This is a genomic window from Vibrio rubrogenes, assembly GCF_059641415.1.
Map to the genome: position 1 here is coordinate 1 of NZ_JCARSY010000029.1, position 47,829 is coordinate 47,829.

At 47.0% G+C, this 47,829-nt stretch carries 41 protein-coding genes and 1 pseudogene; 15 read left to right on the plus strand and 27 right to left on the minus strand.

Annotated elements, in window-relative coordinates; all coding sequences use genetic code 11:
• Positions 1-82: 82 nt before the first annotated feature.
• Positions 83-796 (minus strand): substrate-binding periplasmic protein, encoded by a 714-nt coding sequence (locus AC55NX_RS16315; RefSeq protein WP_496996691.1) that lies wholly within the window; start codon positions 794-796, stop codon positions 83-85.
• A gap of 528 nt (positions 797-1,324) precedes the next feature.
• On the opposite strand from AC55NX_RS16315, the pseudogene AC55NX_RS16320 reads away from it, so the two are divergent.
• Positions 1,325-2,369 (plus strand): annotated as a pseudogene (locus AC55NX_RS16320) (IS630 family transposase).
• A 141-nt stretch (positions 2,370-2,510) separates the two neighbouring features.
• Here the strand turns inward: AC55NX_RS16320 and galM are convergent.
• The 3 genes from galM to AC55NX_RS16335 are packed head-to-tail and all read right to left on the minus strand — an operon-like array spanning position 2,511 to position 5,798.
• Entirely contained in the window at positions 2,511-3,563 is a 1,053-nt protein-coding gene (gene galM, locus AC55NX_RS16325; RefSeq protein WP_496996692.1) for a galactose-1-epimerase, read from the minus strand.
• A gap of 10 nt (positions 3,564-3,573) precedes the next feature.
• On the minus strand, positions 3,574-4,734 hold the full coding sequence (galK, locus tag AC55NX_RS16330) for a galactokinase (protein WP_496996693.1): 1,161 nt from the start codon (positions 4,732-4,734) through the stop codon (positions 3,574-3,576).
• An 11-nt stretch (positions 4,735-4,745) separates the two neighbouring features.
• Entirely contained in the window at positions 4,746-5,798 is a 1,053-nt protein-coding gene (locus AC55NX_RS16335; RefSeq protein WP_496996694.1) for a UDP-glucose--hexose-1-phosphate uridylyltransferase, read from the minus strand.
• A gap of 536 nt (positions 5,799-6,334) precedes the next feature.
• On the opposite strand from AC55NX_RS16335, the gene AC55NX_RS16340 reads away from it, so the two are divergent.
• From AC55NX_RS16340 to AC55NX_RS16350, 3 genes are read left to right on the plus strand one after another with little or no spacing between them, the layout of a single operon-like run.
• Entirely contained in the window at positions 6,335-6,535 is a 201-nt protein-coding gene (locus tag AC55NX_RS16340) for a DUF1656 domain-containing protein (protein WP_496996695.1), read from the plus strand.
• Between the two features lie 4 nt (positions 6,536-6,539).
• On the plus strand, positions 6,540-7,394 hold the full coding sequence (locus AC55NX_RS16345) for an efflux RND transporter periplasmic adaptor subunit (RefSeq protein WP_496996696.1): 855 nt from the start codon (positions 6,540-6,542) through the stop codon (positions 7,392-7,394).
• The gene (locus tag AC55NX_RS16350) at positions 7,391-9,442 is read left to right on the plus strand and encodes an FUSC family protein (protein ID WP_496996697.1); all 2,052 of its coding nucleotides are present in this window, start codon (positions 7,391-7,393) and stop codon (positions 9,440-9,442) included. Before AC55NX_RS16345 ends, AC55NX_RS16350 begins: the two co-directional genes overlap by 4 nt.
• Before the next feature lie 26 nt (positions 9,443-9,468).
• Here AC55NX_RS16350 and AC55NX_RS16355 read toward each other — a convergent pair whose 3' ends face one another.
• From AC55NX_RS16355 to AC55NX_RS16365, 3 genes are all read right to left on the minus strand, one after another.
• On the minus strand, positions 9,469-10,005 hold the full coding sequence (locus AC55NX_RS16355) for a thioesterase family protein (RefSeq protein WP_496996698.1): 537 nt from the start codon (positions 10,003-10,005) through the stop codon (positions 9,469-9,471).
• Positions 10,006-10,226: 221 nt separating this feature from the next.
• Positions 10,227-12,989 (minus strand): immune inhibitor A domain-containing protein, encoded by a 2,763-nt coding sequence (locus AC55NX_RS16360; RefSeq protein ID WP_496996699.1) that lies wholly within the window; start codon positions 12,987-12,989, stop codon positions 10,227-10,229.
• A 99-nt stretch (positions 12,990-13,088) separates the two neighbouring features.
• Positions 13,089-13,343, minus strand: coding sequence for a hypothetical protein (locus tag AC55NX_RS16365; RefSeq protein ID WP_496996700.1), 255 nt, complete (start codon positions 13,341-13,343; stop codon positions 13,089-13,091).
• A 778-nt stretch (positions 13,344-14,121) separates the two neighbouring features.
• Here AC55NX_RS16365 and AC55NX_RS16370 point away from each other — a divergent pair.
• Entirely contained in the window at positions 14,122-15,528 is a 1,407-nt protein-coding gene (locus tag AC55NX_RS16370; RefSeq protein WP_496996701.1) for a glycoside-pentoside-hexuronide (GPH):cation symporter, read from the plus strand.
• 174 nt (positions 15,529-15,702) lie between these two features.
• On the opposite strand, the gene AC55NX_RS16375 is transcribed toward AC55NX_RS16370, so the two are convergent.
• From AC55NX_RS16375 to AC55NX_RS16385, 3 genes are all read right to left on the minus strand, one after another.
• Positions 15,703-16,389, minus strand: coding sequence for a gamma-glutamyl-gamma-aminobutyrate hydrolase family protein (locus tag AC55NX_RS16375; RefSeq protein ID WP_496996702.1), 687 nt, complete (start codon positions 16,387-16,389; stop codon positions 15,703-15,705).
• Positions 16,362-17,336 (minus strand): amidoligase family protein, encoded by a 975-nt coding sequence (locus AC55NX_RS16380; protein ID WP_496996703.1) that lies wholly within the window; start codon positions 17,334-17,336, stop codon positions 16,362-16,364. Before AC55NX_RS16380 ends, AC55NX_RS16375 begins: the two co-directional genes overlap by 28 nt.
• A 272-nt stretch (positions 17,337-17,608) precedes the next feature.
• The gene (locus tag AC55NX_RS16385; protein ID WP_496996704.1) at positions 17,609-18,226 is read right to left on the minus strand and encodes a YagU family protein; all 618 of its coding nucleotides are present in this window, start codon (positions 18,224-18,226) and stop codon (positions 17,609-17,611) included.
• Between the two features lie 306 nt (positions 18,227-18,532).
• On the opposite strand from AC55NX_RS16385, the gene AC55NX_RS16390 reads away from it, so the two are divergent.
• Positions 18,533-19,009: a hypothetical protein gene (locus tag AC55NX_RS16390; RefSeq protein WP_318585754.1), complete on the plus strand. Its 477-nt coding sequence runs from the start codon at positions 18,533-18,535 to the stop codon at positions 19,007-19,009.
• 193 nt (positions 19,010-19,202) lie between these two features.
• On the opposite strand, the gene exaC is transcribed toward AC55NX_RS16390, so the two are convergent.
• Positions 19,203-20,723, minus strand: coding sequence for an acetaldehyde dehydrogenase ExaC (gene exaC / locus AC55NX_RS16395; protein WP_496996705.1), 1,521 nt, complete (start codon positions 20,721-20,723; stop codon positions 19,203-19,205).
• Between the two features lie 281 nt (positions 20,724-21,004).
• On the opposite strand from exaC, the gene AC55NX_RS16400 reads away from it, so the two are divergent.
• Entirely contained in the window at positions 21,005-22,825 is a 1,821-nt protein-coding gene (locus tag AC55NX_RS16400; protein ID WP_496996727.1) for a sigma-54-dependent Fis family transcriptional regulator, read from the plus strand.
• 71 nt (positions 22,826-22,896) lie between these two features.
• On the opposite strand, the gene AC55NX_RS16405 is transcribed toward AC55NX_RS16400, so the two are convergent.
• Complete coding sequence (locus AC55NX_RS16405; protein ID WP_496996706.1) at positions 22,897-23,757, minus strand: prephenate dehydratase; 861 nt, start codon at positions 23,755-23,757, stop codon at positions 22,897-22,899.
• A gap of 244 nt (positions 23,758-24,001) precedes the next feature.
• On the opposite strand from AC55NX_RS16405, the gene AC55NX_RS16410 reads away from it, so the two are divergent.
• Complete coding sequence (locus AC55NX_RS16410; RefSeq protein ID WP_496996707.1) at positions 24,002-24,928, plus strand: LysR family transcriptional regulator; 927 nt, start codon at positions 24,002-24,004, stop codon at positions 24,926-24,928.
• Between the two features lie 56 nt (positions 24,929-24,984).
• Here AC55NX_RS16410 and AC55NX_RS16415 read toward each other — a convergent pair whose 3' ends face one another.
• Both AC55NX_RS16415 and AC55NX_RS16420 read right to left on the minus strand, forming a co-directional pair.
• Positions 24,985-25,740, minus strand: a complete 756-nt coding sequence (locus tag AC55NX_RS16415; protein WP_496996708.1) for a DeoR/GlpR family DNA-binding transcription regulator — start codon at positions 25,738-25,740, stop codon at positions 24,985-24,987.
• Positions 25,741-25,860: 120 nt separating this feature from the next.
• Positions 25,861-26,571 carry a glycerophosphoryl diester phosphodiesterase gene (locus tag AC55NX_RS16420; protein ID WP_496996709.1) on the minus strand — a complete coding sequence of 237 codons (711 nt, stop codon included), beginning with the start codon at positions 26,569-26,571 and terminating at the stop codon, positions 25,861-25,863.
• Positions 26,572-26,804: 233 nt separating this feature from the next.
• Here AC55NX_RS16420 and ugpB point away from each other — a divergent pair, with 233 nt between their 5' ends.
• From ugpB to AC55NX_RS16445, 5 genes are all read left to right on the plus strand, one after another.
• Positions 26,805-28,112, plus strand: a complete 1,308-nt coding sequence (ugpB, locus tag AC55NX_RS16425; protein ID WP_496996710.1) for a sn-glycerol-3-phosphate ABC transporter substrate-binding protein UgpB — start codon at positions 26,805-26,807, stop codon at positions 28,110-28,112.
• Positions 28,113-28,174: 62 nt separating this feature from the next.
• Positions 28,175-29,056, plus strand: coding sequence for a sn-glycerol-3-phosphate ABC transporter permease UgpA (ugpA, locus tag AC55NX_RS16430; protein WP_496996728.1), 882 nt, complete (start codon positions 28,175-28,177; stop codon positions 29,054-29,056).
• Positions 29,056-29,904 carry a sn-glycerol-3-phosphate ABC transporter permease UgpE gene (ugpE, locus tag AC55NX_RS16435; protein WP_496996711.1) on the plus strand — a complete coding sequence of 283 codons (849 nt, stop codon included), beginning with the start codon at positions 29,056-29,058 and terminating at the stop codon, positions 29,902-29,904. Before ugpA ends, ugpE begins: the two co-directional genes overlap by 1 nt.
• Positions 29,905-29,907: 3 nt before the next feature.
• The gene (locus AC55NX_RS16440; protein WP_496996712.1) at positions 29,908-31,014 is read left to right on the plus strand and encodes a sn-glycerol-3-phosphate import ATP-binding protein UgpC; all 1,107 of its coding nucleotides are present in this window, start codon (positions 29,908-29,910) and stop codon (positions 31,012-31,014) included.
• Positions 31,007-31,816 carry an HAD-IIB family hydrolase gene (locus AC55NX_RS16445; RefSeq protein WP_496996713.1) on the plus strand — a complete coding sequence of 270 codons (810 nt, stop codon included), beginning with the start codon at positions 31,007-31,009 and terminating at the stop codon, positions 31,814-31,816. The genes AC55NX_RS16440 and AC55NX_RS16445 overlap by 8 nt, the downstream gene beginning before the upstream one ends.
• A gap of 107 nt (positions 31,817-31,923) precedes the next feature.
• Here the strand turns inward: AC55NX_RS16445 and AC55NX_RS16450 are convergent, their stop codons facing one another.
• The 13 genes from AC55NX_RS16450 to AC55NX_RS16510 form a co-directional block, all read right to left on the minus strand.
• Positions 31,924-32,166, minus strand: a complete 243-nt coding sequence (locus tag AC55NX_RS16450; RefSeq protein WP_496996714.1) for an alpha/beta fold hydrolase — start codon at positions 32,164-32,166, stop codon at positions 31,924-31,926.
• Positions 32,167-32,186: 20 nt separating this feature from the next.
• Positions 32,187-33,080 carry a 2-hydroxyacid dehydrogenase gene (locus tag AC55NX_RS16455; RefSeq protein ID WP_496996715.1) on the minus strand — a complete coding sequence of 298 codons (894 nt, stop codon included), beginning with the start codon at positions 33,078-33,080 and terminating at the stop codon, positions 32,187-32,189.
• A 4-nt stretch (positions 33,081-33,084) separates the two neighbouring features.
• Complete coding sequence (locus tag AC55NX_RS16460; RefSeq protein ID WP_496996716.1) at positions 33,085-33,816, minus strand: class II aldolase/adducin family protein; 732 nt, start codon at positions 33,814-33,816, stop codon at positions 33,085-33,087.
• Complete coding sequence (locus tag AC55NX_RS16465; protein ID WP_059122375.1) at positions 33,816-35,345, minus strand: amino acid ABC transporter permease/ATP-binding protein; 1,530 nt, start codon at positions 35,343-35,345, stop codon at positions 33,816-33,818. The genes AC55NX_RS16460 and AC55NX_RS16465 overlap by 1 nt, the downstream gene beginning before the upstream one ends.
• A 122-nt stretch (positions 35,346-35,467) precedes the next feature.
• The gene (locus AC55NX_RS16470; RefSeq protein ID WP_496996717.1) at positions 35,468-36,262 is read right to left on the minus strand and encodes a transporter substrate-binding domain-containing protein; all 795 of its coding nucleotides are present in this window, start codon (positions 36,260-36,262) and stop codon (positions 35,468-35,470) included.
• Positions 36,263-36,371: 109 nt separating this feature from the next.
• Complete coding sequence (locus tag AC55NX_RS16475) at positions 36,372-37,442, minus strand: isopenicillin N synthase family dioxygenase (protein ID WP_496996718.1); 1,071 nt, start codon at positions 37,440-37,442, stop codon at positions 36,372-36,374.
• Between the two features lie 61 nt (positions 37,443-37,503).
• Entirely contained in the window at positions 37,504-38,346 is an 843-nt protein-coding gene (locus AC55NX_RS16480) for a sugar phosphate isomerase/epimerase family protein (protein ID WP_496996719.1), read from the minus strand.
• Between the two features lie 67 nt (positions 38,347-38,413).
• Complete coding sequence (locus AC55NX_RS16485; RefSeq protein WP_496996720.1) at positions 38,414-39,322, minus strand: dimethylarginine dimethylaminohydrolase family protein; 909 nt, start codon at positions 39,320-39,322, stop codon at positions 38,414-38,416.
• A 15-nt stretch (positions 39,323-39,337) separates the two neighbouring features.
• Positions 39,338-40,582, minus strand: a complete 1,245-nt coding sequence (locus AC55NX_RS16490; RefSeq protein WP_496996721.1) for a Zn-dependent hydrolase — start codon at positions 40,580-40,582, stop codon at positions 39,338-39,340.
• A gap of 84 nt (positions 40,583-40,666) precedes the next feature.
• Positions 40,667-41,476, minus strand: a complete 810-nt coding sequence (locus tag AC55NX_RS16495) for a helix-turn-helix transcriptional regulator (RefSeq protein ID WP_496996722.1) — start codon at positions 41,474-41,476, stop codon at positions 40,667-40,669.
• A gap of 300 nt (positions 41,477-41,776) precedes the next feature.
• Positions 41,777-42,415, minus strand: coding sequence for a LysE family translocator (locus AC55NX_RS16500; protein WP_496996723.1), 639 nt, complete (start codon positions 42,413-42,415; stop codon positions 41,777-41,779).
• Positions 42,416-42,589: 174 nt separating this feature from the next.
• Positions 42,590-42,940: a DMT family protein gene (locus AC55NX_RS16505; RefSeq protein ID WP_077335074.1), complete on the minus strand. Its 351-nt coding sequence runs from the start codon at positions 42,938-42,940 to the stop codon at positions 42,590-42,592.
• A gap of 328 nt (positions 42,941-43,268) precedes the next feature.
• Positions 43,269-43,802, minus strand: coding sequence for a cysteine hydrolase family protein (locus tag AC55NX_RS16510; RefSeq protein ID WP_496996724.1), 534 nt, complete (start codon positions 43,800-43,802; stop codon positions 43,269-43,271).
• 708 nt (positions 43,803-44,510) lie between these two features.
• Here AC55NX_RS16510 and AC55NX_RS16515 point away from each other — a divergent pair.
• The gene (locus tag AC55NX_RS16515; RefSeq protein WP_496996725.1) at positions 44,511-46,133 is read left to right on the plus strand and encodes a methyl-accepting chemotaxis protein; all 1,623 of its coding nucleotides are present in this window, start codon (positions 44,511-44,513) and stop codon (positions 46,131-46,133) included.
• A 169-nt stretch (positions 46,134-46,302) separates the two neighbouring features.
• The gene (locus tag AC55NX_RS16520) at positions 46,303-47,256 is read left to right on the plus strand and encodes an ABC transporter substrate-binding protein (protein WP_496996726.1); all 954 of its coding nucleotides are present in this window, start codon (positions 46,303-46,305) and stop codon (positions 47,254-47,256) included.
• Positions 47,257-47,829: the final 573 nt, after the last annotated feature.

Genomic DNA, 47,829 nt, shown 5'->3' on the forward strand with positions numbered 1-47,829 from the left:
ATATTATTGCCTTTATGATAAATGCTGACCCACAGACTAATATGTACGGCCAGCAGTTTATGAATATATAAATATCCGCACATTAGTGACCTTCAGCTGCTTTATATTGCTTAACGAAATAATTAAAGGTTTCCAGAAATTCAGGATTTTCAGCTAAATAAGTATTTGACCAATAAATACCAAGGGGCTTATCCATATTGGGATAAATCTTAAATAACTCTGGTGATAAATCCATTTTCTCCAAATAATTATTAATGGCCAGTTCATTAGCCAACATCGCATCACAACGCTTAGCCAAAAGAGCTTTGATTAAGGCCTCTGTATTTTTGAAACTACCAATGGCTTTATAATGATTAGCGCTCAGCCAATACTGCATATTGGAGCCGAATCTCACCAATATACATGCATTTTCTTTAAATGATTCATCAGCAGGATTGAGCGGGTTATTTCGCAACAGATACCAATTCCACTTTTGCGGGAAAATAGCTTCTGAAAATGTAGCATAGGCATCACGCTTACTGTTTTCTGAAGCAAGGAAAAAGCCTTGTGCTGCACCAGTTTTCACCATGAACTGTGCTCTTTCCCATGGATAGACATGAATCTCATAGGGCACGCCCATTTTTTCAAGTATGCTTTTAACCACTGTCACCGCAGTGCCTTCTAAAAGATGATCGTGGTATACCTGATAAGGTGGCCAGATTTGTGTAGTAAGTAATATCTTTTCTGCTGCATATAGCTTTGCACAAGTTATCAATGATAGTATGCAAATAAACACACTTGAGATACATTTTCTCATTAAATAGTCCAAATATTTATATTTACAACATCAACCGCTTGGATTCTTTATAACGATCCATTTATTTTTTGCGATTTAATATAATATTTAGCATAGTCTATCCTCATTGATATTATCCAGAGTACAGCTAAAAATAGAATGTAATTTTATATTACATAACATAAAAATATTAAACAAATTGCTTAATTATAAAAAGATGTCCAATACCACAGCACCATACATGCTTCCTGTGTGGTGCCATATCCAACAACTAACCTATACAATATTTTCGTCTGATTTGGTTACTTCAAACCTGGACCAAAATAACTCTGGCATTTCAGGTGTCATTTCGTATGAATGCTCACCAAAGAGAGGGATCATCCATTTATCAACATTAAACCTAAATGCCTTTTTCTCGTTTTCAAGCTTTCTAAATAACTGTTCCTAAATGTAGATCACCGGAGAATAAAAAAGAAAGGAACTCGGTAGCGTTTGTGCGATCTGATAAGTCGCCAAACCAACAAAACGAACAAAACAGTACCGAGTGCCATGATTCTAACATTACCTGACCGTGCAGAGCGACGCCGAATTATCAAAAAAATGCATAAGACAAAGGATAAAGACCATTATCGCCGTTTGAATGCCATATTACTTCTGGCTGACGGACAGACTGTCACAAAAGTTTCTCTGCTACTTGCTGCCGCCCGTTCATCAGTCAACCGATGGATTCACTGGTACACCGAATACGGACTCAAAGGGTTAGAAAGTCTCAGCCTTGGCAGGACGAGGGTATTACCTTTTGTTCAGATAGCCGCGATCTTGAAGACATTGATTGAAATAAACCCCCAGCACCTTGGCTACCAGCGCTCCCGCTGGAGTACAGAGTTGATGGCCATGGAAGTGAACCGAATTTTTGACCTGAAGGTCCACGCATCAACGATTCGTCGCTGGTTGCCAAAACTTGGGATCGTCTGGCGCAGAGCCGCGCCAACACTTCATATCAAAGACCCAGAGAAAGAAGCAAAACTGGCTCGTATCAAACAGGCTTTAGAACAATGTGCTATTGACCATCCGGTCTTTTACGAAGATGAAGTCGATATTCATCTGAACCCGAAAATCGGTGCAGACTGGATGCATCAGGGAAAAGGTCAGCAAAAGAAAGTGGCTACACCGGGGCAAAATGCCAAACATTATCTGGCTGGGGCGCTGCATGCGACAACAGGGAAAGTCACGTATGTTGCCAGCGCCAGTAAGAGTTCAGAGTTGTTTATTGCGATGCTGGAATGCTTGAAACGCCAATATCGTCGGGCAAAAACAATCACGTTGATTGTCGATAATTACATCATTCATAAAAGTAAAAAGACCCAGAGCTGGTTGAAGAAAAATCCAAAATTTATTCTTCTGTTTCAGCCTGTTTATTCTCCGTGGGTGAATAAAATAGAGAAGCTTTGGCACGCTTTGCATGAGACGGTGACCCGGAATCATCAGTGTAAAACGATGTGGCAATTATTGCAGCGGGTGCGTTACTTTCTGGATAACGTTTCACCATTCCCCGGTGGGGGGGCATGGTTCGATGAAAGTGGAGCGTAATTAGGAACAGTTATTTAGAGTAGGCGTTTTGCCTGAGCCAATAAAGCCACATATAATTGCCATATTTTCCTCAAAATGAATCATACTGATTGACAAAAGACCTATAGCCTACACTCAAATAAACCCCTACTCTATTGAAAAACTCTTAAAATTCAAACTGATAACAAGTTGTATGATGGTATGAATCATCCGGCTTGAGAATACAGCTTGGTTGCTGCCATTCAGGATGGTTAGGTGAATCGGGCAAGAACTGCGTTTCTAAAGCAATACCGGCATATTGCGAGTAGATATGGTCACCACGTCCCGGGGTGCCTGTCAGCCAATTACCGGTATACAGCTGAATCGCGGGCATCGTCGTGATGACATGCATCCGAATCCGCTCATCGGCACTGGTTAATGATGCCACAGGGCGTGACACATCACGTTCAGCCCGGAATAAATAGGCATGATCGTAACCCTGTGCGGTCATTTGCTGTTGATCCTGCATTAAATCGGAGCGTACAGGTTTAGTCCGGCGAAAATCAAACCCGGTGCCGGTCACTTCTTGCAGCCCCCCAAGCGGAATCCCGGTATCACTAATCGGCAAAAACGCATCGGCATCGAGCCAAAGCGAATGATCGAGACAAGAATGACCGAGGTCTGCACCGTGCAGGTTAAAATAAGCATGATTGGTCAGACTAACGGGTGTTGGTCGATCTGTCGTGGCATGATATTCAATCAATACCTGATCAGCCTCTGTCACGGTATACGTCACCGAGACCACTAAATCACCGGGAAACCCCATCTCACCATCCGGAGAAGTGGTAGAAAACCGGACTTGATTTTCTGTCTGTTCAACGACGTCCCAGCGACGATTATGGAACGCCTGTTTGCCACTATGCAGGCAATTGCCATTTTCATTGGCATCAAGCACATATTGCTTGCCATCAAGGGTAAAGCTGGCATTGGCAATCCGATTGGCATAAGGCCCGATTGTCATCCCCAGGTAGCTTGTCTGAGTCAGTAACGTCTGTTCAGAATCAACCCCCAGCAAGACTTCCCGCATGTCACCCTGACTGACTGGCAGCTGACAACTGAGCCAAGTGGCTCCCATCGGGGTTAGTTCAACCCGCATTCCCCGCGAGTTCTGCAAAACAATCGAGTCTTTCCATTGCGCTTGATTCTCTGCCGAGGCTTGTCCGGCAAATAGTTGTTGCATGATTATTCCCTCATGATTCGGAAATCAGGCCTGCCCCTTGTGTCGCTTGGCAGACATAGATAGATGCTTGCAGACCAGTCGCGGCGTGATACTGCCTCTCAACGGCTGTCCGGACTCTTTCCACGAATGTCGGCGGCACCAGTGCAACCACACATCCACCGAAACCACCGCCCGTCATCCGTACACCACCCTGTTCACCGATCTCCGTTTTTATCAAATCAACCAGTATATCGATTTCTGGTACTGTTATTTCAAAATCATCTCGCATCGAAATGTGGGACTGTGCCATCAGTTCGGCAACCGTGTAAATATCACCGACAGCAAGGGCTTGAGCCGCTTTGCAAGTCCGGTCATTTTCAGTAATCACATGCCGGGCTCTTCGGGCAACGATCTCATCCAGCTCACTGAACCGGGCGTTTAGCTGCTCCAACGTCACATCCCGCAACGCTTTGACGCCAAACTGACGTGCAGCGGCTTCGCACTGCTCACGACGGGTATTATATTCGCTGTCAACCAAACCTCGCTGTTTATTCGAATTGACGATCATGACAACCATCTCGGCAGGAATCGGCACCGCCTGAGTCGTTAAGTCCCGGCAATCAATCAACAATGCGTGATGTTCATGCCCTTCCGACGAGATGAGTTGGTCCATAATCCCACAGTTACAGCCGACAAACTCATTTTCTGCCTGTTGTGCATTCAACGCAATCTCTTGCTGGCTAATTTCAAGGTTCAGTAACACTTTAAATGTTTGTCCGATCACCACTTCCAGCGCAGCGGAAGAGCTTAACCCCGCACCTTGGGGGACATTGCCACTGACCGTCATATCCAGACCACAGAGCGAATAACCGCGCTCAATTAAGCCCTTTACAACACCACGGATATAATTCGCCCACATTTTATCGGGCTGGAATTCGATCGGGGCATTCAGATCAAATTCATCGACCGCATTCTGGTAATCACAAGCGACGACCCGAATACGGGAATCCTGACGTTTGGCGGCTGCCACCACGGTCTGATAGTTAATCGCACAGGGCAAAACAAACCCATCGTTGTAATCGGTATGTTCACCGATCAAATTGACACGACCGGGAGCCTGAATCAGGTGACTCGGTTGATATCCGAAAATTTCGGAGAATGATGTTGTTACAGTTTGAATTGGATTCGACATCTTGTTTCTCTTTATTGTTCTTTATAATGAATCTCACTGACATCGCGCAAATACTGTGCAGCCTGTTCGGCGGTCAGATCTCGCTGAGTTTCAGCCAGCATTTCATAACCCACCATGAACTTACGTATCGAAGCACTACGCAGTAGCGGTGGATAAAACAACGCGTGCAGCTGCCAGTGGTCAATATCCGTACCTTCCTCAAAAAACGGGGCATAATGCCATCCCATCGAATAAGGGAAGGAACACTGGAACAAATTGTCATATCGACAGGTTAGTTTTTTGATTGCCAGTGCCAGATCATCCCGCTGTTCATCCGTCAGTTCGTTCATGCGACGCACATGCATTTTCGGCAGCAAAAGCGTTTCATACGGCCATACAGCCCAGAAGGGCACGACCGCCAGCCAGTGTTGGGTTTCAACCACCGTTCGGGAGCCATCATTCAACTCGGTCTGAACATAATCGACCAGTAAATTGGAGCCATGTTGCTCAAAATACGCTTTCAGCTGTTGATCTTTACGCTCGATCTCATTCGGCAGAAAGCTGTTGGCCCAAATCTGACCATGGGGATGAGGTTGGGAACAGCCCATCAACTCACCTTTGTTTTCAAAGGCCTGTACCCAGACATATGATTGTCCCAGTGCTTCGATTTGTGTATTCCATGTATCAATCACCTGACGGATCTGTTGCGGCGTAAGCTCCGGTAACGTTTTGCTATGATCGGGAGAAAAGCATATTACCCGGCTTAATCCCTGCACGCCCTGAACTTTCAACAACGGATTGTCGCTTTCAGGTGCTGAAGGAGAATCGGGCATTAACGCTGCAAAGTCGTTTTCAAAGACATAAGTGCCCGCATAATCAGGATTCGCTTCTCCCGAGACCCGCGTGTTGCCCGGACACAAAAAGCAAGATTGATCATAAGAGGGTACATCGCTGTAACTGGGCGGTTCGTTGAGTCCGCTCCATGGACGCTTAGCCCGGTGTGGTGAAACCAATACCCATTGCCCGGTCAGCGGGTTATAACGTCGATGAGGATGAGCACTCGGGTCAAATAATTGATTTGTCATTGTCACTTACTCTTCATGCATAAATGCAAAACAGGAAACTAATTAACCATTTAGGTGAAGGCTGCCAGTGCCAAACGATTGGCTGATCTTTTGCAGCACTCGCTCGGCTTACCAGCCACCGGTCCCAAATAAAATGTGAGTCTAACAGCTCAACTATCTCTGTTTCTGTGATTAAAACCACACTGTGGAAACGTTTACACAACGACTTATCAGTCATGTGAGATTTGCCATTTTTCTCCGTGATCAAGCCGACTCAGGCAATAAAACTGAACTGTTTTTAATACTTTGCTTGTTAATACTTTTCTTGTTAATAGGAATGCGCTAGCATAAATCGATGCAGCCCAAACCGCTTCAGCACAGCATTGGCGCGAGCCACTGGTCAGGATATTATTCAGCACCCTGCTGTCCTTTTCTGCGTGATATAAACGCCATATCATGACTGAGTCCCTGCCCGTGAGGACTCGATACAGTGTCCTGATCTCATCTATCGTATGACTGTCATGAAACTCATGACCGCTTGAATTAAGGGAGCACAGGTGTTACACGAAATTCCGTTTTTGGGGCTTCTCTTTAGCCCGCTGGTGGTTTATATCCCGCTCGCGATTGGGATCACTTATTTCATCCGGATCGTGCTATTTCGCACGGGCATCTATGCAAAAATCTGGAAACCCGCATGGATGTTGGTCAGTCTTTTTGTCTGTATCTTATCTCTTTCTATCACACTCTATGGAGCGTAACGCGATGAAAAAATTTTCCACCATCATCATGGTTCTGATCGCAGTCTGCTCCGGTTACTGGCTCTGGCATCATTATATGCTGACGCCATGGACCAGAGATGCCAGAGTCAACGCCCATATTATTACCATCTCACCGGATGTTTCCGGTTTTGTCACACACGTTGCAGTCAGTGATAACCAGACCGTCCGTCAGGGGCAAGCGCTGTTCCGGATCGATCCGCAACGTTACGAGATCGCGGTCTCTCAGGCCAACGCGACATTGAAAAATCGTCTTGCGGCTTGGGAGTTATCCAAGCACAAATATGAACGGCGTAAAAATCTACCGAGTCAGGATTCGATCAGTAATGAAGATTTGGAAACCGCCCGAATCAACATGGATATCGCCAAAGCAAATTACCAACTGGCTCAGGCCCAGTTAGATGAAGCGAAGCTCAATCTTGCAAGAACCAAGATAACTGCACCAGTTGACGGCACGGTGATTAATTTGAGCCTACGCTCCGGCAATTATGTTCGTCAGGGCACTTCAGTGCTGGCGTTGGTCGAAAAGCATTCGTTTTACATCACCGGTTATTTTGAAGAAACGAAAATAGCCAAAATTCAGCTCGGTCAGCCTGCCTCGATCCAATTGATGAACGGACAGCCGCCGCTGACCGGTAAAGTGCTGAGCATCGGTCGCGCGATTGCCAACAGCAACACCAATACCAACAGTCAGTTGCTGCCGCAAATCCAACAAACCTTTAACTGGGTCAGGCTCGCCCAACGGATTCCGGTCAATATCCGGCTCGATGATCAGGTCGATCAACAACAACTCAGTGCCGGTATGACCGCCTCAATCAACATACAGGAACCAGCCGAGTGAGTGCATCTGTCCTCGCTAAAGCTATTTTTTTCCCGCAGCGTTCGGCAGTGATTTTCGCCACCAAAGGGATTATCGCGATGGCGCTTTCATTGTATGTGGCGATGTACTGTCAGTTAGACCGCCCTTATTGGGCGCTGGTCTCAGCAGTGTTTTTGCAAATCAGGCCCGAAAGCGGGCTAGTGATTGAAAAAGGGATCAGCCAAATCAGCGGCACTTTGGTCGGGGGCTGCATCGGCATTTTGATTCTGAATTGGTTGATGCCATTCCCGGAACTGGCATTACCGGCTCTGGGACTCTGGCTGGGCACGATGGCGTATTTATCTGCTATGGTGCGTAATCCCAATGCCATCTATGCCTACACCATGGCTGGGGTCACCCCGATCCTCATCGTCGTGTTGACCATGACTCAATCGACAGCAGTAATCTCAAGCCATACCGTATTTGATGTCGCTCAGGCTCGTATGAGTGAGCTGATCGTCGGTTCAGTCTGCGCCACGCTGATCAGCCTGTTTTTTTGGCCGACCCATATCAAAGACAGTCTGCACGACCTATCCCGTGTGGTGGTCGATCAAACATTACATTATCTGGTTCATGAGCTGGATGAAAACAAAACGCATCAGGAACGACATCGGGCGCTTGACGCAATTTTAGAAACATTGGCACAACTCAACGAGAGTACCAGCGCTGTTCAGTATGAAGGCCCGCAAGGCCCTAGTATATACAGGGCTATCTCTCTGCTGAATAACAAAATTATGTCGTTACTGGCAGTCATTCAGATCTTTGGTCGGGTCAAACGCTATCACCCCGAGCTGGACAGTCCGTTTCTCAATAGCGTCATCCAGCATATCCGCCAGTCCATCTGCCAAATGAAAGCTGAAACCGACCGACAAGTCTGCTATCAAATTGCGAAAAACCTGCGCCAAAAACTGCTGGACCTCAAACAGTCAACGGAACAACTCAGCCCGATAGAATTACGCTTGATCAAAGTTGCCATGGAGATGGCCGCGGATCTGGTCGTAGTCTTAACTACCTATCAGGCGATTTTCTACCGTGAAGGCACGCAACTTCATGCCCCGAAATTTCGCCCCCACCGTGATCCGTGGATCGGAATTTCCGTTGCGCTGAGAACGGTGAGTGTTTTCGCCATATCTTCCACGCTCTGGATTTTTACTGGCTCATCAGCGGTGGTCATGATGATGATTCTGCCGGTGATCTTTTCGATGATGATGGCTCGTTTACCGCTCAATATCGTGACCATCGTTCTGAAACGACTGACGATCAGCGCCATCGTGGCAGTTTGTGTCGCCATTTTTTATGCGCTCAATGTTCTTGCCCAAAGTTCAGCCGATTATATTTTGCTATTCATCGTGCTGGCCGGCCCTTATTTTCTCGGTCTGCTGGCACTGGCAAACCGTCCGACCCTGCCCTACGGACTCGGCTTTTGCATTCCTTTCACCATTTTGACCCGCCCCGGGCCGGATATGAGCCTGTCGTTTTCTATCGACTTCGCGCTCAGTAGTGGGCTGGGTATTATCTGCGGCAGTTACCTGTTGTATTGGTTATTCCAAATTATCACCGGCCCGAGTCTGAGACTGATTCAAAAAGGCGTCTTAAAAACGACAGTGAACGATTTGAAGTCTCTTTCATGCCATCGGGAAAATGAAGAAACCCGCTTTAACGCCCGGATGACAGATCGATTACTCCGCTCGATTACCGGAGAACCGACACCTGAACGACAGAGAATGACGGATATTGTTCTGACAGGACTCAATCTCGGCCACATTATTTTGCGGTTCAGCCGGATGTTAAACACGCTCGGACTGAATCAACAATCCTCATCGTACCAACATTGGCAGACAGTTTTGGCCGAAGCTTATGGGCTGGCCGCCCAAGGCAGGTATAGTGAGCCATTTCAAATGGCTTCCGAACAATTATTGGCCGATCTGCAAACCGCAGGGGTCAGCGAAGTACAACTACGGATGATTGAGGGGATGATCCAACGGATCGGCTTAACGTTCGAGAGGACAGCAAAGAGTATCAATGAGTGAACACTCAGCTACATCGTTGACGGTATTCAGATCGCATTCTGCTCTTTCTTCATTTGTAACAAGGATTTCCAATTTTGAATATCTGGTGGCAACTCCGGCGTATGATGCAATTCGAAGTCAGCCACCCGGAGTAACTCAGCCATCGCCACTTTGTGCCCTTTACAGACAAACAAGGCGCGGATATTCGCAATCGCATGTAATCCGACTTGACTGATAAATCGTTGTTCCAGATAAAAATATTTTTCATCCCAACCTAAAATCCGGCTCTCGATAGAGAATTTTTGCAACGGTTTAATCGCACGTATAAACGTGAATTCAGAAGCATTGACGACTGGTAACCAACTTCGCTTCAGAAATGGTTTCAACAATCCCATTTCAGCGAGCAGATAGGTTCGGCCTAAATCCATCAATGCCGGATAACGTGCATTGGTCAGATGCAAATTGATATCACAATCCGTCGGCCAGGCACGAAATTCTAACCGGGATTTATCCAACAAACCAAGACGTCGGCAAAAACGCATTCGCCAAATCAACAGCCATATAAAACGGAAGTAAAGGTTCATGCCCTTCCCCTTATTCTCTGGATTGAATCCATTCATTCGATAAAAACCAGCGTAATCCAAAACTGGTCATACCACAATAAATATACGTGTTACAACATGATTGCATCCCGCTTCACTTTGACCCGATCTGCTTTGAGGTCATGGTCTGTGACGTAAAAAGTGCAACCCAAAGGTTGCACTTTACAGAGTCAAAACTCATATTTGTCGCGATAAACCGGTCTTTATAGATTAACGCTAATCGTTTTGGTTGTGACGTTCCCATCATTATCTGTAATCGTCAGTAGCACATCATACTGACCACGTTTGGGAAACGTGTGGATCAGCGACAAACCATGCTTCTCTTCACCACTGGGAAGGGTCCATTTGGTATCAACAATATGTCCGTCTTCATCCCAACTTGTCGACCACATCACCACCGTGCGGATGAAATTAAAATGCCAGACGCGTGCAATCGGTGCCTGACTCGGTTCAAGCACAACGACCCATTTACTGACACTATCCGTTGCACCCTGATCATCGGTAACCGTGAGGGAAACTTGATAAGTACCTTGCTTCTGATATGTCCATGTCGGTGCAGCAGCAGTACTCGTCTGACCGTCACCGAAGTCCCAGAGATAGCTGACAATACGGCCATCGGTATCTTGACTACGATTGACGGTTGAGACTGTCAGTTCATTCACGGTGAAATCAAAATCCGCTTGGGGCGTGGCATTGGGTGTCGATGCTTTGGCGATCTTAATCAAACCATATTGATTATTCTCTCCATGCTCTAACACATCAATTTGTAACCCCAGTTCAGTCAATAACCGTCCTGCATCAGGTTGACCGGGATTGCTATAATCCTGATCATCGGCAAAATTCGCATTGGCAACCAGACTACTGTCTTCCAATACATCCCCATCATTGTTGACTAAACGCAACGGTGCCTGATCTTGCAATGAGAATGCTGCATCACGGACTTGAAAACGCGTTTGTGCCGCTTGAGCAGTGTTCGCCCACACCAGTGTATTTTGGTCGGCATCAACCACACCGAGCCAGCCTTGACCGGGGTGATTACCAACCCAGTTATCGGTTAATGATTCATCAACATACCAAACCAGCAGACCCGGTTCGAATGACATCAAACCGTTGAAACGCCGTAAGTGACCTAAACCGACATCGACACCATCATGGCTGCGCCACTGGAGCAGATAATAATGGTCGGCAGTGTGGAAACCATTATTGAGACGGAATCCATCAAAAGTGAACGTCGGTGTGCTTTCCGCATCATCAATGAGTGTCGTCACCCCATCCGCTTCAAGCTGCAAATTATCCAGATAGAGGCCAGCCATTGTCAGACCACCGTCGGTGATGTATTCAAATCCTAAGTCAATGTCCTGACCGGCCCACTTCGACAGATCAAATTCAGCATCGACCCACCCATCTGATTCACCTGAGATCGCCGGTACCAACCCGGTGTTTTGCGGATCGTCCATCGTCGTGATATTCCCGGCAATCGACTCACCATTGACCGTGACTCGCGCAAAATCATAATCCTTCTCGATTTGATACCAAGCTTTAAATTTCAACGTCACACTGGATGCATCCGGTACCGTTAAAGTGCGATGCATTTTATTCTTCAGACTATCTCCTTTATCAGAATAAAAATCATAACTGCCTTCATACGGCGGCAGATCTTCAACTTGTTTCTGAGGTAAAGGAATTTTGACCAGATTTTGTTGCTCAGTGTCGGTTGTCTGGCGCAGCTTAATCACTTGGGCATGTTGCGCCAGCTCATCGAGCGTTACTTCGGTTGCGTCGACCCACTTGCCGCCGACCGCATCTTGCAAGAACTGTTTCGACCAAGCTGAAAATGCGGTCGGTTCTGTCCCCGGAACCTTCCCTGCCCAACTGCCTGAAGACATAATTGACCAGTAAGAAACCGGCTCACCTTTACCGGTATACTGAGTGTCATATTCATCAGGCAGTCCCAAATCGTGCCCATATTCATGCGCACAAACCCCTGCGGCCGCATCAATCGGCTGCATGGTATAATCATAGGCTGCATACTGGCCGTTGAACCGACCCGGTACATTACTCTGCGTACCTTTCAGGACATAGAATTGCCCCAGATTATGGCGGTGCGACCATATAGCATCATCACCCAGCACCCCACCGCCAGCTTCTTCACCAACCGATGAGTGGAAAACCATCAGGTGATCGATCACACCATCAGGTTCACGGTAATCGCCATCATTGTCGTAGTCATAGCGGTCTTCAATATCATAATCAGCAAGATTGATATCGGGATCTTTGGCAAGCTGATCGAGCGCTTCGCGGACCAGTTGTTGCGGGTTGATATCATTGCCGCCTGGTTCGGTATGACCACCGTAATAAGCGGCTTCATGTTGAGCGTGATACCAGCCCATAACTTTACCGGAAACGCCGTAACTATCACCGGATTCCTGATGATAGTATTGACGCATTGAAATCAGATTCTGCCCGCTGGGACCGTCATAGCCGGTATCAGAGAATAATAACGACTGATAATGTTCGGGCGTATAATTGGCATAGAACATATCTGTCAGTTCCGGTGTCAGCCGGTTGTCATCCCACGGCAGATCAGGGAAATCAATTAACAGTGCGAGAATTTTATCATTCCGTTTCTGGCTGACATCCAGCGCGAAGACATTGTGTTGTTGGCTCCCTTTCCCTGCTTTCATGGCTTTCAGCACTTTTGCCCGGTTGAGCAGTGCTTTCTTACCGAGCTGATCATCGCCGCTAAAGCCATGATCGATTTTTTTCGCCAAATAGGCTTTGAGCGCACGATGCTTAGCCTCTTCAGATGCGTCACGATCAACGACGCCCTTGCGAATCAGCATTTCAATCAGTTTTTCTTCATTCACAACCCCCATATCGACCGGGGCATGTGCATGAGCATAACTGCTGATACCAATACAGCTCATCACTGCTGTTGCAAGCAAGGTTTTCCTCATTTTTATCATTGGATAATCCTTTTTATTTTTTATGTTACAAATAGCCAACTATTCCTGAATTTTGATGAAGGATAAAAATCAAAATGAACAGGTTTGTTGCGAGTGAGATTATTGTTTAGGTGGTGCGATACACGACTGAGAAGACGGTGTTTCTGACGCTTCTGATGATTTATCCGGATATTTTTTTGCTTTCTTGTTCAGATAAATACGAAGTGCTTCTTGCTGTTCTTCGTAGGTTAAACCTTGACAGATAACACCACGTTGAATCAGTGACTGAAGTAATTTTTCATCCTGAGGCGGAGAGCCGGAATAAACCTGAGCTGAGAAGCCCAACGTCAATAAAAACGCGATCCTTGCTTTCATATTGAGTCTGTTTTCCTGTAATTGATTTTTACAAAATAGATTTATATTTACATTATTTCAACAAATAATTTTTAATTTCAATCATTCAGATAGTGCTTTGAAAATATAATGAACAGTAATCATAGGATAACCGCTATTAATTGATAAAAAAGCAGATATGGCGCAGCCCAGAGAATACTTACTTATCATTTACGAATAGCATCAGCCAGTTAAACATCTCTATTATTGATATTTGTCTTTATGATAATAATAATAAAATAATTTATATTGAGACGTATTGGAGTGAATATCACAAACAATCCAATCAGCATATCTGGTTACATTGTTCATGAAACACAAAATTACATTGATTGACCTCGCATTCGTCTTGATTGTCTCACCATCAAAAATGGTAAAATTAAATACATGGCAGTGGTCATATTTTTTCCATTTCATCTTCATCAAATATTTACTCGCCATGTTATTTGATCAATTATCTATCTTTTCATGATTCAACCAAACGAATCATTGATATCTTTACAACGATTACGTTTTTTTATTCTTTATTTCTTCTATTGTTTAATTGTGCTTCGCGTCGCAAATATCATAAAAAATCAGCCAAATAATAAACGTAACCAATTGAATTTAAATATTTTTTATATTTGATAAAATACTTTTTTTGCAATATTTGTCACATTAATAAAATATCATAAATCCATTATTAATTTAGACAAATTGATTATATTCCACGACCCAACACAATGATATTGGTAAACCTGTACCCTGGAGAATAAATAAAATGACTACGACGACTACCAATAAATTGTCGGTCAAAGAGAAAGTCGCGTATGGCTTAGGCGATACCGGCTGTAACTTTGTCTGGCAGACCGTCATGCTTTTTTTAGCTTACTTTTATACGGACATTTATGGGCTCTCTCCCGCACACATGGGAACCATGTTTTTACTTGTCCGTTTTATTGATGCCGTGACAGACCCGATCATGGGTTCAATTGTCGATAGAACACGTTCAAAACATGGTCGCTACCGACCTTACCTGCTGTGGATCGCGATCCCTTTCGGGGTTGCATGTATGCTTGCTTTTTTCACGCCGAATTTTGGCACAACCGGAAAACTTATCTACGCCTATGCGTCTTATATTTTCTTAACGCTCATGTATACCGCCATCAATGTCCCTTACTGTGCGATGGCCAATGCACTCACCAATGATTCAAGTGAGCGGACGTCACTCCAATCCTATCGTTTTGCACTCAGTACCGCCGGAGGACTCATTGTCGCCATGGTTGCACTCCCGCTGGTGGATGTTATTGGTCAGGGAAATACACAAAAAGGCTATTTGGGCGCAATGGCGGTGATGGGGCTTGGTGCTATTGCATTATTCTTTTTCAGTTTTGCGAATACCAAAGAGCGTTATGTCCCAACAGAAGAGAGGCAATCTGCGCTGCAAGACTTAAAGCGACTCATGAAAAATAGTCAGTGGCGAATATTATTCACCGTAAATGTCGTGCTTCTCACGGGCGTGGTTTTTAAAGGGGCATCCACAATGTACTACGTCAAAGTCGTGATGGGCCGGGCAGACCTTGCGACTATCTTTATGGTTGCCGGGATGCTGGCGAATATTGTCGGCGCGATGTTATCTTCACCTTTATTCGGCAAATATAACAAACCAACCATGTACCGGATTCTGACGGTGATCTCCGGGATTCTCGCAGCCTTGCTCTATCTGGTCGATCCCATGAACGTCCCTGCGGTCTTTGCATTGGTCGTGCTGCTGGGCGTGGTGCAAATGAGTACTACCCCGATTCTATGGAGTATGATGTCCGATGTGGTTGACTACGAAAAAACCCGCAGTAACCGTTCACTGAGCGGCATGGTATTTTCAACCAATCTGTTTGCCATCAAACTGGGGATAGCCATTGGTGGTGCTGGTGTCGGTTGGATCTTGGCATGGGCTGGATATGAGGGTGGCGCAGCGGTGCAAACACCACAAGCAATCAATGCGATCAACTTACTGTTTACCGTGATCCCCGGATTGTTTTTTGCCTCATTAGCGATATTTATGCTGTTCTATAAACTTGATAACCACAAACTGGCTCAAATCAAATCTGACTTGACTGAGCTTGAACTGTCTGACCCCCTGTCGGCAGAGCCAGTTCAGACCCAGAAAGATCGCGAGGCGTTAATATAAAAAGTACTGATTTGACTGAAGATGTTCGGGTTAAATCGGGAGGACGTTTGGTGAGACAGGCTGGTATCAACTGTTGGTTGCTTCATGCAACCAACAGCGTTTAACTTCTCACCCCTACCTCAGAATTGATAATTCCTTCATTTTTCAGTCAACAATGCGGACTAAATCCTTCCATCATACTTCATCCGTTTGATAGGCAGCCCCCTGAGCACATAGCCAGCGGAAAATCGCGAGTTGCGTGGGTAAGTAAAAGAGGTATTCGGGATGCCACTGCACACCGAGTATGGGGGCATGATCGGTGCTTTCCACCGCCTGAGTAAACTGGTCTAAATCCGTACCAACCACTTGTAAATCCTGCCCCACATTTTTGACGGCCTGATGATGCAAACTATTCACGCGTAAATGTGTCTTTCTACAGACTGCGGCCAGTTTTGAGTTCGCACTGAGCTTGACCTGTTTGGTCGGGAGTAATCCTGAACGGTTATACGTCTGTTGGCGCAGCTCGCGAATATCGGCATATAAAGAGCCGCCTTTGACCACATTAATCAATTGTAATCCGCGGCATATGCCAAGCAGCGGTTTACGATGTTCAAGTGCCCATTCGATCCAATCAATTTCCAGTTGATCGCGTTCGGGGTCGAGCCTCACCTGTTGATTGACATCGCCACCATAATGTTCGGGGCTGATGTCGTCACCGCCCCCAATAATCAAAGCATCCAACGATTCACCCGACCATGAATGGCGGACACTTAAGCGGATTGCCCGCGCGCCGACCAGCCATAATGCAATCCGTGTACACCACCACGAAGGTGACCAGCGCTTGCCGTTGCCCGTTACGCCCACCCTCGGTCGTTGAGCCATTGTGAAATCTCCTTTACCCAAACTTTGCGATCAACACCAATCAATGGACGTTCTAATTTCAGAAAACGCATTGTCAGCGTCTTGATAGCCTGCGGATCTGCCGCGAGCTTTTCGACAACACACCATAAATCCCAACTCTTGGTCAGATCCCAGTTGGCATCTTCAATACGACAATCAGGCAGGCGATAGTGAAATGTGGGGCGCGCTTTGATTTTCGGATCATCGACGACCTGACGAACACGGTCAGCATCGATTTCGGCCAGTAATGGTAATAAGTCCAGAGCACGATTACGCGTGGCATTATGTTTGAGATAACAATCAAACAGATGATCTAAATCCGCCGAAGTATCGTTGAGCAGCGCTTTCACATAAGCATCAGGATAGAGTGCAATATAGGGACTGAGCCGACGGGTTGGATCGACGTCATGCGCCTCGACTAGCCACCACTGGAGTAAAGCAAACGCTTTGAGATAGTTGTTGATCGTTGTGGCAGTCAAATCTGGTAGTTCAGGATTGATATGTACACCAAAAGCGGCAATCACGGAGTCTTCTGTCCCTTTTGCACCTGCTTTACGTAGGGCCGGAATCAGTTGATTGAGGGGTTCAAGTTGGTCCAGAGGGATCGGGGGGCTGACAATTTCAAGTGGTACAATCGGCAAAGCGGCCTGATGTAATAGATCGACCAGTTGATGACCATCGTCTTCCTGCCAGGCCGTTTTGGCTTTACGTTTGAGAAAATCCCAGTCTAATTCGATATTGAACGTCCCTAAATCGTCGGTACGCACACCAAACTCAACCGCAGACTGCTGCTCGACTTTACCGCCCAAGATCGAACACAAGGGTTCAATCGCTTGCTCAAGCGTCAAACCGGTAAATTCCAATTCAAATCCTACCTTTCTGATATCACCATTTTGGGTAGCAGTGATAGGTGGCATCTTAAATGACATTGATAAATCACCATTTTTGTAGGTTATCTTATCAGTCTAGCATATTAACCTCTGGCTTTTACAAGATGACTAGAAGTCTAACGGGTGGTTCTGACATATGCCTGACTATCTGTTGATGCCAAACAGAGAGCAATCTGTAGAACAACCATGCCAAAAAAAGGACGCAGTGGCGTCCTCTATCGGATAGTCACGATAGTTGCATCAATTCGATATCAGCTATCGAACATATCAAACTATCGAGACTTTCTAAAAAATTATCGTCGCGACAAGGATTAAGATGAACGAGCCGCTAATGATACTTCCGGATCCGGTTCATGCGTGATGCGATTGCGTAAATCACGGCGAATAATTTCAATCGACCAGAACCAGATTAAATGCCCGACGATTTCAGAAACATGCTCATACCAAGGCAAGTCAAACACCGGCGGTGTCAATCCCATCAATGGGAAAGAGATCATATGGACAAACAGTTGTGCCAATGCTCCGGCAAGCAGCCCCTGCCATAGTTTAAAGATCGGGAATCGCTCGGTGACCACGCAATAACCAACGGCAAACACAATTGAGAAAATAATGTGTGTTACACCAACCCAGTTGAAGGCATGTCCTGCAAAGGTATACACCGCACTGTTCGGATCAACCATCCCCAACCAATCACGCAGAAAGACATAAGGCGGATTCAAAAAGTTACGTGAGCAGTCGATCTGTTCAGCGACACGATTGAGTAATTCCGGTGCGCAAGCGGCACTGAAAATATCATCGGGACTACGAGGCGGCAGCGGGTGTTCAGCCCCCCATTTGACAAACGCAGAAACAATACCTGCGATAAGGCCAATGAATGCAGCGAGACCATAACGCCGGCGGGCTGGATCAGATTGTTGAAGAATATTCATAACACCATCTCAAATTTTATTTACAAAATAATAATTAAAAAACAACAAGTTAAAATAAAAAATGCAATAATGGTTATAGCATCGACACACATAAATGTACATCACAATTCTGATATAAGGATGTGGCAGGATAAATGATGAGCAATGCATACCAAATTACAGGGACAGGCACTATAACCATCATTAATATTTTCTTCTTGAGATCACTTGGTCTATATACAATAAGTGATATATTAATTAAAGTTAGAGTCTGATTTTAAATATAAAAAAATCAACGTTCTGATTTAATTCTACGAATAAAACCAGATGACTTGGATCACCAATACAACAATCAAAATAGAGAAAAGCAATATGAAAAAATTTATTATTTCAAGTATCTTATCTTGTATCGCACTTCCGGCTTTCGCAGGTACAGCCAATATTACAGGTTGGTATGCCGATGCAAGCCCTTCTGTGGGCCATTCTTGTTTTACAGTTTCAAATACTTCCGGTGTACCTGCTGATGTGACAGTTCATTTATATAATCAAAACGGTGAAGAATATACAGAAAAACTATCATCAACGATTTACATTACTGCAGTTGGAGAGACATATACCTTACCTGCACTGGCAACAAGTCGGTTTTGTACACCACCAACTTCTCAAGGCGGTCTGGGATTCGGAACAATAGAAGCACATGCTGCGAGTGGCTATCAGGGGCAAGTCAAAGTCGTTGCTAATGGTTGGTACCATAACAACGCTGTTGGTTTCTCAATTCCGGTCAACAATGGTCAGCCTTTCTAATCATTTTCTTCAATAAAATCCGCAAGCATATGAGACCCACCTCATTCACTGCTAGCCTCTGGTAGACAAGCAAGTCTAACACCGTAAAAAAGCGCCTCTGAAATCAGAGGCGCTGCGTAAGCGTGCCAAACCTTCCTTAGATCAGCACAATAAGCTTCACAACTTCTTTTTTGTGAAGCGGGGAGACAAAACCCTAGAAGAATCCCAGTGGGTTAGTGCTGTAACTCACCAATATATTCTTCGTATTCTGATAGTGGCCGAGCATCATCTTATGCGTTTCCCGGCCAATCCCTGATTTTTTGTAGCCACCGAAAGCCGCGTGTGCCGGGTAAGCATGATAACAGTTGACCCAAACCCGACCGGCTTCGATATTTCTTGCCATGCGGTATGCGAGATTCGTATCGCGCGTCCATACTCCGGCGCCCAATCCGTACTCAGTGTCATTGGCAATCGCCAAGGCTTCAGCTTCATCTTTAAACGTCGTGACAGCAATCACCGGGCCAAAAATCTCTTCCTGAAAAACCCGCATTTTGTTATTACCGAACAACATTGTCGGCTGAATGTAGTATCCATTTTCGATACCGCCACTCTGCTGCGACGCTTCTCCGCCAAACAGGACCTGAGCCCCTTCGTTGCGACCGATTTCAAGATAACTGAGAATCTTGTCGAACTGTTCCTGTGACACCTGTGAACCAACCTGTGTTTCAGTATCAAGCGGATTTCCTTGTTTGATGGTTTTCGCCCGTTCAATCACTTTCTCAATAAACCGCTCATAGACCGATTCATGCACCAATACCCGCGACGGGCAAGTACAGACCTCACCTTGGTTGAAGAATCCCAGCAAAATACCTTCGATACACTTATCCAAATACTCATCTTCGTAATCGAAAATATCAGAGAAATAAATATTGGGTGACTTACCCCCCAGCTCAACGGTCGATGGTATTAAGTTATCTGCCGCGCATTTCAAGATATGGTTACCCACTTGAGTTGAACCGGTAAAGGCCAGTTTGGCAATTCGGTTACTGACTGCCAATGCCTGCCCTGCTTCAGCCCCATATCCGTTGACAACGTTGACGACTCCCGGCGGCAACAGGTCACCAATTTTTTCCATTAATACCAGTATAGACGTTGGTGTCTGTTCTGCTGGTTTTAATACCACACAACAACCGGCAGCCAGTGCCGGAGCCAGTTTCCAGGCCGCCATCAACATCGGGAAGTTCCACGGAATGATCTGCCCGACCACTCCAATCGGTTCAGGGAAATGATAACTGGCCGTGGTGCTGTCCAGTTCTGCCGCCGAACCTTCCTGCGCACGAATACAACCGGCGAAATAGCGGAAGTGATCCACCACCAACGGCAGATCCGCAGCCAGTGTTTCACGCACGGGTTTACCATTTTCCCATGCCTCAGCAACCGCCAGCTCTTCCAGATGCGCTTCGATGCGATCAGCAACTTTGAGGAGAATGTTGGCACGCTCAGCTACAGGTGTCGCAGCCCACTTAGCACGAATCTCATGGGCTGCGTCCAAAGCAAGGTTGATATCCGCTTCCGAAGAACGGGCAACCTGACAGTAAGGTTTACCATTCACCGGAGAAATATTGTCAAAGTAGGTTCCACCAACCGGTTTGACCCACTGACCACCAATATAATTGTCGTAATGGGATTTAAAATTGATGATTGCATCTGCTGTTCCGGGTTGCGCATAAATCATATGTCGTTCCTTCTGGCCTATTTTACTTTCACGTATTGGTTTTCACGTTCATGTCATTGTTTGTTTTGACATTGTTCAGGCGTTATTTTTTGCCTGTAATTTTCTGTGTAACGCAAATCACAGGCCAGTATCGAAAGACTTGCTGTTACCTTTGTGTAACACTATGATTAACAAAAAATAACAATCATAATCTGTTGGCATCGGGGTAACCCGATGATTCTCTCCAAATTGTTCAAGTGTTACAAAATGGAACACAGTGCATGTGAAAGAGTGAAACAATGATGCAACATGTTCAATTTTCTGCCGGAGACTGGCTGACATCATCTTGGGATCGATGCCATCAGGCTGGCTTAAAACAGCGTCGACAGCCTGAAAACATCATCATGTCCAGTACCGAGCTCAAAGAGCGAAAATGGTCGGTCAATCCGCTGATCCAAGCGGTCGAAACTTATGCGCTGCCACTGTTTAATCAGATGTTTGCCCATAGTGATAGTCGCCTGATCCTCACTGATCGGGATGGTGTGATTCTGGCGAGCTGGGGGCAACCGCGTTTTAAGGAACGACTCACCCAAATCGCACTGGATAATGGCGTCTGCTGGCAAGAAAATCTCAAAGGCACCAATGCCATCGGGACTGCCATTGTCGAAGCCAGACCATTGACGATCATCGGCAAGCAACACTACGTTCATCAACATCAGTTTATTAGCTGCTCCGCCAGCCCTGTCTTTAACCATCAGGGGCAACTCATCGGTATTTTAGATATCACCAGTGAACAACAGCAGCATGATCTTTCGACACAAATGCTGGTTCAGAATATGGTTCAACAAGTGGAAAACCATCTGTTATGCGCTATTCCCGACAGTGCGGTTAAAATCAATCTGGCCTGTGAAAAAAAACTACTCAACAGTGGTTGGCAGGGTGTGTTGGTTGCTGACGCATCCGGTAAAGTACTCGCCCATAATCATATTGCCTTTCAGTTACTTGAACGCCCCAACATTATCGGACTTTCAATCGAAAGCCTGTTACAGCAGCAAGACCGTACGCTGGTTTTTGAAAAACATCCCCTCCAATCCTCCGGGAAAAAATCCAGCACCTTTCGCTCGGCCAATGCATTCACCACCTCCTGTGAACTCCATTTTGGTGATGACCGGATTGAGCAAGCCTGGCAGCAGGCTCATAAACTGATCGATAAAGATATCCCCTTGCTGATTCTGGGAGAAACCGGAGTCGGTAAAAATGAATTCGTCAAAGCTTTACATCAGCACAGCTCACGGAAACATCATCCGTTAGTCATCGTTAATTGTGGTGCAATCCCCAGAGATCTGATTGAGTCCGAACTGTTCGGTTACGTTGCCGGTGCCTTCACGGGGGCGAACCCAAAAGGTTATCAGGGGAAAATCCGCCAAGCACATCAGGGCATGCTGTTTCTTGATGAAATCGCGGATATGCCGCTGGACGCACAGTGCCGCCTGCTCCATGTCTTACAAGAAAAAGAAGTGATTCCGGTAGGATCAGGTCAGAGTGAACCGGTTGATATTCAGGTTATTGCGGCCACCCATAAGGATTTAACCGCGGAAGTGGCAGCAGGACGATTCCGTCAGGACCTTTATTATCGTCTCAACGGGCTGGTTCTTGAACTTCCCCCATTGCGGGAGCGGCAAGATAAAGCACAACTGATTGAGCATATTCATCGCCAATATCGTCTCAATCAGCAACAAATCTGTCCGCAACTGCTGCACATTCTGCAAGCTTATCTCTGGCCGGGCAATATTCGCGAACTGGATAATATGCTGAAAGTCACTTGCCTGCTCACCAGCGACGAACCGCTGTTGAAGCTGGCGCATATTCCCGGTCATATTCTGAAATCATTGACCTCGTCTGCACCGACAACCGCAGCCTCATCGATTCAACTGGCAGATACCTCACCAATCGCAGTCAATGATGCACAACAGATGCCGGATTTGAAAACCACGGTAGAAAGTCGCTTACTGCAAACCTATCAGGCAACTCAGGGGAACATCAGTCAGACATCTCGGTTACTCGGTGTCAGCCGTAATACCATTTACCGTAAACTCAAAATGCTCGGTATTTTAAATCAGTAAATCAGCCAGAATTTTATTCGGCGGCTGGTTGGTATGGATACAGGCTGAGACCACCAGCGCACCTCGTCAGACTAGACTGCGGTGTTGGCTTTTAAATAAGAACCGAGACATTTCACTTTACTGATCGCCTCGATTTCGGTCAGAGCCGCTGCGACGGCCGGGTCTTGGTGGTGCCCGTCCAAATCGATAAAAAAGTGATATTTACCGAATTGAGTACAGGTCGGGCGGGAAATAATCGACGTCAGATTGACTTTTCGTCGTGAAAAAGAGGTCAGAATCTCCCCGAGAAAACCGGGATGATCATGCTCATCGACGACAATCAGGCTGGTTTTATAGTCGGCTTCAGCATAATAAATCTCCGGATAATGTTGCGCGGCAAAGACCAAAAACCGAGTCTGATTATTCTCATAGTCATTGACGTTCTCAACCACTGCGGCAAACGTCTCTTGCTGCACGTTATCAGCCGGTACAATTGCAGCACAGGGCTGTGAGGATTGACGCGCCAGTGCCAGTGATTCGGTATTACTCTCGGTCAGAACAATCTGACATGTCCCCAGTGATTCAATAAAACGACTACATTGCCCTTTCGCGACGAACTGAACAAATAATTGTTGAATCTCATGCAACGCCACCGTGCTCACACAAGCAAAACGAATAGGGAGAATCACTTCACCGATAACTTTAAGATCCGCATGGATCAGTTGATCGAGCACAGAGGGAATAAACCCCTCAGAGAAGTTTTCAATCGGCAAAACGCCGACATCACACACCGAACCTATCGCATCCAGTGCCCGTTCGATTGAAGAAAAATATGCCAATTCGTACGGGAACATTGGTGTATCCATGGGCAGAGCTGACTGCTCCGTGATGTAGCGCAGTGTCGCCGTCTCCGAAAATGTTCCCCGTGGCCCTAGTGTTGCAATTTTTCTCATGTCCTTTCCAAACTCGTCGTCTATCGATAGCATTTTTCTGGTGTGTGCGTTTTTATATTAGTGCTGGTTTTTATCCGTGCACGTCGCCGATCAATCACCGACAATGCGCCGGCATTCTAACATAAAATGTATCGGGGCTGTTCATCGCACTATTTTCATCGCACTATTCTCATCGTACTATCCGCTCCCGTCGACACTCCGGTATGATAGGCGCGGTAACCTTTTGACGAGATGGCCTATTTCGATGCTTCAGACACAATTAATCAGCTTATTACCGGATCTGGCAACCTTCATTCTGATTGTCAACGAAGGCAGTTTTACCGCTGCCGCCGCAAAACTCGGGGTCACCCCGTCAGCACTGAGTAAGTTAGTGACCAGACTGGAGCAGTCGCTACACGTCAAATTGTTGGAAAGAACCACCCGTAAACTGATGATTACCCAGTCGGGTCAACAGATTTATGACCAATGTCTGGTGATGATGAAAGCAGCCCAACAGGCTGTTGATCTGTCAACCTCGGAGCATATTCATCCGTCGGGAACGCTGACGGTCGCAGCACCGGAAGCCTTTCTCAATTCAGTCCTGCAACCTTTGGTCGTGCCATTCCTCAAACAGTATCCGGATATTCAGTTACGCTTACGCTCGGTGGACGGACATATTGATCTGTTTAAAAACAATATTGATGTGGCGATTCGTTTAACCGACAAACCTGACGAGAATCTGGTGATGAAAGAAATCGGCAAGACCAATTTAGTGCTGTGCGCCAGCCCGGATTATCTGGCTGAACGAGGACAACCGCACCATCCATTGGACTTAAAACAGCACGACTGTCTCTATCTTGCCGAACATAATAAAGACAATAACTGGACGTTTATGCACATGCAGGAAACCCATACGGTCACCGTCACCGGACGCTATGCCGTCAATCATTCACAGATGCGGCTGAATGGCGTCAAACATGGATTGGGTATCGGCATTTTTCACGACTTTGTGGTTCGGGAAGCATTAGCCAGTGGTGAGATTGTCCGACTATTACCCGACTGGAGCATTAAAAGCAGCTATCACGGTGCGATTGTCATGCAGTACGCACAAACCCAGTACATGCCCGCCCGCGTACGGGTGTTTATCGACGAGATGACACAGCAACTCACCGCAACATTTCGGTTTCATTGAGGATTGATTCGTGCCGGCGGTGCGGACATACATCACCGCCGGCATCAACCTATCGGTCAATCGCGTGATGATTCCGCGGTAAAAATACGATCAAACTGGTTCAGCGCAATCACTTTGGCATTGGCTTTTCTTTGCCATTTCGCCGGACTGGCGACCAGCCATTTTTGCTGTGAGTGATGAATAATGGCCTGACTGACCGCTGCCTCACGGAGTTCGTATTCCATAGCGAATTCCGCCAGTTCAGGATGAGACTGACCGGGCATCGGCGGTTGGGCCAAACGACTGACAGCGGCACAACCAATAATACCAATATCCGCTGAAAAGCGACTAAAAAACTGGCTGACATTTTCACCGACTATATCCCCGTCATGACTGCGGATCCGTCCCTCCGGAAGCCAGATTTCAACCTGCTCATGTTGAGAAAGGATATGCGCCGCTTCAAAATTATTGGTCACAACGCGCAGTTCTTGATGGTGCACCAAACGCTCGGCAATCAACGCGATCGTGGTGCCAATGCCCAGAAAAACAGTACTGCCGTCAGGGATCAGCGGTGCCACTTGTTCGGCAATCAGGCGTTTTTCGGTCTGGTCGGTTGCCTGACGCGCTAAATAACTGCGATTCGACAGCGTCGCCGGCAAACCGACCCCGCCATGATGTCGCCTTGCCAGTCCCATCGCACAGAGTGCATTGATATCCCGGCGAATCGTCTGAGTCGTCACCGCAAAATGTTGGGACAACGCCTCAATAGCGCAATATTCATCACGATGAACCAGTGCCAAAATTTGCTCTTGGCGGACAGTTAAATTTTCCATCAATCACCTGTCAACCTTGAAAAAACAGCCGTCACTTTCATGATTTGCAGCAACGGATTCGTTCTTATTTATTGGTTGATACTGTTTTATAAACCTATATTTTATTAAACCTATATTTTATTAAACATAGCAGTGCGGTTTATCTGTGATCATCATATCCACTCCCCACCGCCAATGCGCTTCAACCTCCAGCGGCTGATTCGGGGTGTAACAATAAAGCGCATAACCCCGCTGTTTAATCGCTGCGGCTTGCTGTTCATCCAGATGACGATAATCGCAGTGAACACTAAAGGCATCTAACGTCTTCAGAATCTCAAAAGCATCAACTGGCATGGTTTCCCACAATAGTCCGCGCCGAATCCCGGGCATCACTTGTTGCATGATCGCCAGTGCCGTTATGCTGAAACTGGAAAACAGCAACTGTTCCTTAGCAATCCCGACCGCATCAATCACTGCCGCAACCCGCTGACAGAGCAAGGTTTCGTCATCTTCAGGGTAAAGCTTTAACTCGATATTCAGGTTGATATGGTGCTGTTCGGCGAGTTGTAAGGTCGCTTCTAAGCTTGGCACCGTCTCATCCCTGAATGTTTGATCAAACCAATGACCCGCCGAATATTGGGTCAGCTCACTGAATGTAAGTTCCGCGACCTTACCGACGCCGTCGGTGCAACGTTCTAATGTTTGGTCATGAATCACCACGGGGATTTGATCAGCGGTTAACTGAACATCCAGCTCAATCCATTGACAGCCAAACGCAATGGCCTGTTTAAATGCGGCTAACGTATTTTCCGGGGCCTGACTTGAATACCCTCGGTGCGCCATGACTTGCATAATTATCTTCCCCACGGATGCTTGCTTACTCATATCAATGAAGGAAGAATTTCAAATCAATGTGACGGAAAGATTGCGTTCTGATGACAGTCTTACTGTTCAAATAAATTCATTTACTTGTCATTTTAGCGTCATTTGGCTTGCGTAGCGTTCATATGAACATCAACAGCGTGATTTCACCCTCCGTGAATGTTCGCTTGAATCTTAAAATGAGAATGATAGGGAAAAATAGCATGATGCTTAAAAAACTCATTGGTTTAACGCTCGCAACGACACTGGTCAGCGCACCAGTTTTTGCCAAAACCGAAATTCAATGGTGGCACGCAATGGGCGGTGCTTTAGGGAAAAAAGTTGACCAGATCGCTGCTGATTTTAATGCGAGTCAGGATCAATACGAAATTAAGCCGGTTTACAAAGGGACGTATGCCGAGACGATGACCAGTGCGATTGCCGCTTTCCGGGCCAAAGAGCAGCCAGCGATTGTACAGGTATTCGAAGTCGGGACGGCGACCATGATGGGCGCAAAGCAAGCGATTTATCCGGTTTACAAACTGATGAAAGATACCCAAGAACCGTTTAACCCCAATGATTATCTTTCTGCAGTCACCGGTTACTACACCACCAATGATGGCAAAATGCTCTCGATGCCGTTCAACAGCTCAACCCCAGTGCTTTATTACAACAAAGATATGTTTAAAAAAGCCGGTATTGCTGCACCACCGAAAACATGGGATGAGATGAATGAAGTGTCGCAGAAGCTCCTGCAATCGGGCGCAAAATGTGGTTTCACGACAACCTGGCAATCCTGGACTCAGATCGAGAACTTCGCCGCGCGGAATGACATTCCGATGGCAACGCAAAACAACGGCTTTGGCGGTCTGAACACTAAATTCGAATTCAATACCAAACCTTTCGTCAACCATATCAATCAGATGGCCCAGTGGGCGAAGAACGGTGTATTCAAATACGGCGGCCGTCAGTCTGATGCAATGCCACTATTCTATACCCAAGAGTGTGCGATGAGCATGGGCTCTTCTGCCGGTCTCGCCGGTATTAAAGAAAACATGAAAGGCATCGATGTCGGTGTGGCTCAGCTTCCTTACGACTCGCATGTGATCAAATCACCGCAAAATACCATCATCGGCGGCGCATCGCTATGGGTGCTCAGAGGCCACTCGAAAGCAGAGTACAAAGGGGTCGCGAAGTTCTTTAAATACTTATCCAGTGCCAAAGTTCAGGCAGACTGGCATCAGTTTACCGGTTATCTGCCGATCACCAAACAAGCATATGAGTTAACCAAACAGCAGGGATTCTACGCGAAAAATCCGGGGGCCGAAGTGGCTGTCATTCAGATGACTTCCAAGCAACCGACCGCAAACTCAAAAGGGATCCGCTTCGGTAACTTCCTTCAGACGCGAGACATTATTAACGAGGAACTTGAGGCGGTCTGGGCAGGCAAAGAATCAGCCCAAACAGCGCTCAACAATGCAGTCAAACGTGGTAATGAACAATTACGCCGCTTTGAACGCACGCAAAAATAATGTGTTCCACATAAGCGGATCGGTTCGATCCGCTTTCACCTGAAATAAGTTTACTGATTATGATGTCATCTCAAGTGGTGTTTAAGCATCGTTGGTTACCGCTGATGCTCATGGCACCTCAACTGTTTATTACGTTCGTGTTCTTTCTCTGGCCGGCCGGACAAGCGATTGTCCAGTCTACCCAGCTAGAAGATGCCTTTGGCATATCCACCGAATTTGTCGGAGCCGAAAACTTCCTGCATTTATTCACCGATAGTCATTATCTTGAGTCACTCGGTACCACTTTCGTGTTCAGCAGTGCGGTTGCCGTTTTGGCACTTGTCAGTGCACTGGTGTTAGCGGGAGTGGCAGAAAGTGTTGTCCGTGGGGCGCTGGCCTATCGAACCCTGCTAATCTGGCCGTATGCGGTCGCACCGGTGGTCGCAGGGTCGCTGTGGCTATTTCTGTTCGACCCGACCATCGGGATTGTGAGTGACTGGATCGGTCATCTCGGTATCGACTGGAACCCGAAACTGAATGGTACCCAAGCCTTGATCATGGTGGTGATTGCCGCGACATGGAAACAGGTCAGCTACAACTTTCTGTTTTTTCTTGCCGCATTGCAGTCGGTGCCGAAATCGCTGCATGAAGCGGCTGCCATTGATGGCAGTGGCCCCATCAAACGTTTTCTGACCATCAGTTTCCCGCTGATTACCCCGACCAGTTTCTTTCTTTTGGTGGTGAATTTCGTGTATGCCTTCTTTGATACCTTCGCCATCATTCATGCCATGACTCAGGGTGGCCCGAGCAACAGCACCTCAACGCTGGTGTATAAAGTGTATAACGATGGTTTTATCGGACTGGATATGGGTTCGTCGGCAGCGCAGTCGGTGATTCTGATGATCATTGTCGCCCTGCTCACCGTCATTCAGTTTAAATATGTCGAGAAAAAGGTGACGTACTGATGGTTGAAAAAAGACCCTTATTCAAATTGTTTTGCCACCTGACGCTGATTCTCGGCATTGCTTCGGTAGCATTTCCGGTCTGGCTGGCGATTGTGGCAACCACACACAGCAACAGTGATTTTGCAACTGGCACACCGTTATGGTTCGGTCATCTCGGGCTGGATGTATTTAAAGCGCTGTTTTACTCACACGACAAGGTCAATGGCTCCCGCTTTCCGCTTGCGCTAATGCTGACCAACTCGTTGATCATGGCGCTCTGTATCACCGTCGGCAAGCTGGTCATTTCCATTCTGTCGGCTTATGCCGTGGTATTTTTTCGCTTTCCGGGAAGAATGCTGGCCTTCTGGGTGATCTTTTTCACGCTCATGCTGCCGGTTGAAGTGCGCATTATGCCCACCTTTGAAGTGATTACTGACTTACACATGCTGAATTCGTTTTACGGACTGACGATTCCGCTGATTGCCAGTGCCACCGCGACATTTTTATTCCGTCAGTTTTTCATGACCGTACCGCACGAGTTGGTCGAAGCCGCACGCATCGATGGCGCGGGACCGTGGCGATTTTTCTTTGACATCCTGCTGCCGTTGTCACGTACCAACATTGCAGCCCTGTTTGTCATTACCTTTATCTATGGCTGGAACCAATATCTTTGGCCACTACTGATTACCACAGACATCAAATACTACACCATCGTAATGGGCATCAAGCAGCTATTAAACGTCAATGATGGCATTGTTGAATGGAACAAAATTATGGCGATTACCCTCATTGCAATGCTACCGCCGGTTCTGGTGGTCATCGGTATGCAAAAAGCCTTTGTGAAGGGTTTGGTCGATTCGGAGAAATAAATCATGGCGACGTTAACATTAACAGATATTCAAAAGTCTTATTCAAACGGATTTCAGGCGATACATGGCGTTGACCTAGCCATTGACGACGGTGAAATGGTGGTTTTAGTCGGGCCAAGTGGCTGCGGCAAATCGACCCTGCTCAGAATGATTGCCGGGCTCGAAGAAATCAGTGCCGGACAGTTGATGATCGATGAACAACCGGTCAACAATCTTGAACCGGGGCAGCGAGATATCGCGATGGTATTCCAGAACTATGCGCTCTATCCACATATGTCGGTGTTCGACAATATGGCTTACGGGCTGAAAAACCGCAAAGTTCCCAAAGAGAAAATACGCGAGATGGTGACAGAAACGGCAACCATGTTAGAACTGGATCATCTGCTGGAACGCAAACCCAAACAGCTTTCGGGCGGGCAACGCCAGCGTGTTGCGATGGGACGAGCTATCGTGCGCTCACCCAAGGTGTTTCTATTTGATGAGCCGCTGTCAAACCTTGATGCCAAGCTCCGCGTGCAGATGCGTCTGGAGATCAAAAAGCTCCAGCGCCGTTTACAAACCACCTCGGTTTATGTCACCCACGATCAAGTCGAAGCCATGACATTAGGCGATAAACTGGTAGTGCTCAACAAAGGTAATATCGAACAGGTCGGTACCCCGATGGAAATTTACCAACAACCGGCCTCACTATTTGTTGCAACATTTATCGGAGCCCCGGCAATGAACATTCTGAATGGCCTTGTCACGAACAACGGGCTCGAACTGGGGCTGTATGAATTAAAGATGGATACAACATGGTGGGAACAGGGACCAGTTATGCTGGGGATGCGCCCGGAACATATTCAGATCGTTGAGGATCATCCGATGTTTGAGGCGACCATCGAGATGATGGAAGCATTGGGAGCAGACTTATTACTGTACTGTCACATCCGTGGCCGTGAAGACCAAAAGCTGATCATTCGCGTACATGAAGGACGGCAGTTTGACATCGGTGAAACCTTAAGTCTGGCGATTCCGCCCGAACATATCCATCTGTTTGATACGACCAGTGAACAACGATTGCCTTCTCCATTATCAACCACCGTACAGAACGAGGTTATCAATGGTTAGTCTGATCAAGCAACTGACCGCAGAGCGAGCAAAAAAAATAGAATGGTTACTCACGGATGTGGATGACACCTTAACATGGCGCGGACGAATTCCACCGGAGACACTCGCCTCGCTCGAACGATTGCACCGTTCCGGAGTGAAAGTCGTTGCCGTGACCGGCGCTTGTGCCGGCTGGTGCGATCATATCGCCAAACTTTGGCCGCTGTATGGAGTGATTGGGGAAAATGGCGCATTCTGGATGTTCAAAAATCGCCACGGTTTTCAAACCCATTACACCCAACCGATTGAAACGATGCGTTTGCGTCAGGAACAGCTCAGAGAAAAAATCAGTACGATTTTAACGGATTATCCAGACGTCGATTTTGCCGCAGACCAAGGTTACCGAATCTGCGACGTGGCGATTAATTTGAGTCAGGATCGCATTCCGGTGAACAAAGCAATTGCTCAGGAAATTGCCCGGCAGATTCGTGACTTAAATATCGATGGTGAATCGGTCAATGTGATGCTGAGCTCGATCCATATCAATGCGTGGGTGGGAGAACATAGTAAACAACGCAGTGGTCAATCGTTTCTGCACCGAATGACGGAGCAAGATGACATTGATTTGGCAACCGTGACCTACGTCGGGGATTCACATAATGACGAAAGTATGTTCGCATGGCTGCCTCTGACTTTTGGCGTGAATAATATTCTCGCCATCATGGACGATTTAACCCATCAACCCAGTTTTATCACCGAACGCAATGGCGGCTATGGATTCTCTGAGTTGGCCGATAACTTATTGCAACTACGGCAGATGTGACGAAGCCATCACCCCGTATAAAAACAAAGCTAACCCCGGTGTCAGGACGTTAGCTTTGTCATTTGACCGCAAACATTCAGGGATGCCGGGAAAGCGGGGGCTGAATTTCACAAATCGCTTTCACGATAATCTGCAATTCTCTTGCTGAAAAATCCACCACCGGAATCAAGGTTTGCCTCGCTTAAAATCAGCGCGCACACTTTATCTTTCATAACATCGGCTAAGACAATAGAGACAGCACCGCCCATACGATGACCAAAGATAACAATATGACTTACACATAAACAGTTTAATAACTCTTCAAGATATTTCGCATGATTTGCAATGGAATAATCAAATGAATCAGGCATATCGCTGTAACCTGAGCTAATCAAATCAACTTACGATATCGCTCCGCGACAGCAGAAATCTGCCTCACCATCGCCTCAAAACTGGCGCTGGATGCAATATGTGGCGTGACAACGACCTGCTCCATCTGCCAAAGTTTACTGTCCACAGGCAGTGGCTCGGTGGCAAACACATCAAGCAAAGCGCCGCGCAGACGTTTATTGTCAAGCGCTGCAATTAAATCCTCTTCCACCAAATGCGCGCCGCGGCCGCAGTGAATCAGCGCAGCATTGTCTGGCAGTTTGGCGAGTGTTTGTGCATTCAGCAGCCCTTCGGTTTCGGCATTAAGTGGCAGCAGGTTGACCAGCACATCCAGCCCGTCAAGCACATGCTCTAACGCGTCAGCGCCCGCGAAACAAGTCACGCCCTCAAGCGATTTCTCCGAACGCGACCACCCGCGCACCACATAGCCCATCTGCGCCAGATGAGTCGCGACATACGCGCCAATTTCACCAAGCCCCAGAACACCGATGGTGATCTGTCTGGCAGCGCGTTGCGGTAATTCTTGCCAGAGATTCTGACGCTGAAAGCTTTGGTAACGATCCATATCGCGCTGGTAATAAAGGACGCCCCACAATACGTATTCAAACATACCGTGCTTTTGTTCAGCATCGACCATGCGTTCAATCTTCAGCCCCGAGGTCAGCAATGGCCCCAAATTATCGGCACCGGCACCAAGAGAATGCAGGCATTTCAGCGTGGGAAAATCATGCGTCAAAGTCGGGCTTGGATACCAACAAGCCGCGACCTGCGCCGTTGCAGCGCGAGGATCGTCGTGTAGCACCCAGTCCACGTCACTTTGATGCTTAGCTGCGTATTCAAGCAAAATTTTGCTAAAGCCGGGATTGTTGGTTACGACCAAAACCACAGGTTTCACACTCTTAATCCTTATATGAGGGGTCTAAACGTTCAAGTTTACGCAGCCAAGCCTGCCATACAATATGGCGTTCATGAGCGACTTTCTTAAACTGACCGGAAACGTAATCGGCCAGTTTAGCGGGAATCACGTTAATGTCAGAAAGCCCCGCCATTTGCCCTGCTGCAAGCTGAATTTCACAGGCTCTGTTGAGATAGAACATCACCTGAAACGCATCAGCGACCGTTTCGCCGACGCTGAGTAAGCCATGATTACGCAGAATCAGTGCCATATTGTCGCCAAGTGAGGCTTGAATACGACTGCGCTCTTCAAGATTAAATGCCACACCTTCATAGTCATGATAACCGACTTGATTGTGAAATTCGGCGCTGATTTGGTTAAGATTCAGCAAACCTTTATGACACGCCGCTACGGCCATGCCGGCAAGTGTGTGAGTGTGAATGACGCAGTGCGCGTCTTCACGCGCCATATGCACAGCACTGTGAATCGTAAAACCTGCCGGATTATATTTGGCATCACCGCTGATGATTTCGCCGTTAGCATCGACAACAATCAAATTGCTGGCGGTCACTTCATCAAACATCAAACCAAATGGGTTAATCAAAAAGCACGGTTCCCCTGCCCCCGGTAAACGCACCGAGAAATGGGTATAAAGGGTATCTTCCCAACCCAGCATCGCTGCCAAGCGATAGGCGGCGGCTAAGTCTTGGCGCAATTGTCTTTCCCGGCTATCCATCAAGCGGCTCTCCCCATAAATTCTTTAACGCGTTCAAAGTCTTGGCTATCATTTTCTTTATTCAAAATATCACTCGGCGACGCATCAATCGCCACCACGCCGTTCTCCATCATAATCACGCGATCCGACACCGACAGCGCAAAGTCCATCTCGTGAGTAACGATGATCATGGTCATGCCCTCTTTGGCTAAGTCTTGAATCACTTTCAGGACCTCGCCGACCATTTCAGGATCGAGCGCCGAAGTCGGTTCATCAAACAGCATAATATCAGGCGACATTGCCAGCGATCGAGCAATCGCTACGCGCTGCTGCTGACCTCCCGATAACTGATGCGGATATTTGTTGGCATGAGCAAGCAAACCGACCCGGTCGAGCAAAAACAGCGCTTGTTTTCTGGCATCTTCATACGACGCCGCTTTAGCGTGATAGCGCGGCGCCATGATCACATTTTGCAGCGCAGTTTTGTGCGGAAACAAATTAAACGATTGGAACACCATACCAATACGTTTGATGCCTTCACGAATACGGCGTTTGTTGTTGACGGCTCCGCCTTTGATGTAGCCCTCGCCATACAATACAATTTCACCGCCATCGATCTTTTCGAGGTCGTTAATGGTGCGAATCAAGGTCGTTTTGCCCGACCCCGACGGACCGATGATACTCAGCACTTCACCGGGTTTGACTTTGAGATCAATCGATTTCAATACCTGATGACGGCCATAAGATTTGGTAATGCCTTGTAGTTCAATAGCATTCGGGGCGCCTTTTTTGACTTTTGGCAGCACTGCGCTGTTCACCGCAATGGCTTGACTGCGCAGTTTGTCACACTGCTTGGTCGATAGGGTTTCCGGTGCGCGTGATGGAATGTCCATTTTCTTCTCAGCCCAGTGTAGCACTGAGCCAAAGATGGTCACGATCGCCACGTAATACGCAGCAACCGCAAGCAAGGTTTCCATCACCAGAAAGTTTTGTGAATAGAGGCGCTGACCGGTTTGCAGTAGCTCCGGAAGTGAGATAGCTGACACCAGCGAGCTGAGTTTGATGATGGTGACGAACTCATTGATCATCGCTGGCATCGACACACGAATCGCCTGAGGAATCACGATCATACGCTGCACGCCTAAAAATCCGATGCTGAGCGCATGACCCGCTTCACGCTGACCTTTGGCCACCGATAGCAAGCCGCTACGATGAATTTCCGCCATGTAGGCAGCTTCGGTCACGACCATACTCACCAGCCCGGCGATAAACGGTACTCCAAGGTAGGTACCGGTGGATGGAAACAACTGCGGCATGTTGTAGACAAACACTAACACCACCAAAAGCGGCACACTGCGAAAGAACCATACAAACAGCGAGGTTGGCAAAGATAACCATTTTTTATTTGATAATTTACCGCACGCAACCACAAACCCCAATACGGCACCCAGCGCCCACGACAACGTACTTAACACGATGACGGTCACGCATGCATGGTAAAACGCGGCCATGGTAAATAGCGAAAAGAAATATTCCCAATCTAAACTCATTGTAACTCCGGCGACTTTCTGGCTTCTCAAGCCAAGCTTGAATATGAATCAGCAATACTCACGCCCTGACGCTTACCGTTACCACGATAATGCAAGCCGACCAAGGCGCACAGGATTACTTCTCAATTCTCAACTGGGGTAAGATCGTATTTCTTGATCAAATCGCCATACGACCCGTCGGCCTTAATTTCTGCCATTGCCGTCTCAAGCTGCGCTTTCAGCGGTGCATTGTCTTTCTTGACATAGATACCGAGCGTTTGTGGAAACACTAAGTCGTCTGAACTGATTTGCACGCGACCTTTGGTGCGTTCAACAAACATCTGCGCCGCACCGGCGATTTCAAGCTGTGCCTGAACGTTACGCGACATCAGCGCTTGGGTGACCTCCGGCGCCGTTGGGAACTCTTGAACGTGAATCGGTTCCAGACCTTTTGGCTCGCAGTAAGATTCGGATAACTCATTCAGCGCTTTAACCCAAGTTGTCCCCTGCTGCAAACCGACTTTCACGCCGCACAAATCATTTTCTGTTTTTGGTGAGATATCGCTGCCTTTGACCACCATGATTGACGCACCAGTGCGCGCATAAGGAATTGCATCGGCTTTTTTCAAGCGGTCAGGAATGATGTACATACCTGAAATGACCGCATCAAATTTATCTGAGTTAAGGCCTAAAATGAGTCCGGTAAACTTGTTATCGCGGAAACTGTAATCAAGGCTCATTTTACCAGCTAACAACGCGGTTAATTCCGGGTCAAAACCGACCACTTTATCGCCATCGTAAGACTCGAACGGTGGGTAGCTAATTTCCATTCCGACGACAAATTTACCATCATTCAGGGTATTGGCCGCCATCGCCGCCGTTGAACTCAACGCGGTCGCCAACATAGCGCCAACCAACAGTGATTTGATTCTTTCCATGATTTATCTTCCTTGTGACTGTAATGTAAAACTGGCTTTATGTGTTGCTTAGTAACGGTGTCCGGACCGGTCAAATAACCCGGCTTGCCCAAAGCCTATCGCTTATGCGTCAGGCTTGCTGAGTTTCAAGCGGTGAGCTTTTATGCTTTTTAAGATGGCCAAACGTCGCAACGCCTGTGGCACGCGGCGGCAAACTCAGTTCGCCTTTGGCGACTTTTTCGCGCAAATAACGATAGGTTTGCAGCGCCTGACTATACATATGCTCACCGATACTGAGTTCCTTGTACTCGCTTTGGCCATCATCAAACTGAGGCAAAGGCTTGACTAACGTGTCGTAATCACAGGCAAAAAACAGTGGGAACGAGTAACGTTCATGCGCCACTTTACGCACTCGGTGCGACGTCGCAACAAACTGGCCTGATGTGAATACTTCTAACATATCGCCAATGTTGATAACCAGCGCTTCTTCATCACCCGCCTGAATGGGTGGCGCATCGATCCAGTCGCCGTGATCGTTCATCACTTCCAAACCGGGTTGATCGGAGAGCAGCATCGTGAAGCACTCGTAATCGGTGTGCGCACCAATGCCCGGGCGATCCTCAGCTTCACCATTGTAGGGATAATGAATCAGGCGCAGTTTGGCGGGCGGGCAAGTCACCATCGCATCGAAGTAGTCTTCACGAAGGCCAAGCGCCAGCGCAAACCCTGAAAACAGTTTGCGTCCCAGCGCAAATACTGTGGTGTAATAATCAAGAATCGGTTCGCGAAACTCGCTTAGTTCCGGCCATTCATTTTCACCAATCAATGGCGTATGACTCAGTACATACGGGTTGTCTTTCGGCGCGGGAAAACCAACATCGTAAGCTTCTTTGTGATCCGGTTTACCACTGCCGTAGATCTCTTCGCCTTCCGGCACAAACCCCTTATGAGTTTTCGAATGACCAATGTAGTAACGCATTTTTTCTTCAAATGACTGCGCAAAAAAACGTTTTGCCGCCCGGCGGAGCCCGGTGATGGTTTCAGCGGGAATGCCGTGACCGGTAACGTATAAAAAACCCACTTCGCGCGCAGCTTTGCCCATTTCAGCAGCGACGCGCCGACGCTCGCTCAGCGCATCGCTAAATAATCCTCGCACGTTAACCACAGGAATTTCGGTAAACGATTTGGCTGTGTCGATCATGATTCAATCCTTTGTTAATCCGCTTATTCTATGGTGCAGAACATGGTTGTCATATCAAACATTAATGTTCTGCAAAACATTGAAAATGCTCGCGTTCTTCCTTAGCAATCCAGTCATTGAGTGACCACAGATCCGCGACCGGCACATTGGTAAACGGCAAATGGTGAAGATAGCCATCCGGGCCAAATTCAGCAGTCATGGTGGTCACAGAGCGTCCGCTGTCCAAATGGTGTTGCCAAACTTGCTGCCACAGGATTTGGTGAAAGGTCAGAGAAGCTTGATATTCAGGTGCACCGGGGTGTGGCACTTGCGCGCCTTGGTCATAGCCAACGCGCGCTTGTACGTGAAATACACGTTGCAAATACTCGCTTAAGTCATCTTCCGGGCGGTCCAGCAAACGTTCACAGACTAAAACCCAGTGGCTGATATCCATGGTAAAAACCATCTCCGGCACACGTGCCATCAGCTCAAGCGTCACCCAAGGGCTATACAGGGATGAGCCGCGATGGGTCTCAAAGCTGCACACAATCCCGGCCTGACTGGCGATGTCGACGGCACGACTGAAAAATCGTACTTGTGTCTCCATCGGCCAACGGTCATTACCGGCCAACACATTGACAAACCTGGCATTGAGCGCTTTGGCGTACTCAAGCTGGATTTCAAGTGTGTTTAAATGCTCATCGGGTGTTTTGCTCTGATCCGGAATCACATCACCACCGGTAAAAATGATCGCAATGTAACTCAGCCCGGTTTGCGCGAGCTGATGTTTAAATGCAGCGCGCTTGTGGTCATCAAGGATCACTCGCCCTTCGACGCCGTCAAAACCGGCTTGTTTGAGTCGGGGGGCAATAGCACTTAACGGCTCGCTCACCCCCCACAATGTTCGGTACAACTCAAGTTCCATCTCGATTTCCCTGTAGCTTGCTGCTCAGCTTATCCCTTTTCTTAAAAATGTTGCTTAACGACGGCGACTATTTTTCGCTGCGTTTGAGTGCCTGACACATACAGTGCACACCGCCGCCACCTTTGGTGATCATCGCGATATCCGGGTCAAACACGGTCAGACCACGCGCATGACACTGCTGTTTGAGTATGAGACTTTCTTCAGGAATCAACACCCGCTCATTGCCCAGCGAAACAATGTTGCAGCCAAGCTCCATGGCCTGTTTATACGGAATATCAATGATGTCGATCTGTTTACTTTTCAGCCATGCGAGCAGTTCATCGGGTACCACAGCGGTGCATACCGCAGCCAGTTTTTCGGCAACCATCACGCACTGCACATCCATATGTAGAAAGTGTGAGTCGAATGGAACAGCGAAAAACTCCCAGCCCTCTTTTTCAAACCAACTTTTCACCTGAGCGAGTCCTGCTTCACTGGTGCGCTCACCGGAGTAACCACACAGCACCACGCCGGGTTCAATCAGCATAAAGTCGCCACCTTCAAAGCAACCGGCAGTCACTACATCATAAATCGGGATCCCCGCTTGCTGGTAAAACGCCAACGCTGTAACCCATTCACTACGACGCCACGGGCTGTACATCTGGCTGATAATCGGTCCCCACGGCGTCATCACCGAAGAGTCACGAGCAAAAAGGCTGTAAGGTTGATCCGCTTTTGCGCCAAGAAAATGGACATTCACATCAGCCTGACGATAAACATCGAGCATCTCGTTGTATTGCGCTTTGGCGACCGCGAGGTCATAGCGTGCGCCCCCATTCATATGGCGGCGCGACGTCGAGTTACCGGTACGCCACTCATAGAAATCAATCGGCCCTACCAACACCTCTTGTAAACGGCCTGTCTCGGAGTAAATTCCCCAATCCGATAACGGCTCCGTACCCCCTTCAAGCTGGCGTCGACGCAATGGAAAAGTCATATTCGATCAATCCTTTTATTCTGAAAGTTGAATTAAACTATGAAGCAGAACATTAGCACCGGCGACCAATTGTGCAGGCTCGGTGTGCTCTTTTTCATTGTGAGAAATACCGTCTCTGCACGGTACGAAAATCATTGCGGTCGGCCCGACGCATGACAAATACACAGAATCGTGTCCGGCACCGGAAACAATCGACATCGAACCGAGTTCCAGCTGATCCGCCGCAGTCTGAATCACATCAATACACTGAGCATCAAATGCCACCGCAGGCGATTGCCATAACACCTCAATGTCAGTGCTCAGGCGAAGTGGTCTTGCCGCACTCTGGCACAGCGCCAAGATTTCTCGAGATAAAGCGTCCAACTCAGCCTGATTCGGATGGCGGACATCCAAGGTAAATGTGACGCGTTCCGGCACGGTGTTGGGCGATGACGGATAAGTGGCGATTTTGCCCACGGTTAGCCGCGCCGCTTCACCATACTCAGCGGTTTTGCTAAACAGTTTGCTCAGCACTCTTGTCATACCTTGCACGGGGTCTTTACGCATCTGCATCGGTGTCGGACCGGCATGAACCGACTCACCGCTGAGCGTGACCTGATACCAGTTCATGCCCTGCACGCCAGACACCACACCGATGGTTTTTCGTTCTGCTTCAAGAATTGGCCCTTGCTCAATATGCAGCTCAAGCGCGGCTTTAAATGGAAAGGCTTGGCAAGGAACGGTGCCAAGCTGCTGACTTCGGGTGAGCGCATCCAAATAACTCACGCCATTGTCGTCTAACGAACGATAGACATCGGCCTGATTCAGCTTGCCGGCAAACACACCCGAGCCAGACATGGCCGGACTGAATCGTGCACCCTCTTCATTGCTCCAGACCACAATCTCGACCGGGTGTGGCAAGGTCATGTTGCTGTCAGCCAGTGTGGTCATCACTTCCAGCGCGGCGAGTACACCATAAACACCATCATACTTGCCGCCGGTAGGCTGCGTGTCTAAATGCGATCCCATCAAAATCGGCTCAAGCGCATCATTGTCGCCGCGAAAACGCACAAACAGATTGCCCATACTATCGAGGCGCGGCTGCCCGCCGATGGCATCACACCAATTGAGAAACAGCGCTCGCCCCTGGCGATCTAAGTCTGTCAGCGCCTGACGGTTACAACCGCCATTTGGTGTTGCGCCGACTTGCGCCATCTCACTGATAAACTGGAGTAATCGGGATGCGTTAATACGCAGTGAATTGGGAGACAAGGTATTCATAGGCGTGTCGCTGTTGTGATCGATTCACTACAGATTAGCGACAAGTGACTTGGCAATGCTATTACCCGATTGAGGTATAGACGCTTAACGAGAGAAGTGCGAAGCTGGTTCGAGGTTGACTAAGTCATCAAAGATCTTGGCCAGCAATTCATGTTGAGAGCTGACTTCGAGTTTGCTGTAGATATTTTTACGGTGCACCCGCTCGGTTTCGTATGAAATTTCCAGCAGCCGTGCGGCCTCTTTGCTGGAATAGCCGCGAATCAACAGTTGCATCACTTGGTTTTCGCGCGGTGTCAGCACTCCGGTGCCAAAATTGTAGATGTACTCTTTTACCTGCATGTTCGAGTCACGTTCCGGCGGCATTTTCTGATTATCATGCATTTTCACCGTCGAACTTAAAATGGGATACAGCGCCCGTAGCCGGGTTAACACCCGCTGATTAAACTTGGCCAGCGTCTCGGTACGGCCGAGCGATAACAAATAGACGTTATTGTTTCGCCCCTGCACGCAAAAACAGGTTTCATCAATCAGCTGCGAGGGGCGAAAATACTCTTCATAGTAGGCACTGTGGTAAAAATCGTCCGGTGCGATCTCATCTAACGTCACTAACCCTTCATTGCCTTGATTGGCACAATAATCGTAAAACGGGCTGAGCAGATACGCCCCCTGTAGATACTTATCCCATACTGCAATTTCATCCACCGCAAATGAAGAGCACAACACAGTCGGCGCTTTCGACGGGTGATAAATCAGCATCACGTAATCATCAAAACTCGCCGCTGTACGCAGCAAATAGGTGAGTTTGTCGAAAAACTCCGGCTCACCAATTGCAAGGATCAGATCGGCAATTCCGTGAATGGTGGCATTATTGGCATCAGAATGGTGATAAAACATGAATCAATCGGCTGTTGTGTTGCTGGTTTTATGTTGTTCAAGGTATCAGATATCATACATGCTGTCTTAGGATTTATAAGGGAGATGTATGATTTACTCAGTTAAAGTGCCTGTCAGGTCATGACTTAAAAATATAGCGAACTTCACCAACGAGATTACCACTGGTGATATAACCCCGATGCCGACTATCGATTGAAAGCTGATACCGCGACGCTGCGTTGCATGATATGTTGCGGGACGACGAGATACAGCTCTCCGGTACCTTCAAAACCACATTTACCGTAACAGTGATAAGCCGCTTTATTTCGTACTCGCCGCCAAGCGCACTCCCAAGGCAACAAACATAGCACCAAGGCTTCTATCTATCCACAAGCCGACTCGCTTATTCTTCCTCAGGAAAGTTCCCAGTTTCGAACCCACAATAATAAGCGGCGGTTCGATAAAAGCTGCAACCACAATAATCAAGCTTCCATGCAATAACAGTTGAGCACTCGCGGGGCCTGCACCTGCAACGACAAACTGCGGCAAGAAAGCAAGGAAAAATACGGCGACTTTCGGATTCAGCGCTGAAACAAGAATCCCCTGCCAATAGACTGACCGGATCCGTACACTGCCGCTTTGGTTGTCACCAGAGATAAAGGAGTCACCTTGCGAAAAAAGCATTTTGATACCCAACCATACCAAATATACCGCTCCAACCCACTTGACCACTGAAAATGCTAAAGCAGATGTCGCAAGGACTGCCGATAACCCCACCCCTGCCATAACGACATGCAATAACGCGCCAGACCATATGCCAAGCATCGCTGCAATGCCGTGTCGACGACCACTACGTAAGGTCTGCCCAAGGATGAATGCCATGTCCGGGCCCGGAGAAAGATTGAGCAACACCGCCGCAGATAAAAATGTTATCCAATGGATAATAGAGTAGTCAAACATACATAACCGTTGTTGTATTGAGTCGATAGTTCAGCAAGCTGAAGTCCATATAATTTCGCTCCTCATTGATTAAGGGGCAATCATTCAATTGAAAAAAGTAGGGATACACAAAATAAACAATGAAATGCGTCATTTTATTCTCCCATCGGTCGGGAAAACAATAGGAGGCATTGATTATGCAAACCGACTCCGAAACATAAAATAGACCGCACCGACAAGACACAGACCCGCCCATAAATAATCGAGTTTGAGCGGCTCTTTGAGATACATGACTGAAAACGGAACAAACACCGATAACGTAATGACCTCTTGAATAATTTTCAGCTGACCGACAGTTAATACAGTGTAACCGATACGGTTGGCCGGAACCTGAAATAAATACTCTAAAAGCGCAATGCCCCAGCTCACTAATGCTGCGATGATCCAAGGCTTATTACTCAGCTCTTTCAGATGTGCATACCAGGCAAATGTCATAAATACATTGCTACAAACCAGTAAACCGATTGAGATTAATATTGGATGCATAGTTTCTCTTATTTTTCATAACGCCTAAATGAGTGCGTTTTTATCTAAACAATTAACAAACAATTTGTGGAAACAAATTTGTGTACCAAAGCAAATATCAATGACATTTAATTATTATCCGGTTATACATCCTCTCTATTCAGCATCTGATATACTCAATAAAAAATTAATTACCTTCTGAGTTGACTGACTATATGGCTCAGTAAAATCCATATGGGCCCCTCTTTTATTCCCACAAGAGAAAACCGGGCATCCAACTGTATGCATCTTTGTCTGATGGTTAATCAATGATACAGATTGCCGATTTTCTTATTTATACGTCATGTCTCTATGACACCAAAATTTCAGTGGTTATGGCCTCTAATTTGACACCGAAGCTCGATATATTAGGCAATGTCGCATTATGATGAGCCCGAATTTGTTCACCGGTCGCGTGCGCTTTGTCATGAGTGGTATGTGCGTTTGCCACCAGAGTGACTGGATAGCCCAGACCCGCGGCCCGCCGGGTCGTTGTATCGACACAGAATTCTGTGGCATAGCCGCAGATATAAAGATGCTCAACACCGAGCTCTTGTAACAACGCCGCCAAGTTTGTACGTAAAAATGAATCCGGCGTGGTTTTGCGTACCAAATGATCACGGTCTTCCACATGTAATGATGACTGCAATTGCCAGCCTTCACAGCCATACTCAATGGGCGTTCCCGCTTGTTCGTGTTGAATGAAAATGACCGGGATATGCTGGTGGCGCGCCCAATCTGTGACTTGATTAATTCGGGTTAAAACTTCATTTTTTTCAAACGGTTGAGGCATTGGGTCAAATAAAAAATTCTGAACATCAATCACAAGTACTGCCGATTTCATAAAATTTCCTTTGTAAGCAGGCTAACGCCCTTCCACACCCGAAAGGTCACTATCAACACCAATAAAACTGGCATTTATTTATAGCAAACTGCGACAGTAATTCCTACTTTCAATCGCTTATCGACCATAAAAATACGGTATGTCCAATCGATGAATTGACAGGCATAAAAAAAGCCAATCACAAGGTCGTGATTGGCTATCAATATGAACAAATTTGGTTCACTAACAACGTCAGTTGGCTAGGTGACCCTCGGCTTAAAAGGGTCAATCTATTATAATGCACAATACGTGCCATTTTTTATTTATTTTTAACATGCTGATTTTGTTTTATTTTTATTTTAACGGATTAGTTTTATTGCATATACAGACATAACTAAAATGCAAAATAAAAATCAATTCCCATTTTGCAAAAAACATTCTGAACGGTCGACACTGATTCAGGATGCCTGATTAGCTCTCACAAATGCACTCAGTTGCAAAACAACTATAATACTTTGATATCACTCAATCATAATCATATATATTTATTTTTGACTATTTTTAAGTTTTTTATTATGTATTCTGATGGAATGCTTTCCTCTGACAAATATATTCTCGTAATATACTGACTCAAAAGGAAATATGCCCGAGTCATTTCAAAGTACGGCATGATAAAACACACTGTATCCGGACCGTGGTCAATATAACCACTCATTACATGGAGCTTGTATGAATATTCAGAGTTTACGCTCACAACTACTGATATTGGCTGTACTCATCAATTTACTCATCAGCTGTTTTTTTACTTATTTCTCTTACAATAATGAAAAAGAGCTTTTACTGAAAAGCATTGACGCTCAACTCACAATCAGCGCAACCGCATTACCGACCATTCTCGGAGCCGACTATCAAGACAGAACCAGCATCAGTGATGATGAATACTTGCAACGTGTGAAAGAGATTTCTGCGTTTGCCAAACGAGCCAACATGACTTACGTGTACACCATGGTCGAAAAAAACGGCAAAATATTTCAGAGCTTTACCAGCGCACCGGATGCAACGATTGCCGATGGCACATACGAGCGTTATATGAGCGAATATGAAGATGCAAGCGATCTGCTGCAAGATGTCTTTCAAACCCCACACCTTGCCTACGAAGATTATGCCGATGACCAAGGCAACTTCCGATCAGTATTTATTCCCTTTCACTCACCGAATGGAAAACTATATATCGCTGGTGCTGATGTACCGATTGACCACATTAATAAAACACTCAATGGGTATTTGATTACCAACGCTGAAATTGCCTTACTGGGCTTTGTATTATCAACCATGGCTTTCTGGTTTTTCTGTACCCCATTACTGCGTCATCTGCAAAAAATTCGCGCACAACTGGCTGCGGCTGCAGAGCATCTCGATTTAACGCAACAGTTTGATAGTAAAATCAAAAATGAACTCGGTGCGATCAGTGAGGATATGAATCGGCTATTCACCCGCTTTGCTGCCGGCATCAATCAGGTCAGTGAAGCCGCGAACCACAACGTGCGGCTCTCTGACCAAGTGTCTGAAAACGCACAAAGTATCCAGCGTAATTTGACCCGTAGTCAGGAACAAGTCGGCAGTACCAACCATCGTAGCCACGCCATGTATGATCAACTGGCAGCCAATGCCGATCAGAGCACTCAGCTTTCGACAGAACTGAGCAACGCTGTCGCGGAACTCAATAATATTGAAGCAACCTTCTCCAATCTCGATCAAGCCGTGAATCGTAATCTCAAAAATGAACTGACCCTGTCAGAACAGCTAACCGCGCTCAGTAAAGACACCAAAGAGATTAATTCGATTCTCGATATGATCCATTCATTGGCCGATCAAACCAACCTGTTAGCGCTGAATGCTGCCATCGAAGCAGCCCGGGCCGGAGAAGCAGGACGCGGGTTCGCCGTGGTCGCAGATGAGGTCCGTTCGCTCTCTGTACATACCGAGAAAAATCTGGGACTGATTCAGGAAACCCTTTCCCGGATCACCACCAGCATCAGCGATGCATGTCATCAGATGGACAACTCCGTGAATGAAATGACGGCTCTGACTGAAGCATCCCAGTCAGGCTATGCGCAGTTAAAGCATTGCGCTAAAACGATTCTCAATCAGCAGGAAAAAATCACCCATTGGGTGCAAGACAGTCAACAGACACAGCAGCAAGCGAATGATATTCAGCAAGAAATGGAGCTGACCGTTACTCAAATCACGCAGGCCTATGACGATACTGAGCGAGTCTCCGGGGCGGCGACAGAACTGGAAAGCAGTGCGAGACAGCTGCTGAATCTGAGCCATCAGTTTAAAACAAACTAACGTGCAACGTGCACGGTGGGCAGGCTTCAAAATGAACGGATGACTTTATCGCGTACGGATAAAATTCACGACGTGACTTTGGCGACAAGTTTACATTTATTTCCTCACGACTATGAGATCAGACTTATAATGAACAGGATGATGTCACGATGACGAAGAAGGAAAAACTATGAATTTCAGGATGTCGGCTTTTATCACTGGTTTTATCCTCACGCTGGTCGTTCCCCCGAGTGCACAATCCGCCCCGGAAGAGAGACAAAATTGTGTCACGGTGATCACATCCGGCAGTACCAACCGGCCATTTTGGTCAAAGGTCATTGAGGGTGCGACCCAAGCAGGCAAAGAATTGGGATTGAAAGTCTACGCCAGAGGAACCGTTGAAGATTCCGATTCTACCGGGCAAAAATTCGTCTTAGAGAATACGATGAAGCTGTTCCACTGCCGCGGTCTCGTGATAGCACCATCAGATGTCAGTCGCAATCAGGACATGGCTCGCTTAAAAGCAGAAGGCATTCCGGTGATTTATATTGATCGGGATACCGGAGGCGAGCGGCTTGCTTCTGTCACCACGGATAACTACGCTGCGGGACAGCTGGCCGCTCAAAAAATGGGGGAAGCATTAGGCTATAAGGGAAATGTCGTGCTTTTCCGCCTCAAGAAAGGAGTTGCATCGACAGATGCAAGAGAACGTGGCTTTGCGGATGAAGCCCAAAAGATTGGGCTGACAATCATTGCCGATACTTATCTGGGCACGCAAGTGGGTGATGCGCGTTCAAAGGCAGCTGCACTGCTGAAACAATTTTCTAATGTCGATGGCATTTTTACCCCGAATGATACCACGACGATTGGCGTGTTGATTGCACGAGAAAACTATCCCAATCAATCTCATGTCATTCACATCGGCTTTGATGAACAAGAAATAATTATTGAAAGCCTCAAGAAGGGAGAACTGTACGGCTATATGATTCAGCTCCCGTTTAAAATGGGTTATCAGGGCGTCTGGCTCATTCATGAAGCGCTTCAGGGAAAAACGGTTCAAGGCCAATTACACACACCAATTGAGTTTATCTCTCGTCCGCAGCCCACCTCGACAGAATCAACGGCTACATCACAACAGCCATAATTCATCATAGGCTGCTGGCAGGGGGGGGATGAACAATCCAATTGCATCGCCCCTGTAAAACCGGCCCCATAAAAAAAGCCAATCACAAAATCGTGACTGGCTATCAATATGAACAAATTTGGTTCACTAACAACGTCAGTTGGCTAGGTGATCCTTCGGCTTAAAAGGGATCACTCTTAATAATGCACTATACATGCCAACTCTTTAATAAAATTTAACTTATTGTTTTTATTAAATATTGTTTATTAAGAAATCAATTTATAGCATATTGACTCATAATAAATTCTCAAAATGAAAAAATTTCTCATTTTGCAAAAAATATTCCTCAAAAGGCATAATCAAAACAATCTCCGACTGTATATGTATTATAATCCGTCTTATTCGTATATCCGTCTCGATGCCAACATCTCGTACACCGCAAATATCAGTAATTTCACATCACTTTATCTTTTATGCTGTAATATCGATGGTGCTGGTGCGATTGAGGCGTCAGAACAGAAAAAGGCAGCCATGATTGCCGTAATGCCGTTCACTTAAGGAGAGCGGCATTGTTTTTTCTAGGGTATCGGCTTG

What these genes read in the sequence shown, in the direction of transcription:
- AC55NX_RS16465 (WP_059122375.1), bottom strand. Translation starts at nt 35,345, where the DNA reads ATGAGTTTAGATTGGGAATATTTCTTTTCGCTATTTACCATGGCCGCG.
- AC55NX_RS16440 (WP_496996712.1), top strand. Translation starts at nt 29,908, where the DNA reads ATGGCGACGTTAACATTAACAGATATTCAAAAGTCTTATTCAAACGGA.
- AC55NX_RS16390 (WP_318585754.1), top strand. Translation starts at nt 18,533, where the DNA reads ATGACTTGGATCACCAATACAACAATCAAAATAGAGAAAAGCAATATG.
- AC55NX_RS16445 (WP_496996713.1), top strand. Translation starts at nt 31,007, where the DNA reads ATGGTTAGTCTGATCAAGCAACTGACCGCAGAGCGAGCAAAAAAAATA.
- ugpA (WP_496996728.1), top strand. Translation starts at nt 28,175, where the DNA reads ATGTCATCTCAAGTGGTGTTTAAGCATCGTTGGTTACCGCTGATGCTC.
- AC55NX_RS16495 (WP_496996722.1), bottom strand. Translation starts at nt 41,476, where the DNA reads ATGTTTTATCACCATTCTGATGCCAATAATGCCACCATTCACGGAATT.
- AC55NX_RS16510 (WP_496996724.1), bottom strand. Translation starts at nt 43,802, where the DNA reads ATGAAATCGGCAGTACTTGTGATTGATGTTCAGAATTTTTTATTTGAC.
- AC55NX_RS16360 (WP_496996699.1), bottom strand. Translation starts at nt 12,989, where the DNA reads ATGATAAAAATGAGGAAAACCTTGCTTGCAACAGCAGTGATGAGCTGT.
- AC55NX_RS16415 (WP_496996708.1), bottom strand. Translation starts at nt 25,740, where the DNA reads ATGGAAAATTTAACTGTCCGCCAAGAGCAAATTTTGGCACTGGTTCAT.
- AC55NX_RS16485 (WP_496996720.1), bottom strand. Translation starts at nt 39,322, where the DNA reads ATGACTTTTCCATTGCGTCGACGCCAGCTTGAAGGGGGTACGGAGCCG.
- AC55NX_RS16520 (WP_496996726.1), top strand. Translation starts at nt 46,303, where the DNA reads ATGAATTTCAGGATGTCGGCTTTTATCACTGGTTTTATCCTCACGCTG.
- AC55NX_RS16315 (WP_496996691.1), bottom strand. Translation starts at nt 796, where the DNA reads ATGAGAAAATGTATCTCAAGTGTGTTTATTTGCATACTATCATTGATA.
- AC55NX_RS16470 (WP_496996717.1), bottom strand. Translation starts at nt 36,262, where the DNA reads ATGGAAAGAATCAAATCACTGTTGGTTGGCGCTATGTTGGCGACCGCG.
- AC55NX_RS16380 (WP_496996703.1), bottom strand. Translation starts at nt 17,336, where the DNA reads ATGTCATTTAAGATGCCACCTATCACTGCTACCCAAAATGGTGATATC.
- AC55NX_RS16335 (WP_496996694.1), bottom strand. Translation starts at nt 5,798, where the DNA reads ATGACAAATCAATTATTTGACCCGAGTGCTCATCCTCATCGACGTTAT.
- galM (WP_496996692.1), bottom strand. Translation starts at nt 3,563, where the DNA reads ATGCAACAACTATTTGCCGGACAAGCCTCGGCAGAGAATCAAGCGCAA.
- AC55NX_RS16500 (WP_496996723.1), bottom strand. Translation starts at nt 42,415, where the DNA reads ATGTTTGACTACTCTATTATCCATTGGATAACATTTTTATCTGCGGCG.
- exaC (WP_496996705.1), bottom strand. Translation starts at nt 20,723, where the DNA reads ATGATTTATGCGCAACCCGGAACAGCAGATGCAATCATCAATTTTAAA.
- ugpB (WP_496996710.1), top strand. Translation starts at nt 26,805, where the DNA reads ATGATGCTTAAAAAACTCATTGGTTTAACGCTCGCAACGACACTGGTC.
- AC55NX_RS16410 (WP_496996707.1), top strand. Translation starts at nt 24,002, where the DNA reads ATGCTTCAGACACAATTAATCAGCTTATTACCGGATCTGGCAACCTTC.
- galK (WP_496996693.1), bottom strand. Translation starts at nt 4,734, where the DNA reads ATGTCGAATCCAATTCAAACTGTAACAACATCATTCTCCGAAATTTTC.
- AC55NX_RS16355 (WP_496996698.1), bottom strand. Translation starts at nt 10,005, where the DNA reads ATGAACCTTTACTTCCGTTTTATATGGCTGTTGATTTGGCGAATGCGT.
- AC55NX_RS16490 (WP_496996721.1), bottom strand. Translation starts at nt 40,582, where the DNA reads ATGAATACCTTGTCTCCCAATTCACTGCGTATTAACGCATCCCGATTA.
- AC55NX_RS16405 (WP_496996706.1), bottom strand. Translation starts at nt 23,757, where the DNA reads ATGAGAAAAATTGCAACACTAGGGCCACGGGGAACATTTTCGGAGACG.
- AC55NX_RS16460 (WP_496996716.1), bottom strand. Translation starts at nt 33,816, where the DNA reads ATGGATAGCCGGGAAAGACAATTGCGCCAAGACTTAGCCGCCGCCTAT.
- AC55NX_RS16515 (WP_496996725.1), top strand. Translation starts at nt 44,511, where the DNA reads ATGAATATTCAGAGTTTACGCTCACAACTACTGATATTGGCTGTACTC.
- AC55NX_RS16385 (WP_496996704.1), bottom strand. Translation starts at nt 18,226, where the DNA reads ATGAATATTCTTCAACAATCTGATCCAGCCCGCCGGCGTTATGGTCTC.
- AC55NX_RS16365 (WP_496996700.1), bottom strand. Translation starts at nt 13,343, where the DNA reads ATGAAAGCAAGGATCGCGTTTTTATTGACGTTGGGCTTCTCAGCTCAG.
- AC55NX_RS16375 (WP_496996702.1), bottom strand. Translation starts at nt 16,389, where the DNA reads ATGGCTCAACGACCGAGGGTGGGCGTAACGGGCAACGGCAAGCGCTGG.
- AC55NX_RS16480 (WP_496996719.1), bottom strand. Translation starts at nt 38,346, where the DNA reads ATGGAACTTGAGTTGTACCGAACATTGTGGGGGGTGAGCGAGCCGTTA.
- AC55NX_RS16400 (WP_496996727.1), top strand. Translation starts at nt 21,005, where the DNA reads ATGCAACATGTTCAATTTTCTGCCGGAGACTGGCTGACATCATCTTGG.
- AC55NX_RS16450 (WP_496996714.1), bottom strand. Translation starts at nt 32,166, where the DNA reads ATGCCTGATTCATTTGATTATTCCATTGCAAATCATGCGAAATATCTT.
- AC55NX_RS16370 (WP_496996701.1), top strand. Translation starts at nt 14,122, where the DNA reads ATGACTACGACGACTACCAATAAATTGTCGGTCAAAGAGAAAGTCGCG.
- ugpE (WP_496996711.1), top strand. Translation starts at nt 29,056, where the DNA reads ATGGTTGAAAAAAGACCCTTATTCAAATTGTTTTGCCACCTGACGCTG.
- AC55NX_RS16475 (WP_496996718.1), bottom strand. Translation starts at nt 37,442, where the DNA reads ATGATCGACACAGCCAAATCGTTTACCGAAATTCCTGTGGTTAACGTG.
- AC55NX_RS16505 (WP_077335074.1), bottom strand. Translation starts at nt 42,940, where the DNA reads ATGCATCCAATATTAATCTCAATCGGTTTACTGGTTTGTAGCAATGTA.
- AC55NX_RS16420 (WP_496996709.1), bottom strand. Translation starts at nt 26,571, where the DNA reads ATGCAAGTCATGGCGCACCGAGGGTATTCAAGTCAGGCCCCGGAAAAT.
- AC55NX_RS16345 (WP_496996696.1), top strand. Translation starts at nt 6,540, where the DNA reads ATGAAAAAATTTTCCACCATCATCATGGTTCTGATCGCAGTCTGCTCC.